51 protein-coding genes and 1 pseudogene (1 of these 52 only partly in view) are annotated in these 57,141 nt (G+C 68.9%); 22 read left to right on the forward strand and 30 right to left on the reverse strand.

Translation table 11 applies throughout. From position 1 onward, the window contains the following. On the forward strand, positions 1-569 hold a 569-nt coding region (locus RBJ65_RS27560; RefSeq protein WP_306332176.1), incomplete at its 5' end, for a restriction endonuclease fold toxin-2 domain-containing protein. Positions 570-587: 18 nt separating this feature from the next. Next, a complete protein-coding gene (locus tag RBJ65_RS27565) occupies positions 588-1,049 on the forward strand; it encodes a hypothetical protein (protein WP_306322162.1) in 462 nt (153 codons plus the stop codon). A gap of 236 nt (positions 1,050-1,285) precedes the next feature. On the opposite strand, the gene RBJ65_RS27570 is transcribed toward RBJ65_RS27565, so the two are convergent. Both RBJ65_RS27570 and RBJ65_RS27575 read right to left on the reverse strand, forming a co-directional pair. Next, positions 1,286-1,747, reverse strand: a complete 462-nt coding sequence (locus RBJ65_RS27570; protein ID WP_306322161.1) for a type ISP restriction/modification enzyme — start codon at positions 1,745-1,747, stop codon at positions 1,286-1,288. Positions 1,748-1,785: 38 nt separating this feature from the next. Continuing rightward, a pseudogene (locus RBJ65_RS27575) lies at positions 1,786-2,846 on the reverse strand (integrase core domain-containing protein). Positions 2,847-3,404: 558 nt separating this feature from the next. Here RBJ65_RS27575 and RBJ65_RS27580 point away from each other — a divergent pair. Then, positions 3,405-3,917: a hypothetical protein gene (locus RBJ65_RS27580; protein WP_306322160.1), complete on the forward strand. Its 513-nt coding sequence runs from the start codon at positions 3,405-3,407 to the stop codon at positions 3,915-3,917. Positions 3,918-4,507: 590 nt separating this feature from the next. Here the strand turns inward: RBJ65_RS27580 and RBJ65_RS27590 are convergent. Further along, a complete protein-coding gene (locus tag RBJ65_RS27590; protein WP_306322159.1) occupies positions 4,508-5,575 on the reverse strand; it encodes an integrase core domain-containing protein in 1,068 nt (355 codons plus the stop codon). Positions 5,576-5,677: 102 nt separating this feature from the next. Next, positions 5,678-5,803 carry a hypothetical protein gene (locus tag RBJ65_RS27595; RefSeq protein ID WP_306322158.1) on the reverse strand — a complete coding sequence of 42 codons (126 nt, stop codon included), beginning with the start codon at positions 5,801-5,803 and terminating at the stop codon, positions 5,678-5,680. 151 nt (positions 5,804-5,954) lie between these two features. Here RBJ65_RS27595 and RBJ65_RS42165 point away from each other — a divergent pair, with 151 nt between their 5' ends. Next, the gene (locus tag RBJ65_RS42165) at positions 5,955-6,422 is read left to right on the forward strand and encodes an SDR family NAD(P)-dependent oxidoreductase (protein WP_372342332.1); all 468 of its coding nucleotides are present in this window, start codon (positions 5,955-5,957) and stop codon (positions 6,420-6,422) included. Between the two features lie 172 nt (positions 6,423-6,594). Here RBJ65_RS42165 and RBJ65_RS27605 read toward each other — a convergent pair whose 3' ends face one another. The 20 genes from RBJ65_RS27605 to RBJ65_RS27700 form a co-directional block, all read right to left on the reverse strand. Then, positions 6,595-8,487: a hypothetical protein gene (locus tag RBJ65_RS27605; RefSeq protein WP_306322156.1), complete on the reverse strand. Its 1,893-nt coding sequence runs from the start codon at positions 8,485-8,487 to the stop codon at positions 6,595-6,597. 78 nt (positions 8,488-8,565) lie between these two features. Then, positions 8,566-9,759 (reverse strand): lactonase family protein, encoded by a 1,194-nt coding sequence (locus RBJ65_RS27610; protein WP_306322155.1) that lies wholly within the window; start codon positions 9,757-9,759, stop codon positions 8,566-8,568. Positions 9,760-9,793: 34 nt separating this feature from the next. Continuing rightward, a complete protein-coding gene (locus tag RBJ65_RS27615) occupies positions 9,794-10,657 on the reverse strand; it encodes an ABC transporter permease (RefSeq protein ID WP_306322154.1) in 864 nt (287 codons plus the stop codon). 32 nt (positions 10,658-10,689) lie between these two features. Beyond that, a complete protein-coding gene (locus RBJ65_RS27620; RefSeq protein WP_306322153.1) occupies positions 10,690-11,727 on the reverse strand; it encodes an ABC transporter substrate-binding protein in 1,038 nt (345 codons plus the stop codon). A gap of 14 nt (positions 11,728-11,741) precedes the next feature. Next, positions 11,742-13,334, reverse strand: a complete 1,593-nt coding sequence (locus tag RBJ65_RS27625; RefSeq protein ID WP_306322152.1) for a carboxylesterase/lipase family protein — start codon at positions 13,332-13,334, stop codon at positions 11,742-11,744. 27 nt (positions 13,335-13,361) lie between these two features. Further along, the gene (locus tag RBJ65_RS27630) at positions 13,362-14,033 is read right to left on the reverse strand and encodes a GntR family transcriptional regulator (protein WP_306322151.1); all 672 of its coding nucleotides are present in this window, start codon (positions 14,031-14,033) and stop codon (positions 13,362-13,364) included. A gap of 6 nt (positions 14,034-14,039) precedes the next feature. Further along, positions 14,040-14,900, reverse strand: a complete 861-nt coding sequence (locus RBJ65_RS27635) for an amidohydrolase (RefSeq protein ID WP_306322150.1) — start codon at positions 14,898-14,900, stop codon at positions 14,040-14,042. Positions 14,901-14,948: 48 nt separating this feature from the next. After that, positions 14,949-15,932, reverse strand: a complete 984-nt coding sequence (locus RBJ65_RS27640; RefSeq protein WP_306322149.1) for an ABC transporter substrate-binding protein — start codon at positions 15,930-15,932, stop codon at positions 14,949-14,951. A gap of 48 nt (positions 15,933-15,980) precedes the next feature. Beyond that, positions 15,981-16,859, reverse strand: a complete 879-nt coding sequence (locus RBJ65_RS27645; RefSeq protein WP_306322148.1) for a hypothetical protein — start codon at positions 16,857-16,859, stop codon at positions 15,981-15,983. Beyond that, a complete protein-coding gene (locus RBJ65_RS27650) occupies positions 16,856-18,025 on the reverse strand; it encodes a DUF3500 domain-containing protein (RefSeq protein WP_306322147.1) in 1,170 nt (389 codons plus the stop codon). Before RBJ65_RS27650 ends, RBJ65_RS27645 begins: the two co-directional genes overlap by 4 nt. Positions 18,026-18,094: 69 nt before the next feature. Then, complete coding sequence (locus RBJ65_RS27655; RefSeq protein ID WP_306322146.1) at positions 18,095-19,009, reverse strand: hypothetical protein; 915 nt, start codon at positions 19,007-19,009, stop codon at positions 18,095-18,097. Positions 19,010-19,014: 5 nt separating this feature from the next. Continuing rightward, the gene (locus RBJ65_RS27660; protein ID WP_306322145.1) at positions 19,015-20,667 is read right to left on the reverse strand and encodes a thiamine pyrophosphate-binding protein; all 1,653 of its coding nucleotides are present in this window, start codon (positions 20,665-20,667) and stop codon (positions 19,015-19,017) included. After that, the gene (locus tag RBJ65_RS27665) at positions 20,664-21,731 is read right to left on the reverse strand and encodes an amidohydrolase family protein (RefSeq protein ID WP_306322144.1); all 1,068 of its coding nucleotides are present in this window, start codon (positions 21,729-21,731) and stop codon (positions 20,664-20,666) included. The genes RBJ65_RS27660 and RBJ65_RS27665 overlap by 4 nt, the downstream gene beginning before the upstream one ends. A gap of 51 nt (positions 21,732-21,782) precedes the next feature. Further along, on the reverse strand, positions 21,783-22,643 hold the full coding sequence (locus RBJ65_RS27670) for an HpcH/HpaI aldolase/citrate lyase family protein (RefSeq protein WP_306322143.1): 861 nt from the start codon (positions 22,641-22,643) through the stop codon (positions 21,783-21,785). After that, on the reverse strand, positions 22,640-23,296 hold the full coding sequence (locus tag RBJ65_RS27675) for an SRPBCC family protein (protein ID WP_306322142.1): 657 nt from the start codon (positions 23,294-23,296) through the stop codon (positions 22,640-22,642). The genes RBJ65_RS27670 and RBJ65_RS27675 overlap by 4 nt, the downstream gene beginning before the upstream one ends. A 134-nt stretch (positions 23,297-23,430) precedes the next feature. Next, the gene (locus RBJ65_RS27680) at positions 23,431-24,225 is read right to left on the reverse strand and encodes an ABC transporter ATP-binding protein (RefSeq protein WP_306322141.1); all 795 of its coding nucleotides are present in this window, start codon (positions 24,223-24,225) and stop codon (positions 23,431-23,433) included. Positions 24,226-24,484: 259 nt separating this feature from the next. Continuing rightward, a complete protein-coding gene (locus RBJ65_RS27685) occupies positions 24,485-25,705 on the reverse strand; it encodes an MFS transporter (RefSeq protein ID WP_306322170.1) in 1,221 nt (406 codons plus the stop codon). Positions 25,706-25,710: 5 nt separating this feature from the next. Next, a complete protein-coding gene (locus RBJ65_RS27690; RefSeq protein WP_306322140.1) occupies positions 25,711-26,781 on the reverse strand; it encodes an ABC transporter substrate-binding protein in 1,071 nt (356 codons plus the stop codon). Positions 26,782-26,792: 11 nt separating this feature from the next. After that, the gene (locus tag RBJ65_RS27695) at positions 26,793-27,659 is read right to left on the reverse strand and encodes an amidohydrolase (RefSeq protein ID WP_306322139.1); all 867 of its coding nucleotides are present in this window, start codon (positions 27,657-27,659) and stop codon (positions 26,793-26,795) included. Between the two features lie 43 nt (positions 27,660-27,702). Then, positions 27,703-28,266 (reverse strand): hypothetical protein, encoded by a 564-nt coding sequence (locus tag RBJ65_RS27700; protein WP_306322138.1) that lies wholly within the window; start codon positions 28,264-28,266, stop codon positions 27,703-27,705. A 656-nt stretch (positions 28,267-28,922) separates the two neighbouring features. Between RBJ65_RS27700 and RBJ65_RS27705 the strand changes: the two genes are divergently transcribed. The 3 genes from RBJ65_RS27705 (at position 28,923) to RBJ65_RS27715 (ending at position 32,965) form a co-directional block, all read left to right on the forward strand. After that, positions 28,923-29,993 carry an ABC transporter substrate-binding protein gene (locus RBJ65_RS27705; protein WP_306322137.1) on the forward strand — a complete coding sequence of 357 codons (1,071 nt, stop codon included), beginning with the start codon at positions 28,923-28,925 and terminating at the stop codon, positions 29,991-29,993. Between the two features lie 123 nt (positions 29,994-30,116). Continuing rightward, complete coding sequence (locus RBJ65_RS27710) at positions 30,117-31,805, forward strand: iron ABC transporter permease (RefSeq protein ID WP_306322136.1); 1,689 nt, start codon at positions 30,117-30,119, stop codon at positions 31,803-31,805. 5 nt (positions 31,806-31,810) lie between these two features. Beyond that, complete coding sequence (locus RBJ65_RS27715; protein WP_306322135.1) at positions 31,811-32,965, forward strand: ABC transporter ATP-binding protein; 1,155 nt, start codon at positions 31,811-31,813, stop codon at positions 32,963-32,965. A 60-nt stretch (positions 32,966-33,025) separates the two neighbouring features. Here the strand turns inward: RBJ65_RS27715 and RBJ65_RS27720 are convergent, their stop codons facing one another. Then, on the reverse strand, positions 33,026-33,742 hold the full coding sequence (locus RBJ65_RS27720) for a GntR family transcriptional regulator (protein ID WP_306322134.1): 717 nt from the start codon (positions 33,740-33,742) through the stop codon (positions 33,026-33,028). A 496-nt stretch (positions 33,743-34,238) separates the two neighbouring features. Here RBJ65_RS27720 and RBJ65_RS42170 point away from each other — a divergent pair, with 496 nt between their 5' ends. Further along, positions 34,239-34,433, forward strand: coding sequence for a fibronectin type III-like domain-contianing protein (locus RBJ65_RS42170; RefSeq protein WP_372342333.1), 195 nt, complete (start codon positions 34,239-34,241; stop codon positions 34,431-34,433). Continuing rightward, complete coding sequence (locus RBJ65_RS27725) at positions 34,396-34,524, forward strand: hypothetical protein (protein ID WP_306322133.1); 129 nt, start codon at positions 34,396-34,398, stop codon at positions 34,522-34,524. Before RBJ65_RS42170 ends, RBJ65_RS27725 begins: the two co-directional genes overlap by 38 nt. A 48-nt stretch (positions 34,525-34,572) precedes the next feature. Here the strand turns inward: RBJ65_RS27725 and RBJ65_RS27730 are convergent, their stop codons facing one another. Further along, on the reverse strand, positions 34,573-35,565 hold the full coding sequence (locus RBJ65_RS27730; protein ID WP_306322169.1) for a LacI family DNA-binding transcriptional regulator: 993 nt from the start codon (positions 35,563-35,565) through the stop codon (positions 34,573-34,575). A gap of 239 nt (positions 35,566-35,804) precedes the next feature. Between RBJ65_RS27730 and iolC the strand changes: the two genes are divergently transcribed. From iolC to RBJ65_RS27780, 10 genes are all read left to right on the forward strand, one after another. Continuing rightward, the gene (gene iolC / locus RBJ65_RS27735; RefSeq protein ID WP_306322132.1) at positions 35,805-36,773 is read left to right on the forward strand and encodes a 5-dehydro-2-deoxygluconokinase; all 969 of its coding nucleotides are present in this window, start codon (positions 35,805-35,807) and stop codon (positions 36,771-36,773) included. Between the two features lie 46 nt (positions 36,774-36,819). Beyond that, positions 36,820-37,683: an aldolase gene (locus tag RBJ65_RS27740; protein ID WP_306322168.1), complete on the forward strand. Its 864-nt coding sequence runs from the start codon at positions 36,820-36,822 to the stop codon at positions 37,681-37,683. Then, complete coding sequence (gene iolB / locus RBJ65_RS27745) at positions 37,680-38,567, forward strand: 5-deoxy-glucuronate isomerase (RefSeq protein ID WP_306322131.1); 888 nt, start codon at positions 37,680-37,682, stop codon at positions 38,565-38,567. The genes RBJ65_RS27740 and iolB overlap by 4 nt, the downstream gene beginning before the upstream one ends. Then, positions 38,564-40,441: a 3D-(3,5/4)-trihydroxycyclohexane-1,2-dione acylhydrolase (decyclizing) gene (gene iolD, locus RBJ65_RS27750; protein ID WP_306322130.1), complete on the forward strand. Its 1,878-nt coding sequence runs from the start codon at positions 38,564-38,566 to the stop codon at positions 40,439-40,441. Before iolB ends, iolD begins: the two co-directional genes overlap by 4 nt. 36 nt (positions 40,442-40,477) lie before the next feature. Next, a complete protein-coding gene (locus RBJ65_RS27755; RefSeq protein ID WP_306322129.1) occupies positions 40,478-41,977 on the forward strand; it encodes a CoA-acylating methylmalonate-semialdehyde dehydrogenase in 1,500 nt (499 codons plus the stop codon). Between the two features lie 31 nt (positions 41,978-42,008). Next, positions 42,009-42,959: a TIM barrel protein gene (locus RBJ65_RS27760; RefSeq protein WP_306322128.1), complete on the forward strand. Its 951-nt coding sequence runs from the start codon at positions 42,009-42,011 to the stop codon at positions 42,957-42,959. Between the two features lie 9 nt (positions 42,960-42,968). Beyond that, the gene (locus RBJ65_RS27765; protein ID WP_306322127.1) at positions 42,969-44,393 is read left to right on the forward strand and encodes a sugar porter family MFS transporter; all 1,425 of its coding nucleotides are present in this window, start codon (positions 42,969-42,971) and stop codon (positions 44,391-44,393) included. A 51-nt stretch (positions 44,394-44,444) separates the two neighbouring features. After that, a complete protein-coding gene (locus RBJ65_RS27770; protein ID WP_306322126.1) occupies positions 44,445-45,467 on the forward strand; it encodes a Gfo/Idh/MocA family protein in 1,023 nt (340 codons plus the stop codon). Between the two features lie 107 nt (positions 45,468-45,574). Then, positions 45,575-46,573, forward strand: coding sequence for a sugar phosphate isomerase/epimerase (locus RBJ65_RS27775; protein ID WP_306322125.1), 999 nt, complete (start codon positions 45,575-45,577; stop codon positions 46,571-46,573). Positions 46,574-46,608: 35 nt separating this feature from the next. After that, positions 46,609-47,547, forward strand: coding sequence for a sugar phosphate isomerase/epimerase family protein (locus RBJ65_RS27780; protein WP_306322124.1), 939 nt, complete (start codon positions 46,609-46,611; stop codon positions 47,545-47,547). A 901-nt stretch (positions 47,548-48,448) separates the two neighbouring features. On the opposite strand, the gene RBJ65_RS27785 is transcribed toward RBJ65_RS27780, so the two are convergent. Together RBJ65_RS27785 and RBJ65_RS27790 are read right to left on the reverse strand one after the other, a co-directional pair. Continuing rightward, entirely contained in the window at positions 48,449-49,573 is a 1,125-nt protein-coding gene (locus tag RBJ65_RS27785; RefSeq protein ID WP_306322123.1) for a LacI family DNA-binding transcriptional regulator, read from the reverse strand. Continuing rightward, on the reverse strand, positions 49,557-52,028 hold the full coding sequence (locus tag RBJ65_RS27790; RefSeq protein ID WP_306322122.1) for a glycoside hydrolase family 3 N-terminal domain-containing protein: 2,472 nt from the start codon (positions 52,026-52,028) through the stop codon (positions 49,557-49,559). Before RBJ65_RS27790 ends, RBJ65_RS27785 begins: the two co-directional genes overlap by 17 nt. 248 nt (positions 52,029-52,276) lie before the next feature. On the opposite strand from RBJ65_RS27790, the gene RBJ65_RS27795 reads away from it, so the two are divergent. From RBJ65_RS27795 to RBJ65_RS27805, 3 genes are read left to right on the forward strand one after another with little or no spacing between them, the layout of a single operon-like run. Beyond that, complete coding sequence (locus RBJ65_RS27795; RefSeq protein WP_306322121.1) at positions 52,277-53,617, forward strand: extracellular solute-binding protein; 1,341 nt, start codon at positions 52,277-52,279, stop codon at positions 53,615-53,617. Continuing rightward, positions 53,614-54,516 carry a carbohydrate ABC transporter permease gene (locus RBJ65_RS27800; protein WP_306322120.1) on the forward strand — a complete coding sequence of 301 codons (903 nt, stop codon included), beginning with the start codon at positions 53,614-53,616 and terminating at the stop codon, positions 54,514-54,516. Before RBJ65_RS27795 ends, RBJ65_RS27800 begins: the two co-directional genes overlap by 4 nt. A 1-nt stretch (position 54,517) precedes the next feature. Beyond that, positions 54,518-55,417: a carbohydrate ABC transporter permease gene (locus RBJ65_RS27805; RefSeq protein ID WP_306322119.1), complete on the forward strand. Its 900-nt coding sequence runs from the start codon at positions 54,518-54,520 to the stop codon at positions 55,415-55,417. A 30-nt stretch (positions 55,418-55,447) separates the two neighbouring features. Here RBJ65_RS27805 and RBJ65_RS27810 read toward each other — a convergent pair whose 3' ends face one another. Together RBJ65_RS27810 and RBJ65_RS27815 are read right to left on the reverse strand one after the other, a co-directional pair. Continuing rightward, entirely contained in the window at positions 55,448-56,764 is a 1,317-nt protein-coding gene (locus RBJ65_RS27810; protein ID WP_372341395.1) for an MFS transporter, read from the reverse strand. After that, positions 56,761-57,141 carry the 3' portion of a hypothetical protein gene (locus RBJ65_RS27815; RefSeq protein ID WP_306322166.1) on the reverse strand. The gene runs 126 nt beyond the window's last position, so 381 of the gene's 507 nt are visible here — the last part of the coding sequence; its start codon lies beyond the right edge, outside the window — the gene reads right to left on this strand; the stop codon is at positions 56,761-56,763. The genes RBJ65_RS27810 and RBJ65_RS27815 overlap by 4 nt, the downstream gene beginning before the upstream one ends.

Raw genomic sequence — 57,141 nt, forward strand, 5'->3', positions numbered from 1 at the left:
TACCCGCTTCCTACAGCGGCGCCACGACTGGTGTGGAACTCGTGTCCCTGTCGAGCCAGCCGGTGGCGCTTGCTCCGATCGCACCACCCGTACCGCCCTATGAGGCCCCGCTGTCCTACAAGGAGCAGGCCGAATTCAAGATGTGGGCGGACGGCCTGCCGTACAAGAACCCCGGCAACAGGCCGGCCGACGAATATCAAAAGCGCGTGGCAGGATCGCCAGAGCGTGGATTGCCGCTTCCCTCCGGCTGGCCCAAGCCCAGCGGCCGGCTCATGGCCGACGGCCTGCGTGCCACGGACGGCGCCGCGGTCGAGGCCAAATACGTCAAGCAGGAAGGCTGTTCACCGCGCACGCTGAACAACATGAACAAATCGAACGGCCGGATCTGGGAGACCAACATGTACAACGGCGACCTCAAGGAGATGGCCGAGTACGGAAAGGCCATGACGGTACCCGGCAACAAGGTCCGCTTTGTCGAGGTCAACACCAACGACGCCGAGTCCCTGGCGTACTGGCGTTTCCTCATGGCCACCAACCACGTCGAGGGCTACGCACGCCACACCCCCTAGAGAACCGGAAGCGAGTACATGAACAGGGACGACCTGGAAAAGCTCACCACGACGTTCTACGTCGCAGCGCCCGAGGGGCAGCCCTGGGGGCTCGACGCAGAGCGTTTCGAAGTCGGGCTGCGACGGCTGAGCAAGCAGGCCATGACGGCACCGCTGACGGCCCCGCAGGAGATGACCGACCAGCTCGCGTTCAACGGCCACTCACTGGTGTTTGCCGTCCACGTGGGGGAAACCCCCATCGAGGGGCAGTTCATGGACGCGGCGCAGAGCTTCAACATCGGGCCCTGCACCGCTGCCGAGGCGGCAGTCTTCATCGAATGGCTCCAGGGCTTGCTGCCCGAGGGCGCACGTATGCGCTTCAACAGCGAAGAGGGTGTCGAGAGCGGTGACATGAGCGACTACTGGATCCCTGCGGGCACGCAACGCGCTGCGATTAGTGAGGAGCTGCTCGACCACCTCGACGAGGTAGTAGACGAGTGACGGCCAACGCGAGCCCATTCATGCACCTCATGTGACCGACGGGACGTTGTCCTTGGGAGGGGCGGTGCAGGAGCGCGGCGAGTAAGGCGTGGTCGGGCCGGATGAGTATCGATTTGTCGATCTGGCCCTGCAGTAGTGCCAGTTGGTGGCGCAGCGCCGCGAACTCGGCTCGTTGTTGCGATCACTCGTCGGCAGGAGCCGTATCAGGGTGAACACAAACGAGACCTGGCAGGGTGTCAGTCCGAGAAGTCGAGGCTCTCCTGGCCAGGACCAGGGGTGCGTCGAGAGCTCCGGGGCGGTTTCGGTTCCTTGGTTGCGTAGGCAGGTACGGGCAGGACGCCCTCGTCATGTAGGTCGTTGATGGTGATGAGTGGGCCGCTGCTTACTGCGTCCAGCAGCCGGGCCTGTCGGGGTTCGAGGGCTACGAGGAGCCCGAGCGCGTTGATGAGGTCGAGTAGATCAACGGTCCACCGTGCAGGCCAGGTCGGGGGCAGGATCTCGTTCAACGGGGTCTGCCGTTCTATATCTGGCTTGCGCTTACGGAAGCTGAACCACTTGCGGATCACCTGTACCCCACCGATCCGATAGTCCCAGACTTCCGGCGGCACCGGACGTATGCAGCCCGTGCCTACGGTGAGGGTTCGTGTGGATGCGTCGTAGGAGATGTCCTGAGGCAAACCGTTGTCTTCTCCGATCACGACGACGCTGTGCGTGCCGAAAATTACGTCCGTGCACTTCAGCAGACATGCCGGTATTCGTGGATCACGCCGCTGAGGCGGTCGTGTCGGCGAATGCTTAGGCGGTCGATTTGTTCCGGATCGAGGGGTTCGGGCGGGGCGTGGAGTGGGGCGGCTGCTTGGAGTGTTCGGTGCGTGCGGTGCTTGTTGTAGTGCTGCTCGTATTCCTTCAGTGCGTGGCGCAGGTGGTGTTCGTTCCAGATCAGGGTGCGGTCGAGGAGCTCGCGTCGCAGGGTTCGAACCCAGCGTTCCGTGATCGAGTTCATGCGGGGGATCCGGATGCCGGTGAGGGTGGTGGTGATGCCAGCCTGCTCGAGGATGTCGTCGATCGCTGGTGGGTACTTGGCGTCTCGGTCGCGGATGAGGTACTTGATCGCGGGGAGTTGTCGGGCGTCTTCCAGGTCCATGACCAGGTTTCGTTGCCCAGGACGCGGATTCTTCTGCCGGCGTGGTGGATGGCGACGAGGATGTACTGACGCTGGCCGGGGAGAGTGACGGTCTCGATGAAGTCCATCGCCAGGATGGCCTCAGCTTGGGAGCGCAGGAAGCTGGCCCAGGTGACGGTGGTTCGCCGCGGGGCTGGGTCGATGCCTTCACTTTTGAGGAGTTCCCGGACGGTGGATGGTGCGATCCGGATGCCGGGGAGGGCGAGTTCGCCGTGGATGCGGCGGTATCCCCAGGCGGGGTTCTCGGCGGCGAGGCGGAGTACCTGGCGGCGGATCGAGGCATGGGTGCGGGGTCGGCCGGGGCGTCGCCTGGCACTCGCACGGGCGTGGTGGTTCTTGAGCAGGTCGCGGCGCCGGCGCAGGACGGTGTCCGGGCTGACCAGGAGCCGGAATCGGCGCAGTGTCGCGCGGGGGAGCGGAGTGAGGAGCGCGGCGAGGAACGCGCGGTCCGCGGCGTGGAGGCGGAGGCGCTTGCCGTCGAGTTGCCGCTGCAGGAGGCCGAGTTGGTGGCGGAGGGCCAGGATTTCGGCGTCCTTCTCGTGGTCGGTCATCGGCAGTAATCGGAGTGCTGCGAAGGTCTGGGTTATGGCGAGGTAGGCGAGGCGAAGAAGCATGAGCAGGGATCATGCCGGATGCCGGACGGCTACATCCTGGCTGAGGTGACCTGCGCGGATGTAATTTCCGGCACGCACAGCACCGGACTCTGCATTCGTCGCGCTGTATCCGCACCCGGACGACGGATTCACCCCGAACATCACGATCGATGGCGCATACCGCCCGGATGAGTCGACGCTGTCGGAGATCGCCCATGGGTCGGTGGAGCGCCTGCGCCAGGCTGGTACGACCGTCGTGGTCACCGGAGGCCGTGAGCTGGGTTCTGCGGAGACCCCAGGTTTCACACAGACACTGGCCGTCTCCGCCAACGTCCGCGGAATCCCCCGTGAACTCCTCCAATCCCAGGTATACCTGGCCATGCTGGATGATGACGATCCGCGTAAGCGGGCGGTGATCCGCCTGGTGTTGACGGCGACAGCGTCGCAACACCCCGCCGTCCTCGATGACTTCCGTGACGTCGTGCGCACCGTTCGTCCGGACCCTGCCGCCACTTCGTAGACGTACCGCGACAACAACTGTTCTTGCACGGCCAATCCGATTCCTCAAAGGTTGACTTAATGGGACTCTTCGACAAGCTGACTGGAACCAAGCGCCCCGCCGGGGGCGTGGCTCCACGACCCGCCACCGAGGTGCACGATGCTCTGCTCAACCTGAACCGTCCCGATGTTCCGTATGTCATCCGGAGCGGCCTTGATGAGGGTGCGGATCTGGTCGCCGAGTGGCGCCTCATGGACCCGGCCTGGCAGACCTTCTTCGTACGCACTGAGGTGAGCCGAGTCCTCCAGGTGCGCATGCGGTTGGTTCCGGAGAAGAGTGAAGTGCGTGGCCTTGACCAGCAGTACGAGGTTACGTGGGCAGGTGGTGTCCCCACGTTGGCGATCTCGGCCGAGAGTCAGCGTGGTCAGGTGCAGACGACTTCGAAGCGCTGGACGTTGGGCGGGGGCACGGACGGTGGACTCGAGGCGACGGAGACGTTTAGTTTCGACAGTTCCGACTTGAAGGAACCGCTGCAGAAGATTGTGCTTGACGCGGGATGGACCTGGCGGGGAGTCATCACAGGCACATTGTGAAGCGGGCTGTAGTCCTCGACGAACCCGCTGACTGCGGCGCGTTTTACGGTCCTTCGCGGTGTGTAGCGGGATGCGTTTGTGCGGTTCCTCGATCCGCTGGGGCGTCCCGGGCCGGGGCGGGCCGCCTTCGCGCGGGTGTTGCGGAACCCTCGCCGCACCCGGGCTGAGCTGTACTGAGCTTGATGTTTAACCTCGCTGGTCACCCGACCTGTTGATCTGTGGTTCTTTCGGGGACAGCGGTCGCGGCCGCCCCGCACGCTTCGAGATGTCGAGTAACGGAGCGTGGAGAGGCGGCCGCTGTTCATGAGTGTGTCGGTCGGCGCGGGCGGCGTCGAGGCCCTTGGAGTGTTGTCCCGCTTTCGGGTCGAGTTCTACGACTGCCTCTACGCCCGAGCGGACGCGCTCTTCGACCTGACGGACGCCGCACTGTGTGCGGATCGTCCGGTCGCTTCGCTGCCCGAACTCACGCTGCTCGCCGAGCATCCGCGTGGACACGGCGCGATGTCCGGGGCGTTGAACAACGGGTGGCTGGAGCCTGTGGGTGCCGATAACCCATGTCACCCACTACGCGACCTGCGTGTATTCATGGATCAGCCCTCCGAGCCGGTCGTGCCGGATGATCTGGGTCTGTTCGTCTTCGGAGGGTCGTGGGGGCGCGTGGAGACTGTTTGGAGATCGCTGTCCGAGTGATCGGTGGGGGGGGTGGGGGGGCGGTGATCGTTGTAGTGGTGGGCGTACTCGTCGACGACGAGGCGAAGATGCCGTTCGCTCGTGATCAGAATGCGGTCGGTGGCCTCGCGCCTGCATGATCCCACCCAGCGCTCGGCGATCGCGTTCATTCGGGGCACGCCCGGCAGGATGGGCACTACCCGTGTGCCGACGGTGATGAAGACCGCGTCGAAGCTCTCGGTGAAGTAGCCCGCGTTGTCCCGGATGAGGAATCCGATGCCTTCGGCGCGTGCGTCATCCCAGCTCATGAGGAGATTTCGGGCGCACTGGGTGGCCCACGCGGCGGTGACGTGCCGGGTGACGCCGGCGATGTGGACGCGGCGGGTGTCGTGCTCGATGAAGAAAAGGACGAACAGGCGCCGCAGGAGGACGGTGTCGACATGAAACACGTCGACCCCAAGCATGCCCGAAGCCTGCGCCTTGAGGAACCGGGCCCAGGAGCGGTCGGCGCGCTGAGGCGCTGGCTCGATCCCTGCCTGCTGCAAGATCTCCCAGACGGTCGAAGCGGCAACCTTCCAACCCAGGTTGAGTAGTTCAGCTTGAATCCTGCGGTACCCCCAGCCGTCGTTTTCTCTCGCCAGGCGCAGCACCAGAGCCCGCAAAGCGGCGGGCTTGGGTGGTCGCCCCGGCCGGTGGTGCGGATAGGTCCAATTCCGCTTCACCAGTCTGGCGTGCCAGCGCAGGACCGTGCGCGGGCTGACCAGGAGTTTCAGAGCGAGGCGCTCACGCTTCCTCAGCAGTCGAACGAGCGCGGTGATCACGGCACGGTCGCCGAGTTCGAAAGTCGGCCTCGGCCTGCCGCGCTCCAGGACACTCAGCTGATGGCGCAGCACCAGGATCTCGACATCCTTGGCCGCGGAGGACCGCGCCAGCAGGCGCAGCCAGCCGAGCAGGAGGCAGCCGAATCGGTAGACCAGACGGAGCGTCACGATTCCCTGCCATGCATCGACGGGCTTACGTACGTCCGCGACGTGACCCCATGGTGACCCTGAAGTCGCAGTTCAGCACAGGTAACAGGGTTGTCGGCACCCTCAGGCCAGCTGCCCCACGCCGGCGACGGCGATCAGGTCGAAGAACAGTTCCAGCCATGAGGCATGGCGCTCGGCACCTGACTGGGCGGAGTCGGGGGTGGCAGCACCGTTCATGGAATTCGACATAAAGGAATTCTGGCCACTGGTCGCCCTGCGGGATGTTCGGGTGGTGCGTCAGCTGTGGGTGTCGACCGCACACCTCGGCACGGTGGCCCCGGCAAGCGTGCCGACCTGCTCCTGTTGAACGCTGATCCCACTGCGGGCATCGGCGGAAAAGCTGCTCGCTACCGGCGATCGTGTCGTCGGCACACTTCGGGACCTCTCAGCCGCCGACGACCTCAAGGCGCAAGACGGCGACCGGCTGTGGCTCGCCGCTCTCGACCTGACACATATCGGCGAGATCCGACAGACGGTCGACGTCGCCTGGGTCGCGCTGGGCCACATCGAAGTGGTCGTCAGCAACGCCGGCCCTGGGCTGCGGGGCGCCGCCGAGGCGGTAACCGACGAGCAGATCCGCCACCAGATCGAGGCCAAAATGAACGGATCGATCCAGCTCGTTCGCTCGGTCCTTCCCCACATGCGAGAGCAGGGGCACGGCCGCATCCTCCAGGTCTCGGGCCTCGGAGGCCAGATGACGATTCCCGGAAGCTCGCTGGATCCCGCAACGAAGTGTGGCCGTGGCCCGGCTCCAGGCACAACGCGACCTGGCCTGCTCGACCGACTACGCGGACCGGGGGCACCGTAGGGCCGGATGTGAAGTCGTCAGGAGCAGTTGTCCGCGGTCGCGTTCTGCAGGTCGAGGCCCACATCGATCGAGGAGAGGGTCGGCCTCCGTCCACGGGAGACCGGGGGCGGAGGCCGGAGTGGATCAGTACTGAACACCGGAGTGAATCAGTACTGAACAGAGGACGGGTCCGTCATCCGGAGAGGATGTCCTGCGTCAGGTACAGCGGCATCGAGTCCTCCCACCGACTGTCGGTCAGCAGCTTCTTGTCGGAGCCGTCCGCGTTCATGCTGAAGATCTGGCCGTAGGGCTGGAACGTGTCGTCGTACAGGGCGGCCTCCTCGCGGAAGCCGTACATGCCGCTGTTGTAGAGGATGCGGCCGTCGTGGTTCCAGACCGCGTGGCCGTCGTTGGCGCCGCTGCTCGTCAGGGTCTTCAGGCCGGTGCCGTCGGGCTTGATGGTGCACACGTCGAAGTTGGTGGCGCTCGTCTTGCGGGTGAAGAGGATGAGCTTGCCGTCCGCGGACCAGTCGGGCAGGTTGTCGGACTCGGTGGTGAGGACGGTCGTCGCGCCGGTCTTGAGGTCGAGGATGCGCAGGCCCATCTCCTCGCCCCACACGCGGTAGACGATCCGGTTGCCGTCCTCGGAGTAGCTGGGGAAGCCGGCGTTGGTCGATCCGTCCGTGAGTTCCTGGTACGAGGATCCGTCGTCGGCCACCCGCATCAGCTTCGCGGTGCTCGTGGCGCGGGTCTGGAACCAGCCGCCCAGTCCGAACGCGATCCACTTGCCGTCGGGCGACCAGGTGGGGCGGAACGCGCCGGCCAGGCCGTGCTGGACCTGTGTCTGGTCCAGGTCCGAGGTGGCGGTGTCGAAGACGACCTTCTGGTCCGAGCCGTCCGCGCGCAGGGTGACGATCGAGGAGTTGCCGAGCTGCTTGTTGGTGAGGGCGAGGCGCCCGTCCCTGGACAGCGCGGGGAACACGTCGCAGTGGCGGTAGTCCCAGTCCGGGTCCCAGCTGTAGAGGGGGGTGTCGAGCGGGCGCGTCGTGTAGTCGAGCTTCTCGTAGATCACCGACTTGCCGTCCCGCGACCAGACAGGGGAGCGCAGCGCCCTCTTGACGGACGGCCTGGAGCCCGAGGCGTAGGCGAGGCCCTCGTCCGCCCCGCCCTTGACCAGGTAGCCGATCTCCGTCGCTGACACGTACTGGGGCGCGACCTTCAGGTTGGGGCCCGAGGTGTGTTCGACGCGGGCGCCGGTCGCGACGTCCACCGACACGATCTGGGACTCGACGGTCCCGATGGCCTCGGGTCTGTGCGCGCCCCAGGTGCCCTCGACGGTTATCTCGTAGAAGACGATCCGGGAGCCGTCGGGTGACCACTTCGGTGAGCCGAGGCAGTATCCGTCGCGGGATGCCACCTGGCGGAAGCCGGTGCCGTCGGGACGGATCACGTAGATGCTCAGTTCCTGCGTGTGTTCCCAGCCGGTGCCGTTGCCGTGCCCGCGCCATGTGGTGTTGCGGTCGCTGGAGAAGGCGAGCCACTTGCCGTCGGGGGACCAGGCGGGGTGGAAGTGGCCGTCGGGGCTCGCGGGGTCGCCGGCGAGGGCTGCCGTGCCTGTGAGGTTGGTGCGGCGGTTCGTGCTCAGGTCGAGCACCCAGATGTGGGTCTTGTGGTCGCCGCTCGTGGACACGTACGCGACCTTCATGCCGTCGGGTGACGGGACCGCCCAGTCGTTCATGGCCGAGTCGGCCACCAGGCGTTGTACGCCGGTGCCGTCGGCCTTCGCGCGGTAGAGACAGGAGTGGCCGTCGCCCGTCCGTTCCGAGGTGAAGAACACCGACTTGCCGTCGGGGGAGAAAGCGGCGTGGTGGTCGAAGGCGGCGTCCTGCAGCAGCTTGCGTTCGTTCGAGCCGTCGGCATCGCAGATGTACAGGGTGGAGGCGGACGGGCCGATGCGGTTCATCAGCATCACGCCCTTCTTGCCCTCGGCGGCCGCCGCCACGGCGAACGGGGTGGGCAGGAGCGCGGCGCCGGCAACGGCCGCGCCGGCCGCGAGAAACGCTCGACGCTTGATGTCGGGTGTCATTGCGTTCGGGGCCCTTTCGGTGTCAGTGGACCTACATGAGTGGACCTACGTGAGTGGACCTACGTCAATGGACGTGCGTCAGCGGATGGCGATGCAGTCGGCGTGGGGAACGGCCACGGAGGTGCCGGTGTCGGTGAGGCGGCCGGAGCCAGGGTGCACATGGAAGAGGTTGACCGTGCCGCTCACCTGGTTCGCGACGAACAGCCAACGCCCGTCGTGGTGGAGGGTGAAGCTCCAAGGTGTGACGCCGCCACAAGGCAGGCGCTGTACCTCGGTGAGCTGTCCGGTCCTCGCGTCGACCGCGAAGACGACCAGTGCGTTGTCGCCGCGGTTGGAGACGTAAACGTGGCGTCCGTCGCCGCTGACGGCCAGCTCGGCGGCGCTCGTGGTGCCGGTGTGGCCCGGCGCGTTCGTGGTCAGGCGCTGGCGTGGTGTCAGCGTTCCCGTTCTGGCGTCCCAGGAGAGCGCCTCGATGTCCGCCGTGAGCTCGTTGAGGAGGTAGACGGTGCGGCCGCGAGGATGGAAGACCAGCCGTCGGGGGCCTGAACCAGGTTGCGTGGCATACGAGTTGGTATCCGCGGACATGCGGCGCGTGCGTGGGTCGTACGCGCGGATGAAGACGCGGTCGGCGCCGAAGTCCGCCACCAGGGCGTACCGGTGGCTCGGATCGATGACGACGTGGTGCGCATGCGGGCCGGCTTGGCGGGGGTTGGGGCCCGATCCAGTGTCCTGGACGCGGGAGGCCACAGGGCCGAGCCGGCCGGCCGCGTCGATCGGCAGTGTCACGGCGGAGCCCGCCGCGAAGTCGGCGACCAGCAGCGTTTCCGCGTCCGGCGTCGGAGCGAGGAAGGAGAGTCCGCCGCTTCCGGCCGGCTCGGCCTCGGTGGAGGTCTCGGCGAGCTGCTCCAGCGCGCCGGTGGTGTCGTCGATGCGGAAGGTCCGGATGACACCGCCCTGTTCGCTGCCCGCGACGTACAGGACGGGGCGGGAAGGGTGTGTGGCCACCCAGTTGGAACTGACAGCGGCCACCTGGCCGAGAGGTGTCATCGCGCCGCGCTCGGGGTCGAAGCGGATCGCGTGCACCTCCGACTGCCCCCAGGTACCGACGTAGAGCAGGTCGTCGGGTGTTCGGCGGGTGTTGGCGTGTGCGGCCGTGGCGGGCAGGAGGGCGGCGCTCGCGGCCGACGCCGTGAGTGCGCTCAGGACGGATCTGCGTGCGGGGCGCCGGGGCGAGGTGCCGGCGCCCCGGGGGATGTGCGGGTGTCTGCTCATCGGAGAGGTCCCGTCGAAGGTGGGTGTGACCGGTTCACTTCTTGGGCTGCGGCCTGTTGCGGCGGGGCGCGAGGCCGAGGCACTTGAGGGCGTACGTGTCGAGAGCGCTGAGGACGCCGTTGAGGGCGAGAGTCAGTGCGACGAGGACGATGAGGCCGGCGAACTCGTTGGGCGCGTCGAGGTTCTGCGCGGACGTGAACAGTTCGTGGCCGACTCCCTCGGAGGAGGCGATGAACTCACCGCCGATGACACCCAGGATGGCCAGCGGTCCGCCCGTCTTGAGCGCGGCGAAGAACGGCGCGGCGAGCGTCGGGATGGTGACATAGCCCAGGACGTGGTGCCTGCGTCCGCCCATCACCTGGACCACCTCGACGAGTTCGCGCTCCCGCTGCCGCAGTCCCAGGTAGATGTTGTAGAAGACGACGAAGGCGACGCCGGTCATCGCGATGGTGATCTTCGACCAGGAGCCGATGCCGAAGAACAGCAGGAACAGCGGCGCGAGCGCGATCTTGGGGATGCCGTTGAGGGCCGCGACCAGCGGCTCCAGGACCCGCCCGAGCAGCGGGAAGGAGCCCAGGACAAGACCCATCACCGTGCCCGCGGCGACACCGAGGCCGAAGCCCGCCAGCACCTCGATGGCGGTCACCCTGATATTGGTCCAGCCGGACGCCGAGCCGAGCATCCCGGTGAGCGCGTCGAACACGTCGGTGGGCTTGCTGACGGCGTACTCGGGCAGAACGGGGCCGCTCATCACCTGCCACAGGGCGAGGGCGACCACGATCACCAGGATGCGCAGTGCGATGACGGTGGGTGTGCCCCGCCAGCGGCTGGTGACCTGTACGGGGCGCGGTGCCGGGGCGTCGGTCTCGGGCACGGCCTTGTCGGTGACGGTTGCCATGGTCTGCTCCCTTCCGGTTGATTGAGGCCGTGTCACGGCAGGTACTTGTTGGTCCAGTCCTCGGACGAGACGGACGCGTCCGGTACCGCGCCGATGCCGTCCTTCACGAAGGCCACGGTCTTCGCCCAGCCCGCGGCGTCCATCTTGGCGCTGGCAGGCCAGTCCACCTGGCTGACGGACGTGCTGAGCACGTCGTCGGGCACGCCGGGCAGTGTCTTGCGCGCCGCGGCCAGTACCTTCTTGTCGTCGGGCTTGTGCGAGTCGAGGTACGCGGTCGCCTGGTGCACGGCGGTGGCGAAGCCCTTCACCGTGGCGGCGTCACTCTTCGCGAAGCTCTTCTGGACCACGACGGCCTGGCCGTACCCGGCGTCCTCGTAGGCCCACTGGGGCACCTTTTCCGGATCGGCGACGACGACGCCGTCGCCGTCGTGCTGGACCTGGAGTGGGATGGGTTCGGAGGTGATGAACCAGTCGACCTCGCCCTTGGCGAGCGCGGCCTTGTCGGCGGCCGGGTTCGGCAGTGACACCCACTTCACCTTGCTCGACTGCACCCCGTTGGCCTTGAGGAACATTCCCGCCTCGGCCTTGGTGTTGGCCGAGCTGGCGCCGGCGGTGGAGCCGGCCAGGGCCTTGGCGACCTGCTTGCCCGGGGTGTCGGCGGTCAGGTGGTGCTTCTTCGCGAAGTCGGAACTGACGACGATGCCCAGAGGGTTGCCGCCGCCGTTCGTGGCGATCGAGATCTCCGGGAGGCCCTTGGAGAGGGCGGCCAGGAAGCTGGTCGGGCTGGCGTTGAGGAACTGCACCGAGCCCGACTGGAGGCCGGAGGTGCCCGTCGAGGCGTTCAACGTCACATACTTGATCTTGATGTTGTGCTTGGCGAAGTAGCCGTTCTCTTCGGCCACGCGGATGGACAGATCGAAGATGTTGCCGCTCACGCCCACCGAGACGGTCTTCGTGCCGTCCGAGCCGACGGTGGCCGCCCCTTGGTCCCCGCAGCCGGTCAGCAGGGCGGCGCCGAGTATCGCGGTCGAGGTCAGGGCGAGGGTGCGTGCACTTGCGTGGTTGCGCATGGGAACTCCCTTGTTCACCAGGCTTGTTGGGTGTCGAAGAAGCGGATCCAGAAGCTGGTGCGTTCCGGGTCCGCGACGTTGATGCGTCCGAAGTGCTCGCCGATCTCCATGACGGAGCCGGCATCCGGTGCGAAGGCGGGCCAGTGGGGGAGGCCGGAGCCGTTGGGGTCTCCGGTGGCGACGAAGTTCGCCCAGTAGCCGGAGACGGTGCGGGCGATCTCGTGGTCCTCCTCGGTCCACGCGCGGGTACCGCCTGTGGGGTTGCCGAAGACGTAGTCGATCTCCGATCCGTGGCAGGCGCCGCGCGGGCCCGCCCCCTCGGCCTTCGAGCGGTGGGTCCAGAAGTAGGTGTGCAGTGACCGGGTGCCGTGGCGGCTCCAGTCCCTGCCCCAGAGGTACGTCGAGAGGCGGGAGTTGTCGCGGGCCGCCCGGCTGCCGGCCTCGGCCGCCTCGTCGTCCGTCGTGGCCGGGTACAGACGCAGAAACTCATCCGCGAGCGGGCCGAACTTGCGCCGCGCGGCGGCCCGGTGCTGCTCCAGCGTGACCTGGACCGGTGGGGAGCCCGGCCGGGTGGTGCGGCGGCCCGTGCGCAGAGCGCCGACGAGTTCGGGCGGGACCGCGCCGCCCTCGTCGAGGTTGTTCCCGGCGAGGTAGTCGATGTCGTTCTGCAGTCCCCGGGAGTACATGTCGTCGTATCCGGCGGGGATCGCCCAACCGTCCACGACGGGACGCAACATCGGCGGCCCGGCGGGGCCACCGGTCTCGACGCTCGTGTCGATCGGGTCGTGCCCGTCGATCAGCTTGTGCCAGTCCAGTGCCCGCAGCTCCCGGACGCTGCGGGCGCCGTGCACGCGCATGTAGTGGCTGCCCGCGCTCTCCGCGTCGGCCGGGAGGCGGTAGGACGTCGACAGATAGCGGAGCTCGGGGTCGCGGGCGTACCGGGCGTGGCTCTGCGCGATGGCCCGGTGGAACAGCCCCTTGGAGAGCGGGGACATGGCCAGGAAGTTCACAAGCCCCGCACCCGCGGACTGGCCGGCGATGGTGACCCGGTCCGGGTCGCCGCCGAAGTGCGCGATGTTGTCGCGCACCCAGCGCAGCGCGGCCACGCAGTCGAGCACCCCGTAGTTGCCGGAGGAGCCGTGCTCCGACTCGGCGCTCAGTTCGGGGGTGGCGAGGAAACCGAAGCAGCCGAGACGGTAGTTGAAGGTGACGACGACGAGGCCCTGGCGGGCCAGGTTCTCGCCGTCGTAGCGCGGCTGTGCGCCCGTGCCCTCGCGGAAGCCGCCACCGTAGATCCAGACGAGGACCGGGCGCCGCTCCCCGTGGGAGGCCGTGCCTGTCCAGATGTTCAGGCTCAGGCAGTCCTCGCTCATCGGCACGTCGACACCGGTCGCGGCCGCCCCGTCCGGTGCCTGCGGGCACATGGGGCCGAACCGGTCGGCCCGCCGCACCCCGTCCCAGCGCCGCGGGGGCTGCGGCGGCCGCCAGCGCAGCTCGCCGACGGGCGGCGCCGCGTAGGGGATGCCGCGGAAGACGGTGACGGAGCGGTCCCGGCACGGGATGCCCTCGACGGGGCCCGCCTCGGTGTCCGCGATGGCACGGGTCATGGGGTCCTTTCCGCCCGGTCTCGCCCGTCAACTGACGGGCGAGACCGGGGACGTGTCGAGCAGCAGCGCCCTGCGGGCCGAGCCGACGTGGTGACGCATCGCGGCGGACGCCGCGGCGGGGTTGCGGGTGACGACGGCCAGGAAGATGGCTCGGTGCTCCTCAAGCGAGCCGGAGCGCGGGTGCTGCGCCGACAGATTGCGGTACTGGCGCATCACCAGCGGGTACAGCAGCGTGTCGTAGGCGCGGGCCAGGGTGCCCTGGTGCGAGGCCAGCTTCAGCTGCTGGTGGAAGCGGCGGTTGCAGCGCGAGTAGGCGTCCTGGTCGTCGCGGGACTGCGCCTCCTCCATGTCCTGGAGGGTGCGGCGCAGCTCCTCCACCTCTTCGGCGGTGGCCTGCTCCGCGGCCTTGCCGGCCAGCGCGGACTCCAGGATCTCGCGGGCCTCCAGAATGTCCGCCGCCTCCGTCACGGAGAAGCTCCTGGTGCGCACCCCGCGATTGACCTCACCAGTGACATAGCCCTCGTGCGTCAGGCGGGCCAGCGCGGTACGCATGGTGCTCCGGGACACGTCGAACATCCGCGTGAGGTCCGCCTCGGTCAACCGTGTGTCGGGCGGGATGCTCCCCGACAGCAGCAGGGAGCGCAGCCCGTCGTAGGCGTGGCTGTAGCGGGTGGCGGCTGAGGGCGTGGCAGGCGGCACGGCGGGTCAGCTCCCGGAGCTGCCGAGGGAGGCGTACAGGCGCCGGGCGGTACCCGCGAAGATCTCCTGCCGGTCCGCCTCCGGCAGCCCCGCGAGCACCTGCTGCGCAAGCGCGAGGAGCTCGGGCAGCGACTGTTCGGCGGCCGGGCAGTTCGACCCCCAGGCGATCCGTCCCGCCCCGAACGCCGCGACGACCGGGTCGAGGAACTCGGCCGCGCGCTCCCCGGCGTCCTGGAGCCGTTCGAGGTTGCGGTGGGTCAGCTTGAGGTGCAGGCCCGGGTGCACGGCCAGCTCCGCCACTTCGGCGCCGGCCGTGGCCGGCGAGGCGGCGATGTCGGGGTAGCCGATGTGGTCGAGGAGGACCGTCACACCGGGGAAGCGGCCCAGGAGCTCCTTCAGCTGCGCGGTGGCAGGACCGAGCCGCATCTGGAGGCACACCGGCAGGTTCAGCTCGGCGGCCTGCTCCCAGAAGGCGTACGTCTCCGGGGCGGCGAACCACTCGCCCTGCGTCGGCACCGTGCTGCCGCTGGTGAACAGCCGCACCCCGGACAAGCCGCCCTCGCCGACCGCGGCCTTCAACGAGTCGGCGGCGTCGGGGCGCAGCGGGTCGACGGTGCCGACGGCGACGAAGCGCTCCGGCCACCGGCGGGTGCTGTCGAGCACGTACGAGTTGTCGTAGCCGTAGTTGGTGGTGGCCTGAACGAGGACGGCCTGGTCGATGCCGGTCGCGTCCATGCGGTCGACCATGCCCTCGGCCGTCACCGGGCGGGTGGCGGCCCAGGTCGACTGCTTGCCGCCGAGCGGCGCGCGGGGATAGGCGGTCAGGTCCTCGGAGATGATGTGGCAGTGTGCGTCGACGACGTCCATGCGGGCTGCTCTCTCTGTCTGTGTCTGAAGGCTCGTGGAGGGGAGGGCTCAGGCGCCCGGGTAGTCGCCCGGGGCGAACAGCGACGCGGCGTTGGTGGGGAAGTCCGCGTCGAGCAGCCCTTGGTCCTTCGCGAAGCGGGCCATCGCGTCGAGGCTGGGCTCGTTGACCGAGACGCCGTACGGGACGGGGTCGGCGCCGATCGCGCGGCCCTGGCGGGCCAGGCGCGGCACCGCGGCCCAGTCGGGCCGCGCCGCGAGGTGCCGGCGCTTGCTCTCCGCGAATGCCGCGTACAGCTTGGTCGGCAGGTCGGGGTCGCGCTCCACGAGCTCGGAACGCACCGAGATCAGCGAGTGCAGCGGATAGATCCCGGTCCGCAAGTAGTGGTCCACCGCGAGCGTGCCCGCCTCGGGGAACAGCGGGTACGGCCCGTCGTCACCGGTGGGCTCCGGTTCCGCCGAGGCCGCCCACCCGGCCCGCGGCGCACCGGCCCGTCCGGTGCCCGCGTTGCCGGTCAGCGCCGCGTCGATCTCCCCGGCACGCAGCAGCTCGCCCAGCGAACGGCCGTCGGTGACCCGCTCGACGTTGGCCGGGACGCGGCCCTCGATGTGGTCGTCGTCGTCCACGACCCACGTGATCCTGTCGATGTCGACGCCGTACTCCTCGCGCAGCACACCGCGCACCCACACACCGGTGCTCACCGAATAGGCCCGCACACCGACGCGCCGGCCCTCCAGGTCGCGGGGCACGCGGATGCCGGAGTTGGCCGCGCACTGCACGTCACCGTGGTGGAAGCGCCGGTTCAGGAACACCGGCACCGCGGTGAGCGGGATGCCCTCCTGGCGCGCCATCAGATAGGAGACCGGGGCGAGTTCGCACACGTCGAACTCCAGGTCCCGGATCATCCGCCGGTACGCGCCGATGACCGGCTTGACCTCCACCGGCTCGACTCGGTAACCGTCCATCTCGACGTCGCCGTCGAGCAGCGCCTGTCCGTGCGGGTAGTCACCGAAGACCGTCGTGATCTTTTCCATTGCCGTCCTTCTCCAAGTTCAGGTGTTCGTGCGGTGGTTCGCGTGGTGTCAGCCGCCCAGGCGCTCCGGCGACACACCAAGGGCCGCACAGGTCCGCTCGACGAGCTCGTCGTAGTCGACCGCCCGCTCGATCACGCCCTGCTCCAGCGCGTACGCGGCGGCCTTGGTGAACGCGCCGCGCAGCGCGGCGAATCCGACGGGGTGCAGGGGCACGGGGCCCTGATCGGCCTGCGCGGTGAGTGCCGAGCGCATCGCGTCGTACGCGGCGAGGATCGCGGCGGCGTGCTCGGCCGCGGCCGTCTCGGAGACCCCGACGACATGGTTGACCGGGATGAACCCCTGCTCGCGCGACCACCGTTCGGCGACCTTGTACGCGTCGTCGACGGCGGTGCGGATGCGGTCGTCCTGGGGGAGGCCGTTGCCCATGATCCCGAAGTCGAGGCGGCCTTCGAGGAAGTCCGCCTGCAGCTTGGCCCCCTCCGGGGCCCGGGTCACCCAGGACGGGTCGTCGGCGCCGTCGACATGACTGCCCTCGTACGTCGTCCAGTTGGCCTTGCGCAGGTCGACGCCGTACTGCTCGCTGAGGAAGCCGCGCATCCACACACCGGTGGTCTGGCTCCAGGATCGGACGCCGACGCTGTGCCCCTCGACGTCGGCCACGGACAGCTTGCCGAGTGTCACCAGTGTCTGGTGCTGGTGGCGGCCCAGGGTGGTGACAGGCAACAGCAGTACCGGCTTGCCGTGGGCGACGGCCTGCAGCACGGTCACGATCGCCACTTCGCACAGGTCCGCGGCCGAATCGTTGACGAAGCCGCGGGAGGCCTTGTGCACGGGGCTGATGTCGAGCCGCTCGGGCTCGCCGCCTGCTTCGCGCACTGCCGAGCTCGCGGCCGCCGCGAGGTCGTCACGGCCGAGCACCAACTTCATGTCTGACTCCTTCGTATGTGCGGGGAGGGCGCGTGGTGCCTCTCGTGGTGTTGGCGCAGCAGATCGGCGCCGTAGTCACCGCCGTTGGGGGTGCGGACGATGGTGTGGATGTGCCGGCGCGACGGGTAGTCATTGCCGAAGATCACCCCGGGCATGTGCTCGAACTCGACGAGGATCACGGGGCTGTGCATGCGGTAGTAGAAGGTGCCGTCGGGGTCGCCGGCCCAGGCGAAGTGGGTGTCGCCCTCGTGGGCAAGGACCTCCTCCATGCGCACCCGCGCGTGGTGGTCGCCGGCCCGGTTCACGTACAGGCCGAGGAGCTGGAGCGCGGTACTGCGCTGGCCGGGGGACATCCCGCTGAACGGCAGGCCGTGGTAGTCGAGTTCGAAGTTGTCGCGGAAGGCGCCGACGAACAGGTCGGTCGGCAAGCTGTCCGCGATGACGGCGCGCTCGCGCTGCCGGGCGTCGAGGTCGGTGAACAGCTCGTGGCCGAGGGCCTCTTCGCGTCTGAAGGCGACCGTCCCGGCGTACTTGCCCGACCCGGCGATCACCGGCTCGGCTCCCAGGAAGGAGGGTGTGAGGACCATCTGGTCCCCTACGAAGACGCAGTTGACGTTGACGTGGTGGCCGTCGAGCTGCCATCCCCAGGGGCCGCCGTTCTCGGGCTCCCCGTAGACGGAGAACCAGTACAGCCACTCGTTGAGCCCGTGGGTGTTGTCGCTCAACTCCCCGATGGTCAGGTTGAGATGCATCAGGTCGACCATCTGCCCGTAGCCGTCCGCGCTGAGGCTCTCCCGGATGACGGACATGGCCGACTGGCGCTGAGTGTCGTCGAGTTCCTCCAGACACAGGCCGTGGCGCAGGAAGTAGCGTGCGCCGTTGTTCCAGTGCCGCCAGCTCACGTCGTCCACGGGGAAGCGGCCATCGGCGAGCTGCTTCTGTGTCAGACCCGCCAGGTAGTCCTCGGCGGCCTTGTACACCTTGCGGACGTCGGCGCCGGTGCTGCGCAGCGGGAAGAGCCCCGGCTGGATGCCGGCCGACGTGCCCACGCCGCGGAAGGGTTCGTTCGCGGCCTTCACCCGCCAGGCGACCTTTTCGAGCAGATCCGGTGTCCAGACGTCGGGCTTGCGCGTCGGTGCGTTTCCGCGCTGTCGCAGTGCCACCATCGCCACTCCTCCTCTCGATGTTTGTCGACGGGTGCGCCGACCGGCGGCGCACCCGGTGCGGTCGTCTCCTCACTGATCGAGGAAGGCCGCCTTCTCCTCGATGGCCGCTACGTCCACGGGCTCGCCGATGAGTCCCTGTTCCAGGGCGTACTGGCCGGCGATCTCCAGGCAGGCGGCGAGCGACTCGCTCCAGCCGGCCTGCACCGCGCGCCCGGCCGGTGAGTCGTCGCGTTCCTTGGCGGTCGACGTGATGGCCTCCTTCAGCGCCCGGTACACCGCGCGTACGTCGTCCTGCCGCGTGCGCAGCACGTCGTCGCGCACCACCAACAGGTGGTTGGCCGGGATCGTCCCGTGCCGATCGATCCACGCCTGACCGGCGGCCTCCGCGTCCTTGACCAGCGGGACAAGCCCCTTGCCCTGCCCGCCGATCGCCTTCGGGCCGAGCACCGCCGCGGACACGTCCCCTGCGCGCAGCAGGTCCGCGACCCGCTCGCTGTCGGACCGCTCCACGTACGCCGGGTTGGTGTACTGCGAGACATGGACGTCCTCGGTGGTCACCCAGGTGACGTCGGAGGACTTCACGCCGTACTCCTCCTGCAGCCAGCCGCGCACCCACAGGCCGGTGGTCTGGCCGTACGAGCGCACCCCCACCCGTCGGCCGACGAGCTCGCGGGGGTCGAGGTCAGAGCTGTCGGGGAGCCTGGTCAGTGAACGGTGGTGGGTGCTGCCCACCAGGACCACCGGCAGCAGGGTGACCGGGACACCGACGTCGCGCGCCTGGAGGTAGGTGGCCATCGGCATCTCGCAGATGTCGTAGGCCAGTTCTCGCACCATCCGCGCGAAGGCCGGCGGCAGCGGGCTGAACTCCGGGTAGAGGCAGTCCACCCCGTCGACGGGGGCGGTGCCGTCCTTCAGCGGACGGGTGTGCGGGTGATTGCCGAGAACGACACTCAGGGGTGCCTCGGGGGAAGGTGTCTCGCTCATGCCGCTCACACGTCCTCTCCGTACTGGATGCGGCGGTACGGGGTGCTCAGCACCTCGCGGGTGATGCGCACGTCGATGACGGTGGGCCGGGGTTCACGCACGTACGCGGCCAGCGCCTCTCGCAGTTCCCGCGCCGTGCGGACGGTGGCCCCGCCGCCGCCCAACGTCTGTGCTACCGCGCCGAGTTCGGGTGTGGAGATGGTCGCGAGGTCCGGGTCGAGACCCTTCGCCTTCGCCTTGTGGTACTCGGCGCCGAGGCCCTGGTCGTTCATCACGACGACCAGGAGCGGGATGTCGTAGCGGCACGCCGTCTCGAACTCGGACAGGTGCATGATGAAGCTGGCGTCGCCCTCGACCACGAAGCCGGGCCTGTTGCCCTTGGCGATCATCTGCCCGATGGCGATCAGCGGGGCCTGGCCGATGGCGCCGAACATGCCGTAGTTGGAGAGCACGTCACGGGAGCGCTGGAAGAGCATGGTGCCGAAGTCGGTCTGGTGGCCGCTGCCCAGGACCAGCCCCATCTCGGCGGGGAGCTCGTGGTCGAGGATCCAGATCGCCTCGCGCGGGTCGAGCCGGCCGGGTTCCTGAACGTACTCCGGCTGCTGGATCCGGGCGGTGAGGTGCTCGCGGACCTGGTCGGTGTGGAAGCCCTCGTGCCGGACGGAGCGCTCCTGGAGCGCCCGGGTCAGTTCGCCGAGGGCGCTGACCGCGTCGGCCTGGAGGTAGCAGTCCGCCCGTTTGCCGTTGCCCATGACCAGGTGCGGGGCCGTGTCGATCTGGATGTACTTGGCCTCGGGGTAGAGGTAGCCGCTCTCGATGGTGTAGTGGTTCAGGCTGGCCCCCACCGCGATCACGCAGTCGGCCTCCTGGAGCAGCTCCATCGACGCCTTGTCGCCGAACAGGCCCGACAGACCGACATGGAAGTCGGTGCGGTCGCACAGCCAGTTCTTCGCCTGCAGCGTGGTGGCCAGCAGGGCGCCGGTCTGTTCCTGGAGGGCGAGGAGCTCTTCGCCGGAGTTCGCCCTGCGGGCACCCCGCCCGGCGATGATCACGACGTGCTTGGCGTCCTGGATCAGGTCACAGGCGGCCGCCAGGCGGTCCGGGTCGGGCAGCAGCCTGGACTTCTCGATCAGGTCGGTGGACGGGACGTAGTCCTCGTCGTAGTCGTCGAGTTCGGCCACCTGGACGTCGAACGGCGCGCTGATCATGACCGGCCTGGACTCGGTCCTGGCCAGGTAGAAGGCCTGCCGCACCGCCTCCTGGGCGTTCTCGGGCCGGGCGACGTGGATGAACTCGCACTCGACGGCGGCGGCGAAGCGGCGCTGGTCGAGGTACTGGGTGGCGCCCTCGTCGCCCAGCGGGGTCTCACCGCAGAAGGCGACCAGCGGGGTGCCCGCCCGGCTTGCGCAGAGCATCGAGGTGGCCAGCTGCGAGACGCCGGGGCCGCTGGTCGTGGTGACCACTCCCGGCCGACCCGCGCCGCGGGCCCAGCCGTCCGCCATGCCGAGGCCGGATCCCTCGTGACGCACTTCGTACAGATTGACGCCGCGGTCGGCGAGGGCGGCCATCCAGTGCATGTTGGCGTCGCCCATCATGCCGAAGACATCGCTGGTGCCTTCCTTGACGAACGCCTCGGCGAGTGCCTCGTAGACCTTCACTTCTGGTGCTCCTTCGCATGGGCCGCGGCGGTCGCCCGGGCCTTCAGTACGCCGTCGAGCCGGGAGAAGACACGCAGCGCGTTGCCCCCGTAGACCGCCTGCCGGTCGGCATCGGTCATGTCGATGGCGTCGAGGGTGTACTTGGTGTCGTCGAACCGGCGGCCCGTCTCCGGGTCCACGCTGCGGACGGCGCCGATCATCTCCGAGGCGAACAGCACGTTGCGCGCGGGAATGATGTCGAGCAGCAGCTCCAGGCCGCGCTTGTGGTAGACGCAGGTGTCGAAGTAGACGTTGCCGAGGACCGACTCCTCCAGCGGCGGCCGGCCGCGGTCCTGCATCATGCCCCGGTACCGGCCCCAGTGGTACGGGACGGCTCCGCCGCCGTGCGGCAGGATCAGCTTCAGCGTCGGGAAGTCCTTGAACAGGTCCGACTCGCACAGCTGCATGAACGCCGCGGTGTCACCGGCGAGGTAGTGGGCGCAGGTGCCCTGCATGGCAGGGTTCCTCGACATCGCGACGTGGACCATCGCGGGAACGTCGAGCTCCACCATCTTCTCGTAGAGCGGGTAGTAGACGCGGTCCGTCAGCGGAGGCGCCTGGTAGTACCCGTCCGACGGGTCCGGGTTGAGGAGGCAGCCGATGAAGCCCAACTCCTCGACACAGCGCTCCAGTTCGGCCGCGGAGTTCTGGATGGAGGCGGCGAGAGCGTCGCCCGGAGACTGAGGCAGCTGGCACACGCCCACGAACCGCTCGGGGAACAGGCCGCACACCCGGGAGATCAGGTCGTTGCTGACCCGCGACCAGTCGAGGCTGGTGCGCTCGTCGCCGTAGTGGTGGGCCATCTTGCCCGCGCCCGGCGAGAACACGGTCAGGTCGGTGCCGCGCTCGAGCTGCAGCTTCAGCTGCCCGTTCTCGATGGCGCCGCGTATCTCGTCGTCGGTGATGTGCAGTTGGTCGGGGGAGACCCTGGCGCCCGATTCCTCGAAGGCCCGGATCTGTTTCTCGCGCCACTTGCCGAGCGCCGGGGGCGCCGTGGTGAAGTGGCCATGACTGTCGATGATCATGTGTTGCTCCGAAACTCGCGTGCGGTGGTCGGCGGAGGGTGTGGAGTCACCTCACTCCCGGCCGGTCAGCTCCCGGGCCCGCTGCAGGCCGGGGTAGGTGCGCACGGGCGCCGACATCAGGAAGCGGTAGCCGTCGTCGAGCACCTGCTTGACGTTGTCGGCCGTGACATGCGGATGCCCGACCGGAACCCCGCGCTCGGCGCAGATGTCGAGGATCCGCCGCTTGCACTCCAGGACCTTCGGGTGCTCGTACTGGCGGGGGAAGCCCAGCTCCTGGCTCATGTCGCCCTCGCCGATGAGGATCAGCCCGATCCCCGGTACCTGGTCGAGCATGTCCGGCAGGTTCTCGATGCCCTGCTGGTCCTCGATCATGAGCCCCACGAGGAGCTCCCCGTCCGGAGCGAGCGGCCACACATCGGCCCGCGCGTAGTACTCGATGTTCGAGATGCCCCAGTAGCGCGTCGCCGCGTGCGGGCCGTCACCGCGCAGCCCGGCCGGCTCGTACAGCGGGGCGTCGGGCAGTCGCGGGTAGCGGCAGGCGGCGACCGCGTTGCGGGCCTCCTCCACCGTGGAGATGTGCGGCCAGACGATGCCGAACGCGCCCAGGTCCAGGGCCTGTTTGGCGTGCCACTGGGCCTTCTCCGCGCCGTTGGCGGGGATGCGCACGATCGGAGTGACGGGCGGTGCGAGGCTGTCCGCCTCGAAGATGTGCCGCCTGCTCAGCAGGTACTGGAAGCTGTCCTTGAGGGCGTTGATGTCCCAGGGCTTGTGCTCCATCTCGAAGACCACGGCGTCGTAGTCCGAGGTGCTCAGCTCGGTCGCCGCGGTCGGGTCGGCCGCGGAGAAGGTCGCGAAGACGTGCTGTCCCGCGTCCAGCGCGCCGATCACCTTGTTGAGCCTGGACGTTGTCATCGCCGACCTCCCTGGCGGAGTGCTTCACCGGTTGTGTTCTCGATGCGCCGCGTGGGCTGCGGTTGCTGCCCGTGGCGCCTGGCACGGCGTCCCGTCCACCACGCCCGGAGCCGGGCGAACAGGCCTCGCGGGCGCGGAGCCCGGGCCGGCGAGGACGGCGTCGACGGAGTTCCGGCCTCGACGGTCGAAGGTGTCTCGGCGGGCCCGGCACATGTCTCGACGAGCCGCTCGGTGAACTCCTTCGTCATCCGCGAGACCACCGCCCCGGCGCCCGACTCGATCAACTTGGCCAGCTTGCCGTTGAGTTTGATCTCGCCGTCGCAGAACACCTGGGCGCTGTCGGGGGTGTCGGCCCCGACGACGCGGAAGGTGGCCTCGGCACTGAACCGTGTGGCGCCCTGGCCGTCCGCCCCGCGGGCCGTGAGCCGGCCCTCGTGGGTGGACTCGTCGAGCTCCAGAGAGACGCGGGCGGCGAACTTGACGCGGATGCCACCGAATCTGATGGCCAGGGTTCCGTCGAAGGAACCGTCGTCGTGCGAAGGGCCGAGTTCGGCGCCGCCGACGCAGGACACGACGGCCTTGGGGTCGGAGATGACCTCCCAGACGCGGTCGGGCGGACTTGGTACGGCGATCTCTTCCGTGATCGATATCAAAGCAGTGACCTCACTCGGCGGCAGGTGTGACAGGCATGGGGGTGCCGTGGAAGGACGGCATGACGGCACAACTGCCGTGCTGGTTGGGCGATGTGGGGCGTGGACGGCCGTGTGGCGGTGGTACGGCGGCGGTGCTACGCGGCGGCTTCCTGCTCGGCCGCGAACAGGCCCCAGAGATGGTTGTAGAGCTCGGAGAACTCGGGTGACTCGACGAGGGAGCCGATCTGGCGCGGCCGCTCGAAGGGGACCTGGATGACACGGCGGATGGTGCCGGGGCCCTGGGACATCACGATGACCTCGTCGGCCAGGTAGAGAGCTTCGTTGAGGTCATGTGTCACGAAGATCAGGGTCCCGTTCTGCTCCTGCCAGATGTTGAGCAGCTCCTGCTGGAGCCGGAGCCGGGTGATGGCGTCGAGCGGCCCGAACGGCTCGTCCATCAGCACGATGGACGGGTTGTAGATCAGCGCCCGCGCGATCGCGCAGCGCTTTTGCATGCCGCCCGACAGCTCCCGCGGGAAGTGGTCCTCGAAGCCGGTCAGGCCGACGAGCTCGACCCACTCGGCGATGCGCGCCTCGCGTTCGTCCTTGGGCACCTTGCGGAACTTGAGGGCCAGGCCGATGTTGGCCCGGACACTCAGCCAGGGCAGCAGGTGCGACTGCTGAGTCACGTACGCCGCATCGGAGTTGACCGTGGTGACGGGCTCGCCGGCGTAGTGAAGCCGTCCTTGCGTGGGTGTGAGCAGTCCGGCGGCCAGGTTGAGGATGGTGCTCTTGCCGCAGCCGCTGGGGCCGATCACGGCGACGACCTTGCCGCGATCGACCTTGAACGACACGTCCTCGATCGCCGGCCGGTGCGTACCGGGGAACTGCAGGGTCACGCCCTCGAGACGGAGTGCCTCGGGGTGGAGATTGCGCTGTGTGGTCGACATGTCTGTCTCCTCGGCCTCCTCCTCGCGGAGGACTGAAGCGGGGCCGTGCGCTCGCGCCTGTGGCGGCGGTGTCATGGGTGGACTCAATCGGCGGTGACACTCTGCGTCACTCGGATTGTCCAACAACTTTCAACGGGAACGTAGCACCGTCGTGGGGGTGGCACAAGAAGTCGCAAGGAAATGGGGTGCATTCACAGGAAGCCCAAGGGTTCACCAGGGGGAACTGTTCGACAAAATGGCCGCGGGGGGGTGGGTGGGTTCAGCGGCGTGTGCGGCCGCCCAGCGAGCGCGGCAGCACGGCCAGGCCGACACCCACCGCGGCGAGCCCACCGGCGAGCAGGGCCCAGCGGGCACCCCAGGACGCCCCGATGGCGCCGACGGCGGGAGCGCCGATGACGGAACCGCCCAGCCAGCCGATGGACCACACCGACAGCACACGTCCGCGCATGCGCGGCGCGGCCGCCAGCTGCATCAGGGTCTTGGCCGACGAGTTGAAGGTGATCGAGGCGGAGCCGACGAACACGAGAAGGACCAGGGCCACGGGCAGTGTCGGTGCCAGTGCCGCCGCACAGATCACGGCTCCCCACAGAACCGCCGACACCGACAGGGACCGGGTGTCGATCCGGCGCCGGCGCATGGCCAGCAGCCCGCCGGCCACCCCGCCCAGGCTCATCACCGCCATCGCCGTCCCGTAGCCGACCGGGCCCGCGCGGAACACCGAAGTGGTCAGCAACGGCAGGCTCACCGGAAACTCCCAGGTGAGGATGCCGGTCACGTACACCATCACCATGGGGTACAGCAGTTCCGGTGTGCGTCGGATGTGGGCGAGCCCCGCGCGGATCTGCCCCGCCCCGCGGTCCTCGGGTTCCGCCGGATGCATCTCACCCGGCCGCAGTCCGAGCAGGCTCAGGATGACGGCAAGGAACGAAAGGGTGTCCAGGGCGAAGCACGGGGCGGCGCCAAGCGTCGCCAGTACGGATCCGGCGATGCCGGGGCCCGCCAGCTTGGCCGTGTTGATGAACGTCGAGTTGATCGCGATGGCATTGGCCAGATGGTCCGCGTCGACGAGTTCACCGATCAGCTTCTGGCGTGCGGGGTTGTCGAAGACGTTCGTCAGTCCGAGCGCGAGCATGACCAGGACGAGCAGCGGCAGCGTGACCCGATGGGTCCAGGCCAGCACGGTCAGCAGGGCGGCCAGGACGCCGAAGCAGATCTGGGTGATCAGCAGCAGCCGGCGGGTGTTGTGCCGGTCGACCACGAGACCGCCCCAGACACCGAGCAGCAGGACCGGCAGATACCGGGCCCCGGTCACGATGCCGAGCATCGTCCCGCTGTGGGTGAGTTCCAGGGTCAGCCAGCCGATGGCGATGTTCTGCATCCAGTTGCCGACCACCGAGGTGAACTGTCCGATCGAGAACAGCCGGTAGTTCCGGATGCGCAGCGAGGCGAAGGTGCCCGGACGGCCGGCGGCCGGTGTCACCTCGGTCAACCGATGTCCGTGCCCAGCGACTTCTCCCCCTTGGGGAAGAAGGAGGTCAGGCGGTTGTACTCGTCGAGCGTCGCGGTCGGGTACCACGTGAGCCCGGCCTTGCAGATCGCCGCGAGGACCGGGGTGGCGTCCGGGTTCGAGCAGTCCGTCTTCGCCGGGATCCGTGAGTTGTACGTCTTCGCGAGGGCCTGCTGCGCCGTGTCGGAAGAGAGGAACGAGGTCAACAGAGCGGCGGCAGCCGGGTGTTCGGCGCCCTTGGGGACGTACAGGTACGACTCGTTGGCGTTGGTGGGGGAGAGCGGTGCCACCTCGACGGGCGCGCCCTTCTTCTTCGCCTCCAGCACGAGGTTGATGAGGCTGGTGCCGATGCTCACCTCGCCCGACTCGACGGGTGCCTCGGTCTGCGTGGTGTTCGGTGCGTAGTGCGGTTTCTGGGCGGCGAACTTCTTCGCCCACTCAAGTGCCTTCGTCTGGCCCAGGTCCGGGTCCAGGTCCCAGGCGGTCAGGAACGAGGCACGTGACTCGGCCGACACCTTGCCGCCGGACCAGCGCGGGTCGAGCAGGTCGTCCCAGGTCCTCGGCACGTCGGCCGGCTTGACCTTGTCGGTGTTGTACGCCCACACCTTCGGGACCGCCCAGATGTAGACGAGCCCCTTGTCGAGGATGTTCTCCTTGCCGATGCCGTACCGCGACCAGTCGATGTCGTCGGCCATGTCGGCGGACGGGCCGACGGTGAGTCCGCCGGCGTTGGCCACGTCGACCGAGACCTTCCCCGCGGCCTGCTCCATCCTGAGCTGGCTGACCTGGTCGGGGGCCTTGGTGTTGGTGTACTTGACCTTGATGCCGGGGTACTTCTTCTCGAACAGGTCGATCGCGGGCTGCATCTGCGCCTGCGGCTTGGGCGCCGACCACTCGACCTCGCCCTCCCGCCCGGCCTGCTTCACCAGCGCGGTCATCGACTTCGGGAGATCAGCGCCCTCCACCTTCGCGCCGCAGCCGGTCATGCAGGCCGCGGCGACCAGGACGGTGCCCGCGGCGAAGGTGCGGCGCCGGCGATGTCCACGCATCCCTGGCGGCCTCATCGGGTGACCGCGGACGCGTTGAAGACGCGGGCGGCATTGCCACCCAGTACCTTCGCGAGCTCGTCCGGTGCCATCCAGGACAAGTGGCCCTCGATCCAGTCGCGCAGCTCTCGCAGAGTGCCCTCGGACGCCGGGAAGTTCGACCCCCACATGAGACGGTCGGTGCCGAAGGCGGCGGCGAGACGGCGCAGCACCTCGGGCACGTCGACCTCCGGGTCGCCGCCCAGGCGGTTCAGGGCCGGGGGCGTGATCTTGAGATGGACGCCGGGGAACCGCGCGAGCTGCCCGAGTTCGGCGAGCCGCGGATAGTCGGCCCCGCCACTGGCGTCGGGCCGCCCGGCGTGGTCGAGCAGCACGGTCAACGTCGGACGGGTGTCGAGGACCTGGGCGAGCTTGCCGGCGTCCTTGGAGTGCATCTGGACGCACACCGGCACACCGCGGCTCTCCACGTAGTCCCATACGGCGCCCATGCGTTCGTCCGAGATCCCGGAGCCCGGTGTGGGTACCTTCGTGGTGCCGTCGGACACCCGGATGCGGACGCCGCTGAATCCGCGCTCCTCGATCCAGTGCTGGAGGTCCGGCACCGCCGAGTCGGACAGGAAGTCGACCGCGCACACCCCCACCAGACGGTCGGGGTGCCTGGCCAGGGCGTCGGCAGCGTACCGGTTGTCGAAACCGTAGACCGTCGACGCGTGGACGAGGGCGGCGCGTTCCACGCCTGCCTCGTCGAGGTGACGGATCAGGCCGGAGACATCAACGGGGCGGGACTGCGACCACTGCGACCGTGTTCCGCCGAGCGGTGCCACCGGGTAGGCGTCCGTGTCGCTCGACATGGCATGGGTGTGGGTGTCGAAATAGTGCATCAATGCTCCTCAGCGGGTGCGGAAGTGTGCCGCGCGGGGCGGGTCAGACCCGGCCCACGTGGCGGTCGAAGTCGGCGGAGCGGGCCCCCATGACCACGGCGGAGACATCTCCCCGGCGCAGCGCGTCCACCAGTTTCACGGTGGTGCGCTCCACGTTGGGTGGCTCGGGCGCGCCGTCGACATGTGCGCCCTCCGTGGTCACCCATGTCACGTCCTCGGACCGCACACCGTAGGTGTCTCTGAGCACGCCCCGTACCCACAGGCCTGTCGTCTGACTGTAGGCCCGCACACCTACGCGCTTTCCGCGCAGGTCCTGGGGTCGCAGCCGGCCCTCGCCGCCCCATACGGAGATCGAGCGGTGGTGGAAGTTGCCGTGCAGCACCACGGGCAGGGCGGCGATCGGCACACCGGCCTCGACCGCCTGCAGCAGGGTGGCGACGGCCAGTTCGGAGACGTCGTAGCGCTGCTCGCGGACCATCGGAGCGAACGCCCGGTGGATCGGTTCGACCTCGGGGAGGTCGAGTGTGCAGCCCGGGATCCGGACGGTGCCGTCCAGCAGTGGCTCGGTGTGCGGGTAGCGGCGCAGTGCCACGGTCAGGCGGGTCATCGGGCGTGCTGACCGGGGCTGCGCCGAGGCCTGAAGTCTCGTGGGTGACAGTGGAGTTGACTCCTCATGCTGGTTCCCCTCGTCGAGCTTGTTTGTTGCACAATGCTGGGAAGCTAACAGCGGTTTTGGTCGCTGGACAAGGCTGCCGGATGAGAATCGTCAAACAATCCGTGGCATCCGGTGATGTCGGGCCGTGTCATGTGTGCGAGTGCTCGCGTGGGTGGGACCGGCGGTGGTCGCGGACGGCCGAGGTGACACCTGCACCGCCTCATTGTCTAACAATGAGGCGGGTTTGGTACCTGGTGAGGGGCCTCGGGCTCGCTCCGAAGGTGGGTGCAAAGGCCGAGCGTGCGGGATTTTGCTGTGGCAGGGTTCACGGCGCGCGGAGCCGGTGCTACGGTCCATTTTGTTTAACAAAGCGCTTGAGCCGCGTGTGGCTGTCTGGCCAGTCTCCCCAGCGCCGTTCCCCGCCCTGTCCCGGGCGTGGCCTTTCGGTGGCGTTCGTCGCACACCCCGGACGCCGACGAGGTGAGTCGCCCTCGGCGCACTCGGCCGCAACGAATCCAAGCCCCCCCCCGAGCGGCGGGCTGCTCAGTGCGCACAACGACAGGTGCCCAGCGGGACGTTGGGTGCCCACCCCTGAGGAGGGGATGACGATGAGCCACCACGGGAAGGGCCGGGTGGCGGCCGTGGCGCTCACGCTGCTGCTGACGGCCGCCGCGACCGGCTGCGGGACCACGGCCGAGAGTGCCGAACTCCCCTCGTCGAGGGCTGCCCTGGTCAAGCAGGCCAAGCAGGAGGGCGAGGTCGAGTGGGCCTCGTGGAATCCAGAAGCGCAGATGCAGCCCGCCATCGAGCTGTTCGAGAAGCGGTACCCCGGCATCAAGGTCAAGTACACCAATATCAAGGCGCCTGACCAGGTGAGCCGGCTCAGACTGGAGCAGGCCGCCAAGAAGGTGTCCATCGACGTGGCGAACGCCGGCGGACTCACCATGACTCCCGCGGTCGGACTCGCCGGCGACGTCGACTGGACGAAGTACGGCATCGACGCGAAGAACGTCTTCGCCAAGAACTTCGTCTACGTGTGGGCCACCCCCAAGGTGTGGGCGTACAACACCGAGAAGGTCAAACCCTCCGACGTGCCGAAGAGTTGGGACGACCTGCTGGACCCACGGTGGTCCGGCGGCGAGATCTCGGCCGAGTCACGCGCCTCGTTCATGTCCGTGTGGGACCTCGACGACTCGATGGGGGAGAAGAAGGCGCTCGCCTGGTCCCAGAAGTTCGCGGCGCTGAAGCCGCACTACTCGCCGAACGTCACCCAGGCCGAATCGCCCATCGAGACGGGCGAGGTGAGCATCGGCACCAGCCTGGCCAGCCTCGTGCTCGCCGCGAAGAGCAAGGGCGCCCCCGTCGCCATCGCCCCCATCTCGCCGACCAGCGCCAGTGAGTCGTACCTCTACGTCCCGAAGGGAGCCCCGCACCCGGCCGCCGCGGCGCTCCTCACCTCGTTCCTGTCGTCCGACGCGGCCCAGAAACTGCTCGCGAAGAGCTACAACTCCCGGATTCCGGTGAACACCGACTGCTCGGACCCGGGCGACACCGCCGTCCTTCAGGCGCTGTGCAAGGCGGACTTGAAGTGGTACGGCACCACGACCCTCCAGAAGTACAACAAGCTCTCCGAGTTCTATCCGAAGGTGGAGAAGGAATTCGGGACAGATGTGGGCTAGGTGCATGATCACGTCCAGAATCGGAGGTCCGCGATGGCCCTGAAAACCGAAGAAGTACCAGATACGCCGCCTGCGGAAGCTCCCACGGGCCCGGAGGTCCGTCCCGAATCACGAGCCGCGAAGGTGTCATCGGCAGCGGGCATGCTGCTGAACCTGGCCATGGTCGTCCTGGTGGGATATCTCGTCCTGTTCCCCCTGGCGATCCTGATCTACAGCAGCCTGAAACCGTCCACCATCGACCTCCCCTTCGAGGTCCCCGGCTTTTCGCTCGACAATTACCAGTACGTCTTCGAGTCCAGCCGACTCGGGTCGGTGACACTCAACACCGTTCTGTACGTGGTCGGTTCACTCCTCGTCGCCCTGGTGCTCAGCCTGTCGCTCGCCTACCTCTTCGAGCGCACGGACATTCCTGGTCGCCGCTTCCTGAGCCCGCTGGCGCTGGCACCGATGGCGGTTCCGGTCACCGTGATGGCGATCGCCTGGGCGCTGGTGGCCAACCCGGCCAACGGCCCACTGGCCATCATCATCCGCAAACTCATCGGTGTGCAGATCGACATCTATTCCATACCGGGGATGATCCTGGTGATGGGCATCTTCGGGGTGCCCAGTATGTACCTGATGATCGCGCCGGCCTTCGCACGCCTCAACCCCGAGCTTGAAGAGGCCGCCGCCGCTGTGGGTGCGCCCCTGCGGCGCCGACTGCGCCTGATCGTGCTGCCGCTCGTGGCCCCGGCCGTGTCGGCCGCCGGGATTCTGCTCATCGTGGTGGCGCTCGAAGGCTTCGCGATTCCGGCGCTCCTCGGACTGCCGGACAAGATCTTCGTGTTCAGCAGTCTCATCCAGTACTCGCTGCAGCCGCCCGGCGGCATCCCCAACTACGGCCAGGCGTGTACGTACGGTGTTCTCATCCTCGCCGTGTCGCTCGTGCTGCTCTTCGTGTACCGGCGGCGCGTGCGCGACACACACCGCTTCCGCGTCGTGGTCGGCAAGGGATACCGGCAGACCCGCGTCGGACTCGGGCGCTGGCGGATCCCGGTGTTCGTCCTCGTGTGCGTCTACATGTTCATCGGTATCGTGCTGCCCATCCTGGCGCTGCTGTGGACGAGCTTCTCGCCGTACACCCGACCCATCACCTGGTCGGGATTCGAGTCGATGACCTTCGCCAACTACAGCCATCTGCTGGACATCCCTGACATCGGGAAGATCCTTCTGAACACGGCAGAGGTGGTACTGGTCACCGCGACGGTCACCACGGCGATGTCGGTGTGGATCGCGGTTGCGGCCGCGCGACGCCAATTCCCCGGCAGCACCCTGCTGTTCGAGACGCAGTTCGCGGTCTTCGGCATCCCCAGCGTCGTCCTCGGCGCCGCCGTCCTCTTCCTCTACCTGTTCGTGCCCATCCCCATCTACGGCACCGTATGGATCATCGTCGTGGCACTCGTGACCCGATTCCTCCCCCGGGGATCGCGCATGGTGCAGACGGCACTGTTGCAGCTGGACGACGGACTGATCGAAGCGGCCCGTGTCACCGGAGCGAGCCCGTTCACCGTGACACGGACCGTGCTGCTGCCGCTGCTGCGGCCGACACTGTGGAAGACCTGGCTGTGGGTCTTCGCGCACGCTCTGGGTGAGCTCCCGATCGCGCTGCTGCTGACCAGTTCGGACAACCGCACCCTGGTGGTCGTCCTGTGGGACACGTTCACCTCCAGCGTCGACAACCCGACGGCGAGCGCACTGGCCGTGGTGCTCGTAGTGATCTCGACCGCGGCCGTGTGGCTGGTCAACAGGCGCAGCACGGTGAAGGAGGCATGAGAGAGATGGTGGAAACGATGAACGACAACCCCGTGAACTCGATCGTCATCACGGAGCTGTGCAAGTCCTACGAGCGGGCCTCCGGCGGCGAGACCAGCTACGCGGTCGACGGTGTCTCCTTCGACGTTCCGAAGGGCCAGTTCGTCACCCTGCTCGGCCCCAGCGGCTGCGGCAAGACCACAACACTGCGGTGTGTGGCGGGACTTGAGCGGGCCACCGGCGGCCGCATCGAGATGGCCGGCCAGGTCGTGTTCGACGTACCGCAGAAGCGCGACGTCCGCCCCGAGGACCGGCCGATCGCGATGGTGCCGCAGTCCTACGGCATCTGGCCGCACATGACCGTCCTCGACAACGCGGCCTTCCCGATGCGCCACGGCCGCAACCGCCGCCGCGGCCAGGACATCCGCAAGCGGGCCATGGACATGCTGGACCAGGTGGGTCTCGCCCCCATGGCGGACCGCTGGGCGACCCAGTTGAGCGGAGGACAGCAGCAGCGCCTCGCCTTCGCCCGCGCCCTGCTCGGCGACCCCGAGGTGCTGCTGCTCGACGAGCCGCTGTCGAACCTCGACGCGAAACTGCGCTCCAAGCTCCGCCAGGAACTGCGCTCCTTCCAGGAGCAGTTCGGCGTCACCGCGCTGTACGTGACCCATGACCAGGGCGAGGCCCTGGCGCTCTCGGACACGGTGGTCGTGATGAACCAGGGGCACGTCGAGCAGATCGACCGCCCGGAACGTCTCTACGACCACCCCAGCTCGTCCTTCGTCGCCGATTTCATCGGCAGCGCCAACCTGCTCCCCGTACAGGACGTGTCACCGCGCTCCGAGGGAGGTGTCATCGCCAAGACCGAGGTCGGCCCGGTGCTGTGCCTGCGCTCGTCCGGCGACGGGGACCGCCGTACGGGCAGCGGGGGATTCGCGTGCGTGCGACCGGAGAACATCGAGGTGCGGGCCACCGCCGGGGGAGAGGCGCCGGCGCTCGGGGACGACGAGTTCCTCGCCAGGGTGGAGTCCTCGGAGTTCCTCGGGGACCGACTCGAACTCGTCGTACGCGCCGCGGATGTGTCGATCACCGCATTCGCACGAGCCGGACTCGGCAGTCGTCCCGGCGACGACGTCGTGATCCGGTTCGACCCCAACGCGACGAGCTACCTGGCGAGTTGACCGCCCCTTGCCGGCGGGCACCGAGGTGGCGCGCGGTGCCCGCCGGGGAGGCCGGGAGTATCAGCGGGAGGCGGACGCCGATGACTCGGTCGACGTCTCGATGTGCAGTTGCAGCGCACGCCGGGCCGCCGACAGATGGTGTCGCATCGCCGCCGAGGCGGCCTCCGGGTTGCGGGTGACGATCGTGGCGAGGATCGCCTCGTGCTCCCGCACCGAGTCGGTGCGTGGGTTCTTGCGCTCCGCGTCGCGGTACTGCTGCATGACGAGCGGGTACAGCAGGCTGTCGACGAACCGCGAGAGCGTGGCCTGCCGCGCAGCCTGCCGAATCTGTTCGTGGAACCTGCGATTGAGCTTCCAGTACTCCTCGCGCCCGCCCGGCACCTGGTGCTCCCACATCCGCTTGCAGGTCTCGGTCATGGCGGCGATGTCGTCGTCGGTGGCCCGCAGGGCGGCACTCGCCGCCAGCGCGGACTCCAGGACCTCGCGGGTCTCCAGGATCTCGAGCGCCTCCTCCACGGAGAACGAGCGGGTGCGCGCGCTGCGATGTGCCTCGGCGGTGACGTACCCCTCCTGCGCGAGCCGCGCGAGCACCGAACGCAGCGTGCCTCGGGAGACGCCGAGGCGTGCCGTGAGATCGGATTCGGTGAGTCGTGAGTCCGGTTTGTAGTGACCGGACATGAGCAGCGCACGCAGGTCGTTGTACGCCTGCAGGGACCGGCTGGCACCCGAATCCGAACCGCTCTCGTTGCCCGGGTCCGTACCCGCAGCTAGTGCCATGGTGGTGTCCTCCAGGGTGGCCCGTATTCAGGCACACATATTGATGGCCGAGTCCTGGTTGAAGTTGTACAACAGCATGAGCGGTCCGGTCGAACCCCGGACACGAAAGCGGTCCGACCGTTCGCCGAATATTTCGCCCCTGGGGCCCTGCGTGCCGACCGTGAATCCTGATGATTGTTGCACAATTCTGGTTCGGACCTCCTGGGGGACGCGGCGTTCAACGGGGGGAGGCGTCAGCTCAAGGCGCAGCTTGTTTCGGCACTCGGTGTGTCCGGCGTTGCTTTCCTGTGACCACAGAGGCCGGATACCTGGCGCTACGCCCCTGTCCCCATGCATCGAGCGCGGTGTCCGGGACGGGATGGCCGAACGTGATTGCGCAATGGTCAGTGCGCAGAGGCAGAAGAGCGACTCCGGTGGGATCCGTGCGCCGAAGCAGGAGCGCAGTCAGCGATCCTTCGACCTCGTGCTCGACACGACGCTCGAGCGAGAGGCCGCCATGGCGCTGGACCGGCGGGCGTTCTCGTGGTGGGACGAGAGGTCGGGTGACTGGCGGATCCGCCCGGGGCGCCGGGACATCCGGGTCGCCCGCGGGTCGACGGCGTGCTGGAGCCGGGGGAGTAGGCGCGTTCCGGGCGACGCGCGGCATGTCCCTCATGGCCGTGGGTCGCTGCTGGGTGCTGAGCCGCAGTAGGACGCCGAACTCATCGGCGTCCTACTGCGTGTCCACGGACCGGCTGCACATCCTCGACGGCTGGGCGTTCGGGCTGCCGCCCCGGCGGTGATCGGGGTACTCGGCGGACACACTTCGCCACGAGGCCGGGAACGGCCTCTCATTCGGTGGGTGGCCTGGTGGTGTCGCGTACGACGAGCTTGGGGTCGATGACCGCCTCTCTGGGGTCGAGCGCCTCGTTCTCCAGGCGTTCCACGGCGAAGCGGACCGCCTGTTCGGCCATGAGGACGGCGTCCTGGCGGACCGTGGTCAGTGCGACGGGCATGAGGTGCGAGAGGTGGCTGTCGTCGTAGCCGATGACGGACACGTCACCGGGTACGTCGATGCCGGCGCGGCCGAAAGCCATCAACAGGCCCATCGCGCAACGGTCGTTGGAGGCGAAGACCGCTGTCGGCAGCGGCACGCCCGTCTTGTGTTCCGCCACCAGGAGGCGGCCCGCCTCGATTCCGGCTTCCTCGGTGTGGCTGCCGGGCATCACGCGCGTCTCAGAGTCGAGCCCGTGTCGGCGCATCGCGGCGCGGTACGCGCGGCGGCGCTCCGCCGAGCCGGGGTCGCGGCCGCCGTCGATGTGGACGATGCGGCGGTGGCCGAGTTCGACGAGGTGGTCCATGGCCTGTCGCACGCCCTTGTTGTCGGCGGTGCAGACGTTGTCGAGGCGTGCGTCGCGCACCCGGCGGCCCACGGAGACGGCGACCGTGCGCCGGCCGAGCGCCTCCAGCTGGTCCTGTCCCGCGTTCGGCCCGAGCAGGATCACGGCTTCGCAGCGGTGGGCGAGCAGCGCCTCGACCGCCTGCGCCTCCTCACGGCCCGGCGCGGTGGCGGAGAGCAGCACCTCGTAGCCGAGCCGCTCGGCCTCCGGGTAGATGCCCTCGACGAGGTCGGCCTGGAACGGCTGGTGGACGGTGAACAGGACCCCGAGGGTGCGGCTGCGGCCGCGGGCCAGGAGTCGCGCCGCGTTGTCGGGCCGGTATCCGATCTCCTCGGCGACCCGCAGAACACGGTCGCGGGTGTCCTGACCTGCGCCGGGCTGGTTACGGAAGACGATCGAAACCAGTGCCCGCGACACCCCGGCCTTCTCGGCGACGTCCGCCATCGTGGGGCGTTGCTTGCCCGTTGCGCTCACCTGTGACTCCACGCCTCTCGCCAAGGCCCCACGAAATCTCGCGGCAACAACCTATTGACATGACATTTGAACTGGAGTCATCGTACTCGCACTAGAGCGCGCTAGTAGAGCGCGCCAGTCGCGAATCTTTCCCGTGGCTGCTTCTGGTCCTGTTCTTGTCCTGCTTTCTTGTGCCGCTTCTCTGTCCTGAGTGAAGGGACCCCCGCGTGATGTCGTTCGAAGTGCTGACCATGGGCCGTGTAGGCGTGGATGTGTATCCCCACCAGACGGGTGTCGGCCTGGCGGAGGTCTCTTCGTTCGGCAAATACCTGGGTGGCAGCCCGACCAACGTGGCGGTGGCCGCGGCGCGCTACGGCCGCAGCGCCGCTGTCATCACGAAGACGGGCCGAGACCCCTTCGGTGGCTTCGTGCGGGCGGCGCTGGACGGGTACGGCGTGGACGTGTCGTTCGTCGGTACGTCGGACGTCGCGCCCACTCCGGTGACGTTCTGCGAGATCTTTCCGCCGGACGACTTCCCGCTGTACTTCTACCGCGAGCCCAAGGCTCCGGACCTGGACATCCGGCCGGAGGACCTGGATCTGGACGCGGTGCGCGAGGCGGCCGTGTTCTGGATGACGGGGACCGGGCTGAGCGAGGAACCGAGCCGGTCGGCCACGCTGGCGGCGCTCGAACACCGCGCGAAGTCCGGAGTGACGGTCTTCGACCTGGACTGGCGGCCGATGTTCTGGAACGGCGCGGCCGGGAGTGACGCCGCCCAGGCCCGCTCCCACTACGCCGAGGCGCTCGCCCACGCGACCGTGGCGGTCGGCAATCTCGACGAGTGCGAGGTGGCGACCGGGGAGCGGGAGCCGTACGCCGCGGCAAAGGCCCTACTGGCGGCCGGAGTTGAGCTGGCCGTGGTCAAGCAGGGTCCGAAGGGTGTCCTGGCCATGGACCGGGACGGCGTCGTGGAGGTGCCGCCGGTGCCGGTGGACGTGGTCAACGGGCTCGGCGCGGGCGACGCGTTCGGCGGGGCCCTGTGCCACGGGCTGCTCTCCGGGTGGACCACTGAGCGCACGGTGTCGTTCGCCAACGCGGCAGGGGCGATCGTGGCGGGCCGGCTCGCCTGCTCCGATGCGATGCCGGTCGAGTCCGAGGTCGAGAACAAGCTGAACGAGGTGCACAGTGCCGTCTCCTGAACCGTTTCTGGAACCGCCTGTTGAGTCGTCTCTCGACAGGGCCGGCATCGTCGACCGGGTCGTCGGCGCCCGGGTGAACGACCCCGGCGCGATCGCGGCGGCCGCCGCGCGGCGGGTGAAGGCCACCTCGCCGTTCGGCGAGCACGGCAAGGTAATGATCATTGCGGCGGACCATCCGGCGCGCGGCGCCAACGCGGTGGGCGACGACCCGCAGGCGATGGCCGACCGGTTCGAGCTGCTGGAGCGGATGTGCATCGCACTTCAACGCCCCGGTGTGACAGGCGTGTTGGCGACCGCCGACGTTCTGGAGGACCTGCTGCTGCTCGGTGTGCTGGACGGCAAGAGCGTGTTCGGTTCGATGAACCGTGCCGGTCTCGCCGGGTCGGTGTTCGAGATCGACGACCGGTTCACCGGGTACGACGCGCAGACCATCGCCGCGATGGGCTTCGACGGCGGCAAGATGCTCACGCGGATCGCCCTGGGTGACGCGGCGACCCCGTCCGTCCTGGAGAACACGGCACGTGCGGTGGACGAGCTGAACGACCGGCAGCTGATCGCGATGGTCGAGCCGTTCCTGTCGTCCTGGCAGGAGGACGGGCGGATCCGCAACGACCTGTCCACCGAGGCCGTCATCAAGTCGGTCACCATCGCGTCGGGCCTGGGGCGTCGTAGCGCGTACACGTGGCTCAAGCTGCCGGTGGTTGAGGACATGGAGCGCGTGCTGGCCGCCTCGACGATGCCCGCCGTGCTGCTGGGCGGCGAGGTCAAGGACCCCGAGGCGGCGTTCGCGTCGTGGGGGCGGGCGCTGAAGCTGCCGACCGCGCAGGGGCTGACCGTGGGCCGCTCGCTGCTGTACCCCTCGGACGGCGATGTGGCCGGTGCCGTGGACCGGGCGGTGGGCCTGCTGTGAGCACACACATCGACACCGCCAAGTACCACCTCCCCAAGGGGACGTCGGCCACGGGGGAGTACGAGCTGGAGGTGACTCCCGAGTCGGCTGGCTGGGGCCACTCCGGTCTCAAGGTACTCACCTTGTCACCCGGCGAGGCGCACACCTTCCGCACCGGCGACGCCGAGTTCCTCGTCCTCCCTCTGGAGGGAGCCGTCACGGTCGGTGTGGCGGACGAGACCTTCGAACTCGCAGGCCGTAGTGGCGTGTTCGCGGCCGCCACCGACTTCGCGTACGTGCCGCGTGCGAGCGAGGTCACGGTCACGAGCGCGGCCGGTGGCCGTTTCGCGCTCCCCTCGGCGCGCACGGAGCGTGCCCTGCCCGCCAGGTACGGGCGCAAGGAAGACGTGCCGGTGGAGCTGCGTGGTGCGGGGGCGTGCTCGCGGCAGGTCAACAACTACTGCCTGCCGGGCACGTTCGAGGCGGATCAACTGCTGGTGTGCGAAGTCCTCACACCGGGCGGCAACTGGTCCTCGTACCCGCCGCACAAGCACGACGAGGCCCGCCCTGGCCAGGAGTCGCAGCTTGAGGAGATCTACTACTTCCAGCTCTCCGGCGGTGCCGACGCCTTCGCCTATCAGCGGGTCTACGGCACCGAGGACCGGCCGCTGGACGTGCTGGCCGAGGTGCGGTCCGGGGACACGGTGCTGATCCCGCACGGCTGGCACGGTCCGTCGATCGCCGCGCCCGGCTACGACCTGTACTACCTCAACGTCATGGCGGGCCCGGGACAGGACCGTGCCTGGCTGATCTGTGACGACCCCGCCCATGGCTGGGTCCGCACCACCTGGGCCTCCCAGGACGTGGACGACCGGCTTCCCTTCGGAGGGGACACGGAACGATGAACACGGTACGACTGACCACCGCGCAGGCCCTGGTGCGGTTCCTGGCCAACCAGTACAGCGAACGCGACGGGCAGGAACAGCGCCTGATCCCCGGCGCCTGGGGCATCTTCGGGCACGGCAACGTGGCCGGCATCGGGCAGGCCCTGCTGCAGGCTTCGGTGACCGGGGAGGCCGACCTTCCCTACTACCTGGCCCGCAACGAGCAGGGCATGGTGCACGCCGCCGTCGCTTTCGCGAAGATGCGGGACCGGCTCTCCGCGTTCGCGTGCAGCGCCTCGACAGGGCCCGGCTCCACGAACATGATCACCGGTGCGGCGCTTGCGACCACGAACCGCGTCCCGGTGCTGCTGCTGCCCTCCGACATGTTTGCCACGCGGGCCGCCGACCCGGTGCTGCAACAGCTGGAGGACACCCGCGGCGGCGACGTCACGGTCAACGACTCGTTCCGGGCGGTGTCGAAGTACTTCGACCGGATCACCCGGCCCGAGCAGCTGATCCCGGCGGCACTCGCGGCGATGCGGGTGCTCACCGACCCGGTCGAAACGGGCGCGGTCACCCTCGCGCTGCCCCAGGACGTGCAGGCCGAGGCGCACGACTGGCCTCTCGCGTTCTTCCGGCACAGGGTGTGGCACATCGGTCGCCCGCTGCCGGAGCCCACCGCCGTCGAACGGGCGGCAGCGCTGCTGAAGACGGCGAAGCGGCCCCTGATCGTGGCCGGTGGCGGCGCCGTCTACTCCGGCGCCGAGACAGCGCTGCGGGCGTTCGCCGAAACCACCGGCATCCCGGTCGCCGACACCCACGCGGGCAAGGGCGCCGTGCCCTGGGACCACCCGTGCGCGGTCGGCGGCATCGGCTCCACCGGCGCGTACGCGGCCAACGAGCTGGCGAGGACCGCGGATGTGGTGCTCGGCATCGGCACCCGCTACTCCGACTTCACCACCGCGAGCCACACCGTCTTCGCCGACCCGGACGTCACCTTCGTCAACCTGAACGTGGCCCGACTGGACGCCGTGAAGCACTCGGCCGAACCGCTGGTGGCCGACGCCCGTCTCGGGATCGAAGCCCTGGCCGCCGCGCTCTCCGACTGGCAGGTGTCACCGGAGTACCGGGTTCACACCCGCCAACTCATCGCCCGGACACGCGAGATAGAGAACAACTGCTTCACCGTGGGCCAGGAACCCCTGCCCGCGCAGACGGAGATCCTCGGCGCCCTGAACGAGTCCCTCGACGACCGTGCCGTGGTCATCAACGCGGCCGGTTCGATGCCTGGTGACCTGCAGCAGCTGTGGCGGGCCCGGGACCCGAAGGCCTACCACGTCGAGTACGCGTACTCCTGCATGGGCTACGAGGTCGCCGCCGGTGTCGGCGCCAAGATGGCCGACCCGAGCCGGGAGGTCGTCGTCCTGGTCGGGGACGGCTCGTACCTGATGATGGCTCAGGAGATCGTCACCATGGTCTCCGAGGGCCTCAAGGTCATCATCGTCCTCGTCCAGAACCACGGCTTCGCCTCCATCGGCGCGCTGTCCGAATCGCTGGGCTCGCAGCGCTTCGGCACCAAGTACCGCTACCGCAACGGCACATCGAGGCAGCTCGACGGCGACGTCCTGCCCGTCGATCTGGCCGCGAACGCCGCCTCGCTGGGTGCGGACGTCCTGCACGCCACCACCGTCGACGAGTTCCGTACCGCGATGGGCAAGGCGAAGGCCGCCGAACGCACCACCGTCGTGCACGTCGAAACCGACCTGTACGGGCCCAACCCTCCCGCCCACGGCTGGTGGGACGTCCCGGTCAGCGAGGTCTCCGCCCTCGACACCACCCGGTCCGCGCACGAGACGTACGCCGCGCACAAACGCAACCAGCGCCACTACCTGTAGTACCGCCCGCAGCACCACGCGCAAAGGAATCCCCTCATGAACACCGTCCCGCACTGGATCAACGGCGCCCCGTACCCCGTCGGCGCATCCGACACCACGGCGCCCGTCTTCAACCCGGCCACCGGCCAGGAGCGCGCGCGAGTCACCCTCGGCGACGGCGCCGCAGTGGACCGGGCGGTCGGCGCCGCGTCCGCCGCCTTCGAGACATGGTCGGAGTCCTCGCTCACGCAGCGCACCCAAGTCATGTTCAACTTGCGGCAGTTGCTGGTGGAGCACGAGGAGGAACTGGGCCGGATCATCTCCGCCGAGCACGGCAAGACCGTCGACGACGCGCGCGGCGAGATCACCCGCGGCCGTGAGGTCGTCGAGTTCGCCTGCGGGCTCGGCGACGTCCTCAAGGGGTCGTTCTCCGACCAGGTCTCGCGCGGCGTGGACGTGCGCGACTTCCGCCAGCCGCTCGGTGTCGTCGCCGGCATCACCCCGTTCAACTTCCCCGCCATGGTCCCGCTGTGGATGCACCCCATCGCCATCGCGACCGGCAACACCTTCATCCTCAAGCCCAGCGAGCGCGATCCGTCGGCCGCCAACTTCGTCGCCGAGCTGTACCGGAAGGCGGGGCTGCCCGACGGTGTCTTCAACGTCGTGCACGGCGGCAAGGACGCGGTCGACACGATCCTGACCCACCCCGGCATCGAGGCGGTCTCCTTCGTCGGCTCCACCCCGATCGCCAAGTACGTGCACGCGCAGGGCACATCGAACGGCAAGCGCGTCCAGGCACTCGGCGGGGCCAAGAACCACGCCGTCGTCCTCCCGGACGCGGACCTGGAATTCGCCGCCAACCACATCACCGCAGGCGCCTACGGCTCCGCCGGCGAACGCTGCATGGCCGTCTCCGTCGCGGTCGCCGTGGGCGACGCCGCCGACGGCCTCGTCGAGGTCCTGGCCCGCAAGGCCCGCGAGGTGAAGGTCGGCCCCGGCGACGCGGCCGACACGGAGATGGGCCCGCTGGTCACGCAGGCCGCGCGGGAGCGCGTCGAGAACGCCGTCGGCACCGCCGCCGGGCAGGGGGCCACCGTCGTCGTCGATGGCCGGGGACTGAAGGTCGACGGGTATGAGGACGGCTTCTTCACCGGTCCTTCCCTCCTGGACCACGTCACTGTCGAGATGGACGCCTACAAGAACGAACTGTTCGGCCCGGTCCTCGCCGTGGTCCGCGTCGACACCCTCGACGAGGCCATCGAACTGATCAACGCCAACCCCTACGGCAACGGCACCGCCCTGTTCACCGACTCAGGCGAGGCCGCCCGCCGGTTCGAGCGCACCATCCGCGTCGGCATGATCGGTGTCAACGTGCCGGTCCCGGTCCCGATGTCGTACTACTCCTTCGGCGGCTGGAAGGACTCCCTCATCGGCGACTCGCCCGTCCACGGCCACGAAGGTGTCCGCTTCTACACCCGCCCCAAGGTCGTCACCACCCGGTGGCCCCGGCCCGCCCAGCATGTCGCCGCCGGCTTCACCTTCCCCACCTCCAGCTGACCACCGTCCCCCGCACGTGAAGGAATCGACCATGGCAACGGCGCCCACCCCTCTGCGTACCACTGTCGGCAACCTCTGTCTCGGCTCCGCCCCGGACTCCTGGGGCATCTGGTTCCCCCAGGACGAGCACCAGGTCCCCTACACGCGGTTCCTCGACGAGCTGGCGCAGGCCGGATACGAATGGCTCGAACTCGGCCCGTACGGCTATCTGCCCACCGAACCGGCCGTCCTCGCCGAGGAGTTGGCCGTGCGCGGCCTCAAGGTGTCCGGCGGCACCGCGTTCGGCGCGCTGCACCGTCCCGAGGCATGGGACGACATGCTCACCCACGTACGGCAGGTCGCCACGCTGACCGCCGCTGCCGGGGCACACCACCTGGTGCTCATCCCGCCCATGTACCGGGACGAGAAGACCGGCGACTTCACCGAGTCGCCCGAGCTGAGTGCCGCACAGTGGGCCGGCTTCGGCAAGGCCGCCGACAGGCTCGGCAAGCTGCTGCTGGACGATTACGACATCCGGCTCGTCCTGCACCCGCACGCCGACAGCCACATCCAGACGCAACCAGAGATCGAGCGGCTGCTGAACGAGTCGGACTCCCGTTACACGAACCTGTGCCTGGACACCGGGCACGTCGCGTACGGCGGCGGCGACAACCTCGACCTGATCCGCCGGTTCGGTGAGCGCGTCGGCTACGTCCACATCAAGCAGATGGACCCGGACGTGCTCGCCCAAGTAGCCGCGGAGGGGCTGTCGTTCGGCGAGGCCGTCAAGCGCGGGGTGTGCGTGGCGCCGCCCGCCGGTGTGCCGAACCCGGCCGACGTGGTCACCGAACTCGCCTCCCTGGACGCGGAGTTGTTCGTCGTCGTCGAGCAGGACCTGTACCCGTGCGCCCCCGACGTGCCGCTGCCGATCGCCGTCCGCACGCGCGAGCACCTGGCCGACTGCGGACTGACCGGAACCCGACGCCCGCTCCACACCCGGTAGGAGGCTGCCATGGACGTCAAGGACGACGCGACCACGGCAGCACCCGAGCCCGCGAACGTACCGCCCCCGGCCGTCGCCAAGCGGCTGCGGCTCATCACCCTCGTCGCCACCTTCGGCGGCCTCCTGTTCGGCTACGACACCGGCGTCATCAACGGCGCGCTGCCGTACATGACCGAGGACCTCGGACTCACCCCGGTGACCGAGGGCATGGTCACCAGCTCGCTGCTGCTCGGCGCCGCGTTCGGCGCGGTCATCGGGGGACGGCTCTCGGACGGCCGGGGCCGACGGCGCACGATCCTGACCCTCGCCGTCGTGTTCTTCCTCGGCGCGCTCGGCGGCACCCTCGCGCCGACCACCGAGACACTCATCGCGGCGCGATTCATCCTCGGACTAGCGGTCGGCGGCGCGTCGGTGACGGTGCCCGTCTACCTGGCGGAGATCTCTCCCGCCGAACGGCGCGGCGCCCTCGTCACCCGGAACGAACTCATGATCGTGAGCGGCCAGTTGCTCGCCTTCACCAGCAACGCCGTCATCGCGCGCGTCGGCGGCGAGTCCGGAGGTGTGTGGCGCTACATGCTGGTGATCGCGACGCTGCCCGCCGTCGTGCTCTGGTTCGGCATGCTGGTGATGCCCGAGAGCCCACGGTGGCTCGCCTCGCAGAGCCGCTTCTCCGAGGCCCTCACCGTGCTGCGACAGGTCCGGGAGGAGGCGCGGGCGAAGGCCGAGCTGTCCGAGGTCTCCGCGCTCGCCGTCCGCGACGAACAGGAGAAGCTCGGCGGCTGGCGGGACATGCGCGCCACGCCCTGGCTGCGCAAACTGATGCTGGTCGGCTTCGGCATCGCGATCGTGCAGCAGGTCACCGGCGTCAACACGATCATGTATTACGGCACCCAGATCCTCACCGACTCGGGCCTCGCCTCCGACAGCGCACTGACCGCGAACATCGCCAACGGCGTGATCTCCGTCGCCGCGACGTTCCTCGGCATCTGGCTGCTCGGCCGGGTGCCGCGCCGCCCGATGCTGATGACCGGCGTGTGCGGCACCACGGCGGCCCTGCTGCTGATCGGCGTCTGCTCCCTGACGCTGCCGCAGGGCCCCGGACGCGCCTTCGCCGTCCTCGCCATGACGGTCACCTTCCTCGCGTTCCAGCAGGGCGCGGTCTCGCCGGTGACCTGGCTGATGCTCTCGGAGATCTTCCCGAGCAGGATGCGCGCCTTCGGGATGGGCATCGCGGCGGTGGTGCTGTGGCTGACGAACTTCTGCGTCGGCCTGCTGTTTCCCTCGCTGGTCTCCGGCATCGGCATCTCCGCCACCTTCTTCCTGTTCGTGGCGGCGGGCCTCTGCGCCCTGGCCTTCATCAAGCGGTACGTCCCCGAGACCAAGGGCCGCACGCTCGAAACCCTCGAAGCGGAACTGCGCACCCGCTTCTCCTGAACTCCCCACCCCCCGCAGGCCCGTTGAGGGCACATCGTGAAAGGCAGAACCATGACCGTACGCATAGGTGTGATCGGCGCCGGCTGGATCGGCCAGGAGCACATCCGCCGCCTCACCCACGTCGTCACCGGGGCCCGGATCACCGCCGTGACCGACATCGACGCGGAGCGCGCGGCCCAGGCGGCCAAGCCCGTCGGCGCACGGGTGCACCCCGACGGTGCCACGCTGATCGCCTCCGACGACGTCGACGCCGTACTCGTCACGTCCTGGGGCCCCACCCACGCCGAGCATGTGCTGAACGCCATCGCGGCGGGCAAGCCCGTGTTCTGCGAGAAGCCCCTCGCCACCACTCCCGAGGACTGCCTGAAGATCGTCGAGGCGGAGCAGGCGCACGGCAGCCGACTCGTCCAGGTCGGCTTCATGCGCCGCTTCGACCAGGGTTACCGGCAGATGAAGGACGTCATCGACGCGGGCCGCATCGGCACCCCGCTGATCGTGCACTGCGCCCACCGCAACGCGTCCGTCCCGGAGTCCTACACCTCCGACATGGCCGCCCTCGACACCGCCGTGCACGAGATCGACGTGCTGCGCTGGCTCCTCGACGACGAGATCGTCTCCACCCAGGTGATCACCCCGCGTCCGACGAGCAAGCGTTTTGCGCACCTCAAGGACCCGCAGATCATGCTCTTCGAGACCGCGAACGGCGTCCGTATCGACCTGGAGGTCTTCGTCAACTGCCAGTACGGCTACGACATCCAGTGCGAGACGGTCGGCGAGGAAGGACTCGTACGGCTGCCCGACCCGTCGGCCGTCGGCGTCCGCACCGCGGCGGCGCACAGCACCGAGGTGCTCACCGACTGGGTGGGCCGCTTCGAAGCCGCCTTCGACACCGAGTTCCGGGAGTGGATCGAGGACATCGCCGCCGGCCAGGAACCCACCGGACCCTCCGCCTGGGACGGCTACGCCGCGACGGTCATCACCAGCGCGACCGCCCAGGCCCTGGAGACAGGCCAGGTCGTCAACACCGCCATGAAGGACCGACCGGCCTTCTACGCGCCCCGCAGCGCCCGGTGACGACACCCTCAGACGACGGTGCCGCCGCGGCTGCGCCCACCGCCTGACCACTCGCACCCAAGACCCCCCCCAAGCCCCCCCCAAGACTCCTCCCCAAGGTACGCATCATGGCTTTGAAGCTGGGCGCCTACACGGCCTGCCTGCATGACCGGCCGCTCTCCGAGGCCCTGGACATCCTGAAGGCCAACGGCCTGACCTCCGTCGAGGTCAACACCGGCGGCTTCATCCCCGCCCCGCACTGCCCCGTCGACCAGTTGCTCTCCTCGTCCGCCGCACGCGAGGAGTACCTCGCCACATTCGCCGACCGCGGCATGGAACTGACCGGACTCAACTGCAACGGCAACCCACTCAACCCACTGCCGGGGGTGGGCGTGCAGCACGCCGACGACCTGCGCCGCACCATCCGTCTCGCCGGACTGCTCGGGGTCAGGCACGTCGTGACCATGTCCGGCACCCCGGGATCGGATCCCGACGCCAAGTACCCCTCATGGGTCGTGAACCCGTGGGACGGCGTCTACATGGACGTCCTCGACTACCAATGGGGCGTAGCCGTCGACTTCTGGAAGGAGATCGACGCCCTCGCCCGCGAGAACAATGTCCGGGTCGCCATCGAGATGCACCCGCACAACGTGGTGTTCTCCCCGGTCACCCTCAAGCGCCTCGTCGACGCGACGGGCGCGACCAACATCGGGGCGGAGATGGACCCTTCGCATCTGATGTGGCAGGGCATGGACATCGTCGCCTGCATCAAGTGGCTGGGACCGCTGGTGTTCCACGCCGCGGCGAAGGACGCCACGCTCTGTCCGGGCGTCGACGTCCGCGGCGTACTCGACACGTCCTTCACGCGGGTGCCCGCCGACGCCGAAGGGAAGGTGCCGACGGGGCCCGGCTTCTGGTGCAACGCCTGGCCCGAGAACCCGGCCTGGAAGTTCGTCGCCGTCGGCCTCGGCCATGATATCGCCTACTGGACCGAGTACCTGCGCGCGCTCGCCGAGGTGAACCCGGACATGGCGGTGAACATCGAGCACGAGGACGCCGCGTACTCCCGGACCGAGGGCCTCGCCCTGGCGGCCAAGAACCTGCGCGGTGCCGCATCGGCCCTGTGACCCACCACCCGCCCGCAATTCGACGGAGGACACCAGTGAAGCTCGCCCTCGACCCCCAGATGTTCTACTCGACGCACTCGGTGCTCGAACTGCCCGACGTCGTCGCGCGCATGGGCTACTCCTGGATGGAGCTGTCGCCCAAGGCCGACTTCATCCCGTTCTTCAGCCACCCCCGCGCCGACGACGCCACGGTGGCCACACTGCGCAAGCGCGCCGCCGACGCCGGGGTGGGCATCGCCTCGGTCCTTCCGGTCCTGCGCTGGTCGGGCCCCGGCGAGGAGGAGCGGCAGGCCGCCGTACGCGCCTGGAAGCGAGCGATCCAGATCAGTGTCGACCTCGGCGTCGACACGATGAACTCCGAGTTCAACGGCCGCCCCGAGGGAGCCGAGTTCGCCGAGAGCCAGTTCCTGCGCTCGATGGACGAACTCATCCCGGTGTTCGAGCGCGAGGGCGTCAAGCTCGTCCTCGAACCCCACCCCGACGACTTCATCGAGGACGGCCACGCCGCGGTGAACATGGTGCGCGGGCTCAACAGGGACTGGATCTCCTTCCTCTACTGCACACCACACACCTTCCATCAGGGCAACGACGCGGCGGGCATCATCAACGCGGCGGCCGCCAAGGTCTCCTACGTGCACCTCGCCGACACCCTCGACCACACCGCCTCCAGTGGGCTGCGCTACATCGTCAACCCGCCCGGCTCGCCCGTCCGCGTCCACCAGCACGCCGAACTGGGCCGTGGCGAGGTCGACTTCGACGAGGTGTTCGCCGCGCTCGCCGCTGTCGGGTTCGACGGCGTGATCTCGTCGTGTGTGTTCGGCTGGGAAGAGCACGCCGAAGCGATCAGCATCCGCCAGCGGGAGAAGGCGACAGCGCTGATCGACAGGCACTTTCCCGCTGGTGTGCTGGAGAGCCCCGGGGCGCGGGGGGCCGCAGTGAGTCCACTTCAGCCCGCAGCCTCGTCCGTCAGTTGAGTGGGGCTGCGATGTGGAGCCGAGATGATGTGTCGTGCCGTCACCACTTCGACAACGTGACGGGATGGATGCCGAGCTCGGGTCGTGTCCCGCCGAGGACGCTGTTGGCGAACCCGGTGGGGGAGGTGTGGGCGCGGAAAGGTGTCGCAGTTGTACGTATAACTGCGACACTTTTCCGAGCAGGGGCCGTGTCCCCCCGGCCCCCCAGGACCCGAATTCGCCAACGGTGCCCGCCGAGTGATGTAATCGTGGCCGCTACACATGGAGTTGACCAGCAGGAACGCTGCCAAGCGGCCTCGCCACTACGCCACTCTGCAGGACACGGCCCCGGCAGGGACACTCTTCCTCCCGTGATGATGGTCCGTTAGGGCGGCGCATGTTGCTGATCATGGGTGAACAGCGTTCTGCGCGTAATGAGTTCAGCGGTGATGCTCACGGGCCAGTCGTCCAAGCGGGGGATATGTGGTGGCTTGTCGCCACGCTGTGGATGGGGGTTGGCTGCGCGTGTCTGTGGTACAAGCCCTTCCCTGGGGTGACGCCACTCCAGGTGATCATTCAGTGGTTCGCCGGAGTGTTCGTTCTCGTGGCTCTATCAGCTCGCAACCACCACGTAGCAACAACCGGGAGTAGCCGCGCTTGGTGGTCCCTGTTCTGGTGACACAGTGCGCAACAGCGACCGCCACTCGTGCGCCGTCGAGTGGACGGCGTAGCAGCACGGTGGGTCGTCATGCCCCGGCGCTCGTCCGCAGGGCGACAGCCCCGGCGTCATCAGCCACGGCTGCCAGGCCTCAGACTCCGCACACCGGCTCCGACCAGGACGGGTGAGTTCTCGGCAAGGGCAGGGTGACCACTGGATCCCCGTGGGCGAACAGCGCGAGGCGATCGCCCCGGTGGAGTTGCCTCACGCCTCCTCGGCGCGGCCATCACAACGCGGTGATGGAGCGGGGGAGTCGGCCGCCGGCACCTCGCGGATGCGTGCTGTTCTCGACCGCGCCCGGGTTCGCGCCGGCGCCTCTTCGACGGGTGGCGCGGTCGACGCCCGTACGACGAGTTCCGTGGCGAGTTCGATGTGGTGGGACTCGGTCCGCTCGCCGTTCGCCAGGCGCAGCGCGGTGCGCAGCGCGACGCCGCCCATCTCGCGCAGCGGCTGGTGCACGGTGGTCAGTGACGGTGATGCCATGCGGGCCAGCAGCGTGTCGTCGAAGCCGACCACGCTCAGCTCCTCGGGGATGCGCAGGCCGCGGGTGCGGGCGGCCTCGATGGCGCCGAGGGCGATCTCGTCGTTGCCGGTGAAGATCGCCGTCGGTGGTTCGTCCAGGCCGAGGAGTGCGGCGGCGCCGAGCAGGCCCGCCTGGTGGGTGAAGGCCCCGTGCCGGACATACGCGGCGGGTGTCGGGGCGCCCGCCGCCTCCAGGGCGGCGCGGTAGCCGTGCATACGGGCCTGGTTGCAGACGGCCATCGCCGGCCCGCCGAGATAGCCGATGCGGCGGTGGCCGAGCCGGATCAGGTGCTCGGTCGCGGCCAGGCCCCCGGCGAAGTTGGTCGCCCCGACGCTGTGGATCCTGCTGTGCGGCAGGTGCAGCGGGTCGAGGACGACGAGCGGAAGTCCGGCCCGTGCCAGCTCCTTCACATGCGCGGCCGTGTACATGCTGGTGACCGCGATGAGGGCGCGCCGCCCGGCCGACACCAGGTCCCGCGCCCAATGCGGGGCGGGCGGCGCCGACTTGCTGATCACGACCGAGGCGCCGAGTTCGGCGGCGGCGTCGATGATGCCTTCGAGCGCTTCGGCCGAGTACGTCTTGAGGTCGCCGTTGAACTGCACCTCGATCGTCGGGTTCTTCGCGGGCTCGGTGTGCCGGAACACGGGGGCCAGGTAGTCGTGTTGGCGCAGCAGCTCCTGCACCCGGGCGCGGGTCTGCGGTGCCACGTCGCTGCGGTCGTTGACCACCTTGGACACGGTCGCGACGGAGACGCCCGCCGCGCGGGCGATGGTCGCCAGGGTGGTGCGTCTAGCGTGCGGTGGCATCGGTTTCTTCCAGGGTTACGTCCACCGGAGTGGTGAGCCGCCGGTCGTGTCCGACCTGCCGGGTGGGGCCCGTCAATCGTACGGCAGCCCGGCAGATCGGCTCCTGGGACGAGGTGCCGACCTGCACCTCGATCTCGCCGGGCTCGACGATCCGGGTGAGATCGCGTCCGGTGAACGCGGTCCGGTCGGCGTGCACCCGGAAGGTCACCCGGGCACTCGCCCCCGCAGCGAGGTCGACCTGCTGGAAGCCGGTCAACTGTCGTACGGGGCGCGTCACTTGGGCGACGGGGTCGCGCAGGTAGAGCTGGACGACCTCACGACCCTGCCGGGCGCCGGTGTTGCGCACCCGCACGGACACCGTGAACTCGCCGTCGGTGGGGATGTCGCCCGCGCTCACGCGCAGGTCCCCGATCGCGAACGTGGTGTACGACCTGCCGTATCCGAAGGGGAACAGCGGCGTCGGGTCGACGCTGCTGATGCCCTGCGTGTGCGCGCCCAGGGGCGGTTGCAGATACGTGCCGGGCTGGCCGCCGGGGCGGCGCGGAATCTGCACCGGCAGCCTGCCCGCCGGCTGGACGCGCCCGGACAGCACCCCGGCGATCGCCGCCGCACCCTCCTGCCCCGGCATGAACGCCTGGACGAGCCCGGCCGCCCGGGGACGCACCTCGCCCAGCGCGTACGGGCGACCGGACAGCACCACCACGACCACGGGCGTACCGGTGGCGAACAGCTGCGCGAGCAACTCGGCCTGTACGCCAGGTAGTTGCAGGTCCTCTACGTCGCAGCCCTCGCCGGACGTGCCGTTGCCGAACAGGCCCGCGCGGTCGCCCACCACCGCGACACACAGCTCCGCCCCGCGAGCCGCGGCCACCGCCGCGGCGAAACCGGACCGGTCCGCCTCACGTACGTCGCAGCCCGGTTCGAAGACGACCTCGGTGTCCGGGAGTTCACCGCGCAGTGCGTCCACGACCGTCGGCGCCGAGATGCCCAGCGGCAGCCCGGGGTGGCGGGGCAGGACGTGGTTGGGGAAGGCGTAACAGCCCATGAGCGTACGAGAGTCCGCCGCGCACGGCCCCACCACGGCGATGCGGCCCGGCGCCGCACGTCCCGCAGCCGTGTCGACGAGTGGCAGCGCGCCGCCCTCGTCGAGCAGGACGACGGACCGCTCGGCCAGCTCCCGTGCCAGGTCGCGGTTTTCCGGCGAGTCCAGGTCTCTCGTCGCGGCTGAGGCGACCGAGTCCTCGGGCGTCCAGCCGGGGTCGAGCAGGCCCGACTCGATCTTCTGGGTCAGTAGCCGGCGCACCGCCCGGTCGAGCAGCGCCTCCGAAAGTTCACCCCGGCGCACCCGTTCCTCCAGGTGCCGGCCGAAGGTGAGCGTGTCCGGAAGCTCCACGTCGATGCCCGCGTCGAGGGCCATGGCGCCCGCCTCGTCGAAGTCGGCCGCGACCCCGTGCAGTCCGGCGAGGAACGCGAGCGACCCGTAGTCGGAGACGACCGTGCCCCCGAACCCCCAGTCCTCGCGCAGCAGTTGGGTCAGCAGCCAGGGGTCGGCGCCGGCCGGGACGCCGTCGATGTCGGAGTAGGAGTTCATCACGGAACGGGCCCCGCCCAGCGCGATCGCCGTCTCGAACGGCGGCAGGATGACATCCATGAGTTCGCGCCGGCCCATCGGTACGGGGCCGTGGTTGCGGGCGCCGCGGGCGGCCGAGTACCCGGCGAAGTGCTTCAGGGTGGCGATGACACCCGCGTCCTCCAGGCCGCTGACGTAGGCGGCACCGAGCGTCGACACCAGGTAGGGGTCCTCGCCCATGGTCTCCTCGACCCGGCCCCACCGGTAGTCCCGTACCACGTCCAGGACCGGAGCGAGGCCCTGGTGCACGCCGAGCGCCCGCATGTCCCGCCCGATCGCCCCGCCGACGCGGCGCACCAGGTCCGGGTCGAAGGCCGCCGCCCACGCGAGCGGTGCGGGGTAGACGGTGGCGCCGTAGGTGTTGAACCCCGTCAGGCACTCCTCGTGGGCCAGGGCCGGGATGCCGAGCCGGGAGCCCTTGAGGACCGTGTGCTGCTGTGCGACCAGCAGGGCCGCGCCCTCCTCCACGTGCACCGGACGGCTTCCGTACACCCGCGTGAGGTGGCCGAGCCCGTCCCGCGCCGCCTCCTGGAGCGGAACGCGCCCCGCGTCCTTGAACAGGGCTTCCAGAGGCGCCACTTGGGGCCGCTCGGCCCGTTCGTCAACGGCTTCTCCGTCGCGGGCCCGCTCGTCACCGGCCACCCCGTCGTCGCCTGTTTCGTGCCCCATGAAGTTGCCGAGCCAGCGGCTGCCGAGCTGCGCGACCTTCTCCGCCACCGTCATCTCGTCGATCAGAGCGTCGACCCGCTCGGGCACGGGCAACTCCGGGTCCTGCCAGCGCGGCAGGGTCTGCCCCGTCTCCTGAAGTGGATCAGCCGCGGACATCCGCATCCTCCTCAAGTTTCAGCCGCAGTGCTTCGAAATACTTTCGAGATCTGCCGCCGCTTCCGTGAATGTCGTGCCTGCTTGACGCTACGCAGAAGTGCCTTGCCCCACAACGTTGTTGCGCATGCCTTGACAGCCCAGTACCCGCTCCCTAATTTGCCTCCACAGGGCTGAGCGCTGGCCGGATTTCGAAAAGTTTTCACGGCGGCTCACGAGTCGCCGGTGGCTCTCGAGTGCGGAGAACAGGCATGGAAATCCCCCTCTCTCGACGTCCCGTCTCAAGACGGGCGGTCCTCGGCATCGCCGCCGGCGTCCCGCTCTCCGCGGCGCTCGCGGCCTGCGGCTCGTCAGGGCCGAGCAAGAACGGTGCGGGCGGCAAGGGAGCCACGTACTGGTACCTGAGCGGACAGCCCGACGAGGGCGTCAGGGCCGACGCGGTGAAGGCCTTCAACAAGGCCCACCCCAAGAACCAGATCTCCGGCACCGCCTTCCAGAACGACGCGTTCAAGACGAAGATCAAGACCGCCATCGGTGCCGGGAAGGCGCCCACCATCATCAAGAGCTGGGGCGGCGGGACGCTGCGCAGCTACGTGGAGGCGGGCCAGGTCGAGGATCTGACCCCGTGGTTCGAGCAGCACCCCGAGGTCAAGGAAAAGATCTTCCCCACCGCGTTCCCCGCGGCGACCGTCAAGGGCAAGATCTACGCGATGCCCGTCGAGCGGGTGCAGCCCATTTTCCTCTACTACAACAAAAAGGTCTTCGACAAGGTCGGCGTGAAGCCGCCGCAGTCGTGGGACGACATCATGGATCTGGTGCCCAAGTTCAACGCCAAGGGCATCGCGCCGTTCTCCCTGGGCGGCCAGTCCCGGTGGACGAACATGATGTGGCTGGAGTTCCTCTTCGACCGCATCGGCGGACCTGAGGTGTTCCAGGCCGTCTTCGACGGCGAGAAGAACGCCTGGTCCAACCCTGCCGCCCTCAAGGCCCTTGGCATGGTGCAGGACCTGGTCAAGGCCAAGGGATTCGTCAAGGGCTTCTCGTCGATCACCGCGGACTCCAATGCCGACCAGGCGCTCCTGTACACCGGCAAGGCCGCGATGATGCTGCACGGCTCCTGGTCGTACGGCATCCAGAAGAACGACGGCGGTGACTTCGTCTCCAGCGGCGGCCTGGGCTTCATGAACTTCCCGCGCGTCGAGGGCGGCAAGGGCGATCCGAGCGACACCGTCGGCAACCCAGGCGAGTACCTGTCCATCTCCACGAAGGCCAGTGCCGCGGAGAAGAAGACCGCCAAGGAGTTCTTCGCCAAGGGCATGTTGCAGGACGCCGAGGTGAAGGCCTGGATCGACGGCGGCGGCGTCCCGGTCAAGGTCGGCACCGAGAAGCTGCTCGCCGCTTCCAAGGACGCCGAGTTCCTGCAGTTCACCTACGACATCGCGACCAAGGCCAAGTCGTTCAGCCAGTCCTGGGACCAGGCGCTCAGCCCGACGGCGGCGGAGACGCTCCTCGACAACATCGTCAAGCTGTTCCAACTGTCCATCTCGCCAAAGCAGTTCGCCGCCAACCTCAACGAGGTCATCGGGAAATGACCTCGCTCACCGCCCACCCGCCCCGTCGCGGTCCGCGCAGCGTCCTGCCGTGGCTGACCGTGCCGGCGCTGGTGGTGTTCGTCGGGTTCGCCGTCGTCCCGCTCGTCGGTGTATTCGTGCTGTCCTTCACCACCTGGGACGGCATCGGCGCCATCCACCCGTCGGGGCTCACCAGTTGGCGGGCGGTGCTGACCAACCCCGGCCTCCCGCACGCGGTGCTGGTGACGTTCGAGGTGATGATCGCGTCCTGGGCGTTCCAGACGCCGATCAGCATTCTGCTCGGTACGTTCATGGCGGGACGCCAGCGCTACCGGGCACTGCTCGGGGTGGTGTACTTCGTCCCGCTCCTGCTCAGCTCCGCCGCGATCGCCGTCGCGTACAAGGCGCTGCTGAACCCGACCTTCGGGCTCGGCGCGGGACTCGGCGTCGACTCGCTCAGCAAGGACTGGCTGGGGCGGCCCGGACTCGCGTTCGGCGTCGTCGTCTTCATCGTCTCCTGGCAGTTCGTCCCGTTCCACTCGCTGATCTACCAGGGCGGTGTGCAACAGATCCCCAAGTCCCTCTACGAAGCGGCACAATTGGACGGCGCCGGACGGATCCGGCAGTTCTTCAGCATCACGCTGCCCCAGCTGAAATACACCATCATCACCTCCTCGACGCTGATGGTGGTCGGGTCCCTGACCTTCTTCGACCTCATCTACGTTTTGACCGAAGGGGGGCCAGGAGACGCCACCCGGGTCCTCGCGCTCGACATGTACAAGCGGGGCTTCCAGGCCAACCTGATGGGCCCGGCCAGCGCCATCGCGGTCATCCTCGTCCTGGTGGGCCTCGCCTTCGCCCTGCTGCTGCGCAGGCTCGGCGGCCGGGACGCGGGCGCGAGCCAGCTCGAGGGGGCCTGACGTGACGACCACACTGACCAAGCAGGAGCGCCCGCAGCGCCCGCAGCGGATCCCCCGCCGCGAGCGCCGCCCCCGCGCCGCCGCCCAGCGCCGCAACTGGCTGGGCGGCCTGGCCGGATGGTTCTGGCTCGTCGTCGTGGCGGTGCCCCTGTACTGGACGCTCATCACCAGCTTCAAGGCACAGAGCAGCTATTACACGAGCAACTCGCTGGCCCCGTCCGGCGACCTCACGCTCGACAACTACCGCCTCGTTCTCGAATCCGACTTCGTCTCCTACTTCGTCAACAGCGTCGTGGTCAGCGCCGGCGCGGTGATTCCGGCGGTCGCGTTCTCGTTCATGGCCGCCTACGCGATCGTGCGCGGCGGCCGCACGCGCTACCTGCGCGCGGTCAACGGCCTGTTCCTCATGGGCCTGGCCATCCCGCTGCAGGCCACGGTGATCCCGGTGTACCTGATCATCATCCGGCTGCATCTGTACGACACCCTGCTGGCGCTGATCCTCCCGTCGATCGCCTTCGCCATCCCGCTGTCCGTACTGGTACTCGCCAACTTCATCCGGGACGTGCCCAAGGAGCTGTTCGACTCGATGCGGGTCGACGGTGCCACCGAGTGGGCCACCTTGTGGCGCCTCGCGGCCCCGCTCACCCGCCCCGCCATCCTGACCGTGACCATCTTCAACGCGCTGACCATCTGGAACGGATTCCTGCTCCCGCTGATCCTCACCCAGAGCCCGTCCAAGCGGACCCTGCCGCTCGCTGTGTGGTCCTTGCAGGGCCAGTTCCAGGTCAACGTCCCCGCGATCCTCGCGGCCGTCGTCCTCACCACGCTGCCGATTCTGATCCTGTACGCGTTCGGCCGCCGACAGTTGCTCAGCGGCCTGACTGCCGGTATCGGCAAGTGACGGGGATTTCCCAGGCGGTGGATGTGCGTCCTAGTGTCCTTCTGACGGATCAGGCTGGACGCGGGAGGCCGCCCCTTTTCGGCTCCCCGCGCGGAGCCGCAGCAGGGCCAGCGGGGTGAGGAGTACGGCCAGGAGGCCGCCGGTGAGGCCCAGCGCGGGGAAGCCGGCGCCGGCCACCACCGCGCCGGAGGCCGCCCCGCCCGTGGCGCCCGCGAGGGAGATGCCGACGTCGACGAGGCCCTGGGTGCGGGCCCGGGTGGCCACGGGGAGCGCGTCAGTGATGAGGGCGGTGCCGCTGACGAGGCCGAAGTTCCAGCCGAGGCCCAGCAGGACCAGGGCCGTGGCGAGCGCGGCGACGGAGTGCGGCGGCGCCAGAGCGGCGAGCGCCCCCGCCGCGAGCAGCGTTGTCCCGGAGGCCGCGGCCAGCCACAGCCGTCCGATGCGGTCGACCAGCAGCCCCGTGAGCGGCGACGGCAGATACATGGCGCCCACGTGCAGGGCGATGACCAGGCCCGTTGCCTGGGTACCGTGCCCGTGGGCCTGCATGTGGACCGGCGTCATCGTCATGACAGCGATCATCACGAGTTGGGTGAGGACCATGACAGCGGTGCCGGTGGCCAGGCCGCGGGCGTCCGTACGTCCCGCGGTCTGGGCGGCCGACCCCGGCTCCGCCGTCGCCTCCTCCTCGGCGGCCCGTTCGCGTGCGAGCAGCAGCGGGTCCGGGCGCAGGAGGACGGCCAGGGCCAGGGAGGCCGCACCGTACGCGGCCGTGGCGAGGAGGAAGGGACCCGCGAGGCGCGGTATGCCCCAGGCGTGGGCCCAATTACCTGTCATGTGGACGAGGTTGGGGCCGATGACCGCCCCGAACGTCGTCGCGAACAGGACGGTGCTGACTGCCCGGCCACGCCGCGCGGGCGAGGCGAGGTCGGCCCCGGCGTAGCGGGCGAGGAGGTTGGCGGCCGTGCCCGAGCCGTACACCAGCAGGGAGACGAACAGCAGCGGCACGCTGTCCGCGACCGCGGCGAGCACGACGCCGAGGCTGCCGGCCGCGCCCGCCGCGTACCCCAGGGCGAGCCCGGGGCGGCGGCCCCACCGCTGGCAGAGCCGCCCGATGCCCAGCGAACCGAGCGCGGCGCCCCCGGTGAACAGCGCGCTGGGCAGCCCGGCAAGGCTCGTGGAGCCCAGCATCCGCTCGGCGAGCAACGCCCCCACGGTGATGCCGGCGGCGAGGCCCGCCCCGCTGAGGGCCTGGCAGAGGACGAGGACGGTCAACACCCGTCGCTGCGCCGGGTGTTCGGGCTGTGGCGTCGACCGTCCGGCCTGCGAGGGGCGTGCCACAGAGGTCACGCCGCGCCGATCGGCTCGGCGGGGGCGTTCGGCTCCATCGGTTCGAGCGCCGAGATCTCGTCCAGCGGCATGTCCATGTGCTGGTGCAGGTAGCGCACGATGGTCCAGTGCGGCAGCGCACCCTCGTCGAAGGGCCCGAACTCCCGGCAGTACAGCGGGATCCAGCGCAGCGCCTCCTCGGCGGCCTGCTCGCGGCCCGGCTCGGCCTGGTACTCCTCGTAGGCGATGCTGCGGTGGTGGATGAAGTACCGGCCCGGCAGGCGCTCCTCGCACAGGGCGACGTATTCGCGGGTCTGCAGGATCAGGTAGTGCCAGATCTCGTCGATGGCCTGCTCGACGGGGAGGAAGAGGCCGCTGAGCCGCTCGCGGTACTTCGA

The sequence above is a fragment of the Streptomyces sp. KL109B genome (assembly GCF_030766935.1).
Lineage (GTDB): Bacteria > Actinomycetota > Actinomycetes > Streptomycetales > Streptomycetaceae > Streptomyces.

Coding starts and splice junctions, on each gene's coding strand:
- RBJ65_RS27655 (WP_306322146.1), bottom strand. CDS start 19,009: ATGAGCGAGACACCTTCCCCCGAGGCACCCCTGAGTGTCGTTCTCGGC.
- iolD (WP_306322130.1), top strand. CDS start 38,564: ATGAACACGGTACGACTGACCACCGCGCAGGCCCTGGTGCGGTTCCTG.
- RBJ65_RS27790 (WP_306322122.1), bottom strand. CDS start 52,028: ATGTCCGCGGCTGATCCACTTCAGGAGACGGGGCAGACCCTGCCGCGC.
- RBJ65_RS27620 (WP_306322153.1), bottom strand. CDS start 11,727: ATGCGCAACCACGCAAGTGCACGCACCCTCGCCCTGACCTCGACCGCG.
- RBJ65_RS27760 (WP_306322128.1), top strand. CDS start 42,009: ATGGCAACGGCGCCCACCCCTCTGCGTACCACTGTCGGCAACCTCTGT.
- RBJ65_RS27725 (WP_306322133.1), top strand. CDS start 34,396: ATGGCCGTGGGTCGCTGCTGGGTGCTGAGCCGCAGTAGGACGCCGAAC.
- RBJ65_RS27670 (WP_306322143.1), bottom strand. CDS start 22,643: ATGACAACGTCCAGGCTCAACAAGGTGATCGGCGCGCTGGACGCGGGA.
- RBJ65_RS27635 (WP_306322150.1), bottom strand. CDS start 14,900: ATGGACGTCGTCGACGCACACTGCCACATCATCTCCGAGGACCTGACC.
- RBJ65_RS27705 (WP_306322137.1), top strand. CDS start 28,923: ATGAGCCACCACGGGAAGGGCCGGGTGGCGGCCGTGGCGCTCACGCTG.
- RBJ65_RS27640 (WP_306322149.1), bottom strand. CDS start 15,932: ATGGAAAAGATCACGACGGTCTTCGGTGACTACCCGCACGGACAGGCG.
- iolC (WP_306322132.1), top strand. CDS start 35,805: ATGTCGTTCGAAGTGCTGACCATGGGCCGTGTAGGCGTGGATGTGTAT.
- RBJ65_RS27690 (WP_306322140.1), bottom strand. CDS start 26,781: ATGCGTGGACATCGCCGGCGCCGCACCTTCGCCGCGGGCACCGTCCTG.
- RBJ65_RS27730 (WP_306322169.1), bottom strand. CDS start 35,565: ATGGCGGACGTCGCCGAGAAGGCCGGGGTGTCGCGGGCACTGGTTTCG.
- RBJ65_RS27595 (WP_306322158.1), bottom strand. CDS start 5,803: ATGTCGAATTCCATGAACGGTGCTGCCACCCCCGACTCCGCCCAGTCA.
- RBJ65_RS27625 (WP_306322152.1), bottom strand. CDS start 13,334: ATGACCCGTGCCATCGCGGACACCGAGGCGGGCCCCGTCGAGGGCATC.
- RBJ65_RS27715 (WP_306322135.1), top strand. CDS start 31,811: ATGGTGGAAACGATGAACGACAACCCCGTGAACTCGATCGTCATCACG.
- RBJ65_RS27700 (WP_306322138.1), bottom strand. CDS start 28,266: ATGACCCGCCTGACCGTGGCACTGCGCCGCTACCCGCACACCGAGCCA.
- RBJ65_RS27695 (WP_306322139.1), bottom strand. CDS start 27,659: ATGCACTATTTCGACACCCACACCCATGCCATGTCGAGCGACACGGAC.
- RBJ65_RS27580 (WP_306322160.1), top strand. CDS start 3,405: ATGGGACTCTTCGACAAGCTGACTGGAACCAAGCGCCCCGCCGGGGGC.
- RBJ65_RS27605 (WP_306322156.1), bottom strand. CDS start 8,487: ATGACACCCGACATCAAGCGTCGAGCGTTTCTCGCGGCCGGCGCGGCC.
- RBJ65_RS27795 (WP_306322121.1), top strand. CDS start 52,277: ATGGAAATCCCCCTCTCTCGACGTCCCGTCTCAAGACGGGCGGTCCTC.
- RBJ65_RS27565 (WP_306322162.1), top strand. CDS start 588: ATGAACAGGGACGACCTGGAAAAGCTCACCACGACGTTCTACGTCGCA.
- RBJ65_RS27785 (WP_306322123.1), bottom strand. CDS start 49,573: ATGCCACCGCACGCTAGACGCACCACCCTGGCGACCATCGCCCGCGCG.
- RBJ65_RS27775 (WP_306322125.1), top strand. CDS start 45,575: ATGGCTTTGAAGCTGGGCGCCTACACGGCCTGCCTGCATGACCGGCCG.
- RBJ65_RS27645 (WP_306322148.1), bottom strand. CDS start 16,859: ATGAAGTTGGTGCTCGGCCGTGACGACCTCGCGGCGGCCGCGAGCTCG.
- RBJ65_RS42170 (WP_372342333.1), top strand. CDS start 34,239: ATGGCGCTGGACCGGCGGGCGTTCTCGTGGTGGGACGAGAGGTCGGGT.
- RBJ65_RS27755 (WP_306322129.1), top strand. CDS start 40,478: ATGAACACCGTCCCGCACTGGATCAACGGCGCCCCGTACCCCGTCGGC.
- RBJ65_RS27615 (WP_306322154.1), bottom strand. CDS start 10,657: ATGGCAACCGTCACCGACAAGGCCGTGCCCGAGACCGACGCCCCGGCA.
- RBJ65_RS27610 (WP_306322155.1), bottom strand. CDS start 9,759: ATGAGCAGACACCCGCACATCCCCCGGGGCGCCGGCACCTCGCCCCGG.
- RBJ65_RS27720 (WP_306322134.1), bottom strand. CDS start 33,742: ATGGCACTAGCTGCGGGTACGGACCCGGGCAACGAGAGCGGTTCGGAT.
- RBJ65_RS27765 (WP_306322127.1), top strand. CDS start 42,969: ATGGACGTCAAGGACGACGCGACCACGGCAGCACCCGAGCCCGCGAAC.
- RBJ65_RS27650 (WP_306322147.1), bottom strand. CDS start 18,025: ATGGTGGCACTGCGACAGCGCGGAAACGCACCGACGCGCAAGCCCGAC.
- RBJ65_RS27800 (WP_306322120.1), top strand. CDS start 53,614: ATGACCTCGCTCACCGCCCACCCGCCCCGTCGCGGTCCGCGCAGCGTC.
- RBJ65_RS27770 (WP_306322126.1), top strand. CDS start 44,445: ATGACCGTACGCATAGGTGTGATCGGCGCCGGCTGGATCGGCCAGGAG.
- RBJ65_RS27680 (WP_306322141.1), bottom strand. CDS start 24,225: ATGTCGACCACACAGCGCAATCTCCACCCCGAGGCACTCCGTCTCGAG.
- RBJ65_RS27665 (WP_306322144.1), bottom strand. CDS start 21,731: ATGATCATCGACAGTCATGGCCACTTCACCACGGCGCCCCCGGCGCTC.